This is a genomic window from Alistipes sp. An116 (assembly GCF_002161005.1).
In the GTDB taxonomy this organism is placed as follows: Bacteria; Bacteroidota; Bacteroidia; order Bacteroidales; family Rikenellaceae; genus Alistipes; species Alistipes megaguti.
Genome location: NZ_NFLR01000017.1, coordinates 1 through 57,671 on the forward strand (window position 1 = coordinate 1; position 57,671 = coordinate 57,671).

Below are 57,671 nucleotides of genomic sequence, written 5' to 3' on the forward strand. Positions count from 1 at the left end.
CTGTTCTGTAAACCTAACTGCAATATTGTCAATGAACCGGATGGTTCTACCGAACCTACTTTGTTTTAATTGTTAAACTTTATAATAACCAGTCCGGATTTTTCCCGGACACGAATGACATTCTTAAATTAACACAAAAGCTTGCGCACTTCTTGGATAATGTTACGCTGCGGAGTTTGCTGCATTTGCTTCAGTTGCTCAAACTTTGCCATACGGGAATTTACTCCTGACCGAAATTTGTAAAGCCTTCTTACATCCTGTTCGATCAATTGCAGGTTCCCGTTGTACAACTCCAAAATCTTGGACATTGCCCATGTATCATAATTGTCCATATCAATGGAAGAGTCTATTGTGGAGTTGTTAAATATTCTATCAAACTGAGCAAGGATGGGATTTGCGCCAGCCGCAAAGAACGTTGGAATATAGGTATTGTCTATTTGCAGGCTGTTGCGTATTTGTGACTGCGTGTTCAGGCTAATCTCAATCCGTGTCTTATCTGAAAAATAGTTCTCAACCTGTTCTCTGTTTGCTAATAAATCAAGGAATCGTCTATTTTGCGCCGTAGCGGATAACTCTTTGCGTTTGTTATAAAATTTTATTTCCTCTTTGCCTCTTCCAATAATGTCTTTTGTAAATGTGATTCCTTTGCCGTCGTAATGCTGCCATTTGAATCGGCGGTAATTACCCACATTGTTGTTTAAGGCAGTCAGGATGTCATCAGTTAGTTCCAAAGAAACATCTGTTGTTATATCCGCCTGAGTGATACAACCTGTTTTGAGAACACCATCTATATCAATTGTGCATATCCCCATATCATTGAGGTTGTATAAGCATTGGGGAAGAGTCTCTGCTGTTATCAATTTGGGATAATCATCAAATAATACTTTACTTGAAAATTCAATAGTTAGTGTTTGTTTAGAATAGTTGGTTGCTATGTATAAATTAAAGGGGATATTATTATTGCCTTGACTTGAGTAATATTCTCCATTAACATTGTTTTTCTTTGAATCAAATAGAATATTAAAGTTTATATTCTTATTTAATAGATATTTATAATTGGATTTTATTTTAATTGTATCGCATCTTATCATTAAAGATTAAAAGTTTAACTTTTTATTTTTAGCGCAGTTTTCAGCAATGAACGAATTCTGAAAACTACATTTCCCCTCTTTGTTAATAGAAAATGAGAAAGTAGAGATTTATGGGTCTCTACTTTTTTATTAGACAATCTGCCCGGACTCTGTGGGGGGGGGTTATCTGATGGGGTTGGACGATGTGGAATGGTTTTCCAATAGTCAGTCATAGCCTGACTAATATGCTGGCGATGACTTTGGGATTTAGGACGACCTTTTGAGGCGTTGCTGATTTTTTGCTTTGTTTCGTCCGATAATTCTCTGTAAATTCTTTTCTTGTTTTCCATAATTTTCTCTTTTATAAATAAATAGCAGGAAAAGTAGAAAAGTCAAGTACAGTAGAAAAATATTTTTTCATAGAGAGTAGTACGCGATATTCAACAAACAGTATCCACCTTAATACACCTACCTCTACCGCCTATTAATTAAAGGGTGCTTATAGTATATCGATCTGACATACAAAAGAAAACGAGAAATACAACCTATCAGAAACTCTTCTTTGTCTTCAGTGTACAGGCGGCAAATACTCCTCTCTCGCATCCAGATAATCTACAAATTGAACCAGACGCTGAAAATCCTCAATAAAAGTTCGATAGTCTTTCATCAAATTGCACCCCGGGAGTCTTTGTCGAGACTCCCTTTTTTGTGGCTGTCCGGGTGCGGAAGGTTTTTCGCACGGGGTGGAGACATCCGATTGAATGATTGCGTAATTTTGCCTTGGCAGGCAGCGTGAGCTCCGAAGGTGTGGACCTTCGAAAAAAGGCAAAGAGGCAAGAGGAACAGGAGAGTAAGAGGGGCTTGGAAAGACCGAAGGGCCCGGAGAGAGAAGAGAAGGGCCCGGAGAGAGAAGAGAAGGGCCCGGAGAGAGAAGAGAAGGGGCCGGAGAGAGAAGAGAAGGAACCGGAGAGAGAAGAGAAGGAACCGGAGAGAGAAGAGAAGGAACCGGAGAGAGAAGAGGCTTGGAAAGACCGAAGGGCCCGGAGAGAGAAGGGGCCGGAGCGGCAGAAGGAACCGGAGCGGCAGAAGGAACCGGGAAGCCACGAAGAACTGGAGAAGTCGGAATCACCTGCAGACCACAAGCAAGCATCAAACACGCATAAACTATCCGCTTTACGAATATTCGCTCTGCATCGCCCGGCCGTTGATGATCTTCCTCGGCATCTATTTCCTGTTGGCCCCGACTCCCGGCAAGGCCATCTTCGCGAACTACCTTCGCTCGCGACGCATCATGAGCGTGGCTCTGCTGCTCCTGGCGGCCAATTACTCGGTTCACTCCTTCTTCGAGATCCGGTTTTACAACGTCAATGCCGCCATTCTGATGCATCTCTCGACCTATTTCCTCAGCTATTGGCTCTTCAGTTCGGCACTCACCACGCTGCCCGACCGTTTCTACATCACGCGTCGCCGATTACGGTTCCATCTGGCAGTGTGAGGACTCTTCTCCCTCCTCTCGGGCGTCATCCTACTGGGCTTTCCCGACGGCCCGACCCAAAGACGGGACTCACCCTCATGGCCATCTGGCTCGTGTGCTACGGGCAGTGGTACAACGCCCAAGAGGTGAGCAAACCCGCAATTACCTCGTGGGAAACCGGAGATTCGGACGATGCAAGCGCCATATTTTCATTCGCCACACACCGCTGCCCGGCGCAGGGAGGTATCAGCACGTAAAATCGACCCGACGAACGACCCGTGACGTTCGCGTGCGAACCGCCCTTGTACGACCCGAAAAAAGAGCGGGCTGCCTCTCGGAGGCAGCCCGCTCTTTTCCAATCGGCAACGGAATCACTCCTTTGCCCGGGAGCTGTCGTTCAACGACTCATAAAACGAGACCATTCCATCGAACGTTCCCTCGCCGTTCTTGAGTTCATACATGAAGACCCCCTTGTATCCGGCCTTCATCAGCGCCCCGTACAGTGCCGGCCAGTCGAGGATGCCCTTGCCCGGGAACCAGTGCCGCTCGTCCACACCGTCGTAGTCGGAGATGTGTACCGTGGCGATGCGGTTGCCGCACGCCTCGATGAAATGCAACGGATCCTCCTTGAGCAGATGGTTCGTGTCGAAGCAGATCATCACGTCGGGATACGGCGCAATGATGCGCAGCAGCTCGTCGGAGGTCCGCCCCAGACACGTCCGCGGCAGGTCCTCGATACACAGCACGGCGCCGATCCGGCGGGCCTCCCGGCGCAGGATCCCGATCGAAGCGATGCTGTTGCGGATGCGCTGTTCGCGCTCCGCATCGGCAATCGGTTCGGAACTGGGATGCAGCACCAGCCGCTGCGGTCCGAGTTCCCCGCAGATGGCAATCATCCGAGTCAGGAACTCGATGTTGGCCCGGCGGAGGCTGTCGTCGAGCACCGAAATGTCGATCTGGCGTGAGAAGGGCAGGTGACACGACCACACCTTCAAACCGGCCCGATCGGCCATCTGTTTGGCATGCAACGCCTTTTCGCGGATCTCGTCCGGCGTACCCTTGCCGCTGATCCCGATCTCCACGTACCCGACGCCGGCCGCGGCCGCCTGCGCCATCGCCTCGGGGCGCATGCTGCTGGTCGAACCGCCCACGCCGAGGCATTGTGCCCACAGCGTGGTGGTTCCCAGCAGCAGAGCCACCGTCCACAACATCTTTTTCATCTTCTTATTCTTATTCGATATAGTTCTTCACACAGCGGACGTTGTAGGCATCCGACTTCGACGGACTCTGCGTCGACAGATTCATACTCGTGGCGCTGATAATCAGCATTCGACTGGTAGTCGCACTATTCTGACCGATAAACCAGAGATAGCCCCACTTGCCCATTGCCGAGGAGTTGAACGAGCCGTCAGATTTCCGGGCTCCGACCGGATACCAGTTGAATCCGATCCGCTCGGCATCGTCAACGAACTGCAGCAGCGGTTCGCCGGCATCGGTCAGCGTCAGACTCGACTGCAGCCAGACTCCGCCATCGACAATGCGGCCATTGCCGCCCCGCAGCCAGGCCCCGACGTTGCCCATGTTCTTGACCGTACAGCCCGACTTGCTGAACGAAGCCTTGGTCGCGGCATTGGCCGGATTCCCGTCATGGCCGCCCGTGAAGGTATATCCGCCCAGGGTGAAATCGTCCGGAATGGCGTATTCGCTCTTGATGGCCATCAACATGTCCCACCAGTCGTTGATGTTGGCCACGTGCCACCCCTCGGGGCAGCAGCCGCGCAGCTGAACACCGAATTCGCCCTCCTCCGTACCGTCGAGACGGAAGGGATTGCCCACATCGTCGGTTCCTTCGTAGTTCGGCACATAGGGGCACTGCTCGGCCGTACAGCCCGAGATGCCGGTCATCGCCTCATACCAGGTGTAGAAACGTCCCTTGGCCGCATCGAGCCGCTCCAGAACGGAAGCATCCAGACCATCAACCGTGTAGGCCGTCAGGTCGGGAGCCACGCCCAGATTGCCGTCGGCACCCGTCTCGTGGCAGTTTTCGGTCATCCACCAGCGCTTGCCGTATTTCTTGACCGTATAGCCCGGCAGCTCGATGGGCACCTCCACGGTGATGGCGGCGAAGTACTCCCGCACACCGCTCGTCCCCAGTTCGTTCCTGGCCACCACGGAGACCGTCTGGGCCGGGATCACCACGTCGTCGTTGACCACCCGGACCTTGATGACATTGGTCCCCTGGCCCTCGATGATCTGGATCTTCGACTGCTGCTTCTCGGCAATGGTCCACTCGTAGCTCTCGGCCCACTGGACCTGCGAGACGGAGAAGGTGAACTCCTCGCCGCCGTTACAGGTCAACGTGGCCGGCACCTTGGTGATCGGGCCGGGTTTCTTGGGAACGGTCATCTCCTGGATCTGCTCCTCGGTATCGCGCTTGACCGCCTGCGTACAGGAGATCAGCATCGTCGCGGAGGCCATGCAGGCCCCCAGCATCACATATTTTCGCCAGTTTTTCATCTCATTTAGGTTTTTTCAGGTTTTACAACGTATGTACGGCGGGGTAACTGAACGGATTCTCGACATACCAGCGAGCCTTGTAGATCTGATACCCCATGCGGTTGAACAACCGGTTGCCCGAAAGATCGGTCACCTCGGCCGACCACCAGTTGCCGCTTCCCGACGTGGGACGCATGACCAGCGTCGGATAACCCTCCGGACCGGTCGAGACGCTCTTGATCGAGTTCTGCTGGAAGATCTCCGCCTCGAGGAACTTCTCCTGTGCACAGTCGAACCGGTAGACATGCTCGTTCGTCGTCACGTAGAGGGCATCCTCACCGTAGATCGGCGAGAGGTCGTGCGATTCGCTGTTGCCCGAGGGCATGTCGTAGGATCGGATCTGCGTGAGCTGCGGCGCGGTGCGGTTGCCGTTGTACTCGAATTTCAGCAGCTGCGTGCCCGCCGCCGTCCACAGGCAGTTGCGGGTGAGGTCCCAGACGGCGTTGTGACCCGACGTGACCGTCGTGGTGAAGGCCGCTTTCGACACATAGGCCTTCGACTCGTCGTAGACATAGACACTCAGCTTGTTGCCGGTGCTCGACGCCACCACGATGTTCTTGTCGGGCAGCACCTCGGCCGAGTGGGGATTGCCGCCCGGCTTGGCGTAAAAGAGGACCTTCTTGTCGGCGATGCGGATCAGGGCAACGCCTCCGCCCGAAGCCGTAACCAGCAGGCACGTGCGGTTGTAGACCGGTTTGGCCTCGTCGGGGAGTTCGAACCACCCCTGTTCCGCGGTCGAAAGGCCGCTGTCGGCCGCCGTCCACTCCCAGGCCACCTTGCCGGTCGGCTGGTCCACCATCACGATGCGGTTTTTGGCCTGTTCGGGAAGGATCATCACCTGCGTGGCATCCTCCAGATCGATGGTTTCCTCCGTCTGATCGCCGGGACGCCAGGGCACATACGGCACCGGGTCCTCATCCTTGTTACAGCCCTGCAGGAAAAGCAGCCCCAGCAGGAAGCACAGAATTCGTTTCATGTTCGTTATTCAACCGTTTATACAGATCAATAATTGGGATTCTGAACCAGATTCTTGTTCAACAGCAGCTGATCCGCCGGAATCGGCCACCAGTAGTCCCGATCGGGGTCGAAGGCCCGCACGGCGATGTCGGTCCCGGCGTAATCCTGGATCACGGCATTCATCACCCGCTCGGCGGTCCGCCAGCGGCGGATGTCGTTGTAGTAGAGACCCTCGCCGGCGAACTCGATGCGGCGTTCGTGACGGATGATCTCGCGCATCTCGTCCTTGGTCTTCGAGCCGTAGAGGAAGGTCGGCATGCCGGCCCGCTCGCGGACGCGGTTCAGGGCGTCGTACACGGCATTCGAAGGCGTTGCATCCACCTCGTTCTGCGCCTCGGCAAACATCAGCAGCACGTCGGCATAGCGGATGAACATGTAGTTCACGTCACCGTTCGCATCGTCCGAATCCCGTGCCTGCTCGTCGTAGATCGTAAGCTTCTTGTGGGCAAAACCCGTGAACTGGCAGATCTCCGAGGCCGAGCAGTGCGCCTTGCCCAGGAACGTGGAGCCGGGATAGAAGATCGTGGCGGCGAAACGCGGATCCAGATTGTCGTACTTGCCCATGGTGGCGGCACCTCCCGAGGTCGTCTCGTAGTCGAGCACCAGATCGAGCAGCGGCGCGTTGTTGCGATACTGCACCGAGAAGACGTTGAACGTATTGACGGCCGTGTTCTTGGTCTTCGAGAACTCCACGTCGAAGACACACTCGCAGTTGTGCTCGTAGGCCGGCAGGAAGAGGTTGCGGTAGTTGTCGTAGAGGTCGTAGCCGGTCAGCGCCTCCTTGTCGATCAGATCCTGAGCCGCCTGGGCCGCCACGCGCCACTTCTCCACGTCGTTGGCCGTATTGAGCAGCGGGCTGGCCTCGAAGAGCAGCAGCCTGGCCTTGAGCGCCATGGCCGCACCGCGCGTGGCACGACCCTGATCCTCCTTGTCAGCCCATTTCCAGTCGAGCAGCTCGCGGTCGATGATGTCGTTCAGGTCGTTCAGAATCGCATTGACCACCTCCTCGCGCGAGGCCCGCGGCAGCGATCCGTGCGAATAGACCGGTTCGTCGAGAATCAGCGGAACGCCGTTGTAGTAGGTCACCAGCATGTAGTAGTAGAGTGCCCGCAGGAACTTGGCCTCACCCTCCATCTGCACGCGGCGATCATCGGCAATGACCGCACCGGGCAGCCGGTTGAGATGGGTATTGCAGCGGCCGATTCCCTCGTAACACTTCTTCCAGCGGTTGGGGATCACGCCCGAGCTGTTGGGCGTATGCGTACCCAGGGCGATGACGTTGTAACCGCCCGAGTTGTTGTAGTTGTAGGCATTCGGGGTGGCGGTATCCTCCATGAGCGGAGTCGAGCCCCCGAACAGCGCGTCGCTGACCAGTACGTTGTAACAGCCGGTCATGGCGGCCTCGGTACCCTCTTCGGTTTGCCAGAACGTCTCGACCGTATATTTGTCGGTGGGGACGGTATCGAGATTGCAGGAACCGAGTACCGCAGTTCCGCAAAGCATCAGTCCGAACACTATCTTTTTCATCTTTTTTCAGCAGTTTGGACGGTTAGAATGTAATGTTGAAGCCGAAGTTGATCGTTTTCAGCGAAGGATATTGCATCAGATTGGTCGACGAGAGGTCGATCTCGGGGTCGAACATCTTCAGCGGGGAGAAGGTGAAGAGATTCTCGCCGTTGACAAAAATCTGGCAGGAACTCATACCGAGTTTCGAGATCCAGCGCTTGGGCAGATTGTAGGAGAGCTGCAGCTGCTTGCATCGCAGGTAGGAGGCATCGTAGAGCCACTGCGTGTTCTTGTAGTCGTGCATCTCGGGAGCACCCGTTGCCGTGTGGAGGATCGGCAGCCGCGAATTGTGGTTCTCGGGGGTCCAGGCATCCGTGGCCCACTCCTTGAGCACGCCGGCGCCGTTCCAGAACGGGGCGGCCAGGTTGCCCGACAGATAGGTGCTGACATCGGCAACGCCCTGGAAACGGGCCGAGAACTCGAGCCCCTTCCATCCCAGTCCGAGGTTGAAGGCGTAGGTGATGCTCGGGGTCAGATTGCCGCTCACGGCACGGTCGCCGTCGTCGATCTGGCCGTTGTTGTTGAGATCCTTGTAGCGGATGTAGCCCGGCTTGACGCCGCTGCCGACGGTCACCGAATTGGCAATCTCCTCGTAGCTGTTGTAGAATCCGTCGGCCTGATAGAGATACCAGGCGTCGATGGGATCGCCCTCGCGGATGATGTTGAAGGTCTTGATGTACTCCTGACCGTCGAGGTCGACGACGATGTTCTTGTTGTAGCAGAAGTTACCGCCGATGCTGTAGTGGAAATCCTTGATCGAGCTTCTCCACTGCAGGTTCAGCTCGAAACCGTCGTTGGCCACCACGCCGATGTTCTGCTTCGGGCCGGTGAGGTTACCGATCTGGGCCGGGATCTGCACGTCGCGCAGAATACCCTCGGTGCGCTTCTTGTAGAGGTCCACGCTGAAGAGGAGCCGGTGGTCGAAGGCCTCGAAATCCAGACCGAGGTTGTAGGTACGGGTGGTCTCCCAGGAGATGTTCTCGTCGACGAAGTCCTTGATCGCGGCACCGCCCGAGAGCACGTCGCCGAAGCTGTAGTTGTAGGCGCTGCTGGCCACCACGGCCATCAGATACTCGTAGTTGCCGATGGCCTGGTTACCCATCTCGCCGACCGATCCGCGGAGCTTCAGCACGTCGATCGCACGAGCGTTCTCCATGAAGCTCTCCTTGTCGATGCGCCAGCCGACCGACACGGCCGGGAAGAAGGCCCAGCGGTTGCCCCTGGCGAATTTCGACGAGCCGTCGTAACGGGCCGTCACGTCGAGCAGATACTTCTCCTTGTAGTCGTAGGTGATGCGGCCGAAGTAGGAGAAGAGCAGTTCGAGCGACGAACCGCCGGTGATCCCATCCATCGTGGCGCCCACCGAGAGGGCCGTCAGCTGATTGTTGAAATAGTCGCGTTTCTTGGCCTGGAAGTTCTTGCTGTCGTAACGCTTGTACTCCGTACCGGCCATGACGTTGAAATTGTGCTTGCCGCCGAAGCTCTTGCCCCACGAAAGGGTGTTGTAGAAGGTGTAGTTGATCGAGTTGTTGTCCCAGTCCTTGGCCGACACGTAGGGGCTGAAGTCCTTGCGCTCCATGGTCTTGGGGTTGTAGGTGTACATCGCGTGCTTGAAGTCCTTCGAATAGTGGTCGATCTTGACGTATCCCAGGTTGGCGTTGTACTTGATGCCCCACGGCAGGTCGTAACTGATGTTGACCTGACCCAGCATGCGATGGTACTGGCGGCGGGTATTACCCTCGTGCAGCTCCATGAGGGGGTTTTCGGGGTTGTTGCGGCCCGGCGTCGAGAGCCACGTCGAGAGCCACTTTCCGTCGGGAAGCTGCGTACCGAAGATCGGGAGGGCACGGTTGATGACGTTGACCGTCGTCGATATGCCGTAGATCGGGTCGGTGTTGTAGCGCAGGTTGCCCAGCAGGCTGACGCCCAGTTTGAGACGTTTGGTCACCTGGGCGTTGACCTTCATGTTCCACGAGAAGCGCTCGGCGTCGTCGTTGGCCACCATGATACCGCGCTGGTTCATGTAACCGCCGTTGAGCGTGTAGGAGATCTTGTCCGTACCGCCCGTGACGCTGGCGTCGTACTGCTGCAGGAAGCCGTTCTGATAGCACAGGTCATACCAGTCCGAAGCCGGATAGGTATAGGGGTCGTGCTTCATGCCCTCCTGATACTCGAGGATGTCGTCCTCGGCATAGGTGACCGTCAGTTTGCCCTCGTTGAGTTCGGCCTGGTTGCGCATGCGCATGTACTGGATCGGGTCGGTCACCACGTCGGGCACGTAGGTGGCGGACTGCACGCCGAAGTTGGCACTCAGCTTCACCACCGGAGCCCCCTTGCGGGCCTGCTTGGTCGTGATCAGGATCACGCCGTTGGCAGCCTTCGAGCCGTAGATCGAGGCCGAGGCGTCCTTCAGCACCGAGATCGTCTCAATGTCGCTGGGGTTCAGCTCGTCGAGCGAATACTCCATACCGTCGACCAGCACCATCGGGCTCGCACTGCTCATGGTCCCCACGCCGCGGATGCGGATCGTGGCACCGTCGCTGCCGGGTTTCGACGAGGCCTGGTTGATGTAGACACCGGGCATCGAGTAGAGGGCCTGCGAAGCGTGGGTCATGGGCTGGTTCTCGACCTCCTTGATGTTGCGCACGGCGACCGAACCCGTCAGGTTGACCTTCTTCTGCACGCCGTAACCGACCACCACCACATCGTCGATGCGCGTGGTATCCTCCTTGAGCACGACGCTCACCCGGGTGCGGTTACCCACCTCGACCTGAGCGGCATCATAGCCGATGTAGGAGACATTCAGCCGGGCGCCTTCCGCCACTTCGAGCGTGAATTCGCCCTTCGAATCGGTCACCACGCCCCGGGTCGTCCCCTCGACGAGCACCGTGGCTCCGACGATCGGTTCGCCCGACTCCGACTCCACGCGGCCCGAGAGCAGATACTCCTTGCCGGCTCCGGGAGCCGCCTTGTAGAGGACGATATGACGGCCCTCGATTTTGGCCAGAAGGCCCTGATCCGCAAGGGCTCCGTCGAGCACCTTCAGCACGGGCTGCTCCTGCGCCTCGACCGAGACCCGTTTCTGCAGGTCGACTTCGCTTTCGCGATACCAGAACGAATAGCCGCTCTTCGCCTTGACGGCATCGATCATCTCCCGCACGGTGACGTTCCTGAGCGACAGCGTGATAACGGGATTCTGCGCATAAAGCACCTGCGACGACAGCAGGAACCAGCTGACAATCAGCAGGCTGCCCAAGCGTCGCGCCACCATTCCGAGCATTTTTCGGAGGGGGGGGGAAGTGATTCCCCCGCGAGTAGAATTTTTACACATACGGTTTGAAGTTTAGGTTGTAGAAAAAATGGATGTTTATCGGTTCCTGTAGAGTTCGAAATGGTTCCGGTAGTTGCGGTAGAGGATGCGGCTGTCGCTCGAAATGATCCGCATGATCTCGTGGATATTCTCCCCGTCGACGAACTCACCCGTGAAGCGCACGCCGCACAACGCCTGATCGGAGATCACGATATCGACATTGAACTGCCGTTCGAGGGTCCGGACGATGGATTCGAGCGGTTCGCCCCGGAAATAGAGTTTGTCCTCGCGCCACGACAGCTCCTGTTCGACATTGACCGTCCGCAGCGTGAGCAGGCCGCTTCGGCGATTGAAGAAGCCCTGTTCGCCGGGCATCAGCACCACGCTGCGCGACCCGGGGGCGCCATCGACCCTCAGGGCACCCGAGGCCAGGGTGATCCGGCAGTCGTCATCCTCGGGGTAGGCATGCACGTTGAAGGTGGTGCCCAGGACCGTCGAGACGATCGACCCCGTCGTCACGACGAACGGTTTGCGTTCGTCGTGCACCACCTCGAAATAGGCCTCGCCCTCGACCGTCACCCGTCGCTCGCGGCCGAAGATGGCCGGATAGACGATCCGCGTACCGCCGTTGAGCTGCACGTACGAACCGTCGGGCAGCACCACCTCGGACTTCACGCCCAGCGGCGTGGAGACGCTCACCGGCAAGGCCGAGGCCTCCAGTCGGCGTTCGGTGCGCATGCCGCCCAGCATCCAGCTGCCGCAGACAACGCCCGCCATCACCACGGCCGCCGCAGCCCAGCGGCCGATCCGCATCCAGCGTCCCTGCCGACGGATTCTGGAGTGCACACTCCTCCACACCTCTTCCCGCATGGCATCGGCCATGGCATCCACCTCCGGATTGATCCGCACGGCATCCACAAGTTCGGTCCAGCTCCGACTGTCGGACGTCGGATTCGTCGTTGTTTCGCGGTTTTTGTCTTGCATCTGCAGTTGCATTTTATCCCGTTACACCAATATAGAGTAACAAAGCCGCGATTCCGTTTATGGGAACCGCGGTTTTTTTTCAGATTTTGTCATTTTTCGATGATCAAAGCCTGTCCGAGAAGAGCAGCAGCAACAGCGTGATCAGTTTCAGATCGGGGTAATAGCGGCGAAGGCCCTCCAGGATCCGGTCCACGGCGATCTTGATCTGCACCCGCACGGTACTCTCGGAGATCGAGAGCATCGAGGCGATCTCCCGCACCGAGAGTCCCTCCGAACGGCTGAGCAGAAACACCATGCGGCAGCGCTCCGGCAGATCGCCGACCAGCCGGTTGAGCAGCTCCTCGACTTCAGAATCGATCAGACGGCTGTCCGACGCCTCTCCGTCCTGCAGAGAGACATCGCCCCGGCGGTCGAGCACCACGGCCGGGACATCGTCGAGCGAAAGGCTCCGGGGACGAGACTGACTCCGTTTCAGATAGCGGTTGGCCTCGTTGCGCACCACGACATAGAGATAGGCCTCGACATTGACGATCTGCCGCAGCGACACGCGTGATTTCCAGACGGCAACGAAGACATTACTCACCACCTCGCGACAGGCCTCCCGGTTTTTGAGAAAATAATAGGCAAACCGGAAGACGTTCCGGTAATAGAGATCGTAGAAAACCCGAAAGGCGTAATCGTTGTTCTCGCTGACGGAGACAAGCAGGTCTGCGAGCTCTTTGTTTTTATCTTTCACTTTTTCCAGGTCCGACATTTTCATTCAGACGATCGAAAATTACCCAGGGCGCTGTTCCGATAACTCTCCGAACAAGGGGGGGGGTTGCGTAGCCACGCATCCCTGAAAAATGTAAAAAACTTTTCACATGATCCGCCGGTTTCCGGGCCGCAGACTGTGCGACAGGCCGGGAGCGGGAAGATTGCAACGATCGGCAGGAGTCTTTCGGTTCCTTTTTCGAACAGCCCGGCCAACCTTCTGGCAATAAGCCGATAAACCGATCTCACATCACGCATGCACGCCTCTGATCCGGCGGATCACGGACTAAAGATACGATTTTTCGCACATACCACAAAACGTCACGGCCCGCCGGAAGGGCTGAACGGCCGGTATCCGGGGTTGCTGTCCGGCTTCCGACCGGCAGCTTTGCCGGGAGGGGACGAAGCGACAAGCCGGGCCTTCCGCGGTCAACTTTGTCCGGGAAAGCACGTCGTTTTTGAAAATTAAACGGTAAATTTGTCGGACAACGTTCCGCTGCGGCAGAGGAAGCCCCCGCTCCGCGCCCCCCCGCAACCGCACCGGCCGGAGAGGCTGCTCCAAGGCTGCAACGGAACCGAAATACGGAATCAGGATGAAAGATTGCTTGAAAAGTTCGACCGACGTGGAGGAGCGCTGTCTGCAGATGGGCTTTCTCCCCTTTTTCCGCTGCGGCATCCCCGGCTTCTCGATCGAGGAGATGATCGCTCCGGAGTACTGGTTCACCGACGAGGAGGGGGCCTGGGAGTGGAAAGGCCCCGTCATCCGCGAAGGACACTGCGCCTACGGCAAGTTCTTCAACCGCAAGGCGGGATTCGTCAGCTGGGAGTGGCTGCCCGACTGGGTCAACTACCGTCGCTCGCGGCTGCTGGCCCCCAACGAGGATGCCGCGGCACTGGACGATGTGGTGCTGCAGACGATCGAGGTCGAGGGCTCGGCCACGATTCAGGAGCTGCGCCGCATGCTCGGCTTTGCCCGGGGACGCGGACGCCGCCGTCCGACGGATCCCGAATCGGAGATTCCGGAGGATGAGAAGGTCTCGCTCGACCCGATTCTGACGCGGCTGCAGATGGAGGGGCGGCTCGTCATCGCCGACTTCGAATACAACACCGACCGCCACGGCAACCCCTACGGCTGGGGCGTGGCGCGTTACATGACGCCCGAGGCGCTCTACGGCCCGCTCACGATCGACCGTACGCCCGACGAATCCCATGTACGCATCCACGACCACTTCCGCGAATTGTTCCCCGATGCACCGGAGAGCCGGCTGACGAAACTGATCGGCTAAGCGGCCGGGAGGGCGGCCCGAAACGACGCCGGCAGAGCCCGTAAAGACTCCGCCGGCAGGTTGCAGACCTGGATTCGCCCCCGCAATCACTCCTGATTGACGCGGGCATGGTCGGCCAGGAACTGCGCTAGACCGCTCTCGGTCAAGGGGTGCTTCAACAGGCCGAGGATGGCCTGAAGCGGACAGGTCACCACGTCGGCTCCGGCATCCAGACACTGGATGATGTGGTGCGTATGGCGGATCGAGGCGGCCAGCACCTGCGTCTTGAATCCGTAGGTGCGGTAGACGCGCACGATATGGGCCACCAGCCCGACGCCGTCCTCCGAGATATCGTCCAACCGCCCGACAAAGGGCGAGACGTAGGTGGCCCCGGCCTTGGCCGCAAGCAGGGCCTGCCCCACCGAGAAGACCAGCGTGCAGTTCGTCCGCACGCCCCGGTCGGCAAACCATCGGACGGCGCGGATGCCGTCGGCCGTGCAGGGGAGTTTCACGACGATGTGCGGATCGAGGGCCGCCAGCGCCTCGCCCTCACGGATCATCCCCTCGAAATCCGTGGCGATGACCTCGGCGCTGACATCGCCGCCGACCATGCGGCAGATCTCCACATAGTGGCGGTTGCAGGCCTCCTCGCCGCGAATGTGCTCCTTGGCCATGAGCGACGGGTTGGTCGTGACGCCGTCGAGAACACCCAGTTTGTGGGCTTCGCGAATCTGGTCGAGATTCGCCGTGTCGATAAAGAATTTCATACGCGTGTAGCAGTTTTGGTTGGTCGTCAGACGAAAGATACGGATTTTTTCGCAACCCCGGCCCCCTTCGGCCGATTTTTGTCGGCCACGGGGTTCGGGACATCGGCCGCCGCACAGGACTCCGCCCGTTCCGGTGCTCCATCGGGCAGCCCCCCGACCGTCGCGGCCCGGGGATGAACTCCTCACCAAAAAAAGCGGCCCGAGATTCCGAAATCCGAACGAAATTTCTATCTTTGTAGAGATCGAATCAAAACCCGAACCGAGAACTCCGACCCATCATGCGACTCATCTTCGAAATCGAATACCATACCCTTTGGGGCGAGCAGCTCGCCGTGGTGCTCGGCCAGCGCCGAGTCGCCCTCGAATACACCCGCAACGATCTCTGGCAGGGAACGGCCGAGATCCGCAACCTCGAGCAGCTCCGCTCGTACCGCTATGTCGTCGAACGCGACGGCCGCATCATCCGCACCGAATGGCACGCCCATTCGCTCCGACTGCCGCCCGAATTTCCGCCGCGCACGGCACTTCGCATCCGCGACCGCTGGCAGGAGCTGCGCCCCGATGCGGCGTTCTACTCCACGGCCTTCACCCACGGCATCTTCGGCCGCGCCGCCTGCACGGATACCCGCGACGAAACGTCCGCTCCGGCCGGCATCGGCGTCCGACCCACGCAGGCCTCGGTCTGGCTGTGGGTGGTCGAACCCGCCATCCACTCCGACGAGACGCTGGCGCTGGCCTCCCAGGCCCTGGACAACTGGCAGCGCATCGTGCCGCTCGACGACATCGACTTCCCCGTCTGGGGCTGCGCCTGCTCGCTGCCCGCGGGATGCGAATACAAACTGCTGATCGCCGACCGGGCAACGCTGCGCCCCCTGCAGTGGGAGGAGGGCGACAACCGCCGCTGGGAGGAGCCCGTCGCCGAGGGTGAGATCCGGCTCGACGCCTCGCTGGTGGCCCGCTTTCCGGAGCGCCGCTGGCGGAGTGCCGGAACGGCCATTCCGGTCTTCTCGCTCCGCTCCGCAGAGAGTTTCGGCGTCGGGGAGTTCCTCGATCTGAAACTGCTCGTCGACTGGGCCGCGGCGACGCATCAGCGCGTCATCCAGGTGCTGCCGGTCAACGACACCTCGATGACCGGCACGTGGGAGGACTCCTACCCCTACAACGCCAATTCGAGCTTTGCGCTCCATCCGCAGTTCCTGCGCCTGACCGAGGCGGGCGTGGTCGAGGACGACGCCTACCGCCGCCTGCGCGACGAGCTGAACGCCCTGCCCGAGGTCGACTACGAACGCGTCAACCGCACCAAGCAGCGGCTGCTGCGCGAAGCCTTTGCCCGCAATGCCGCCTATACGGCCTCACGCCCCGACTATCAGGCCTTTCTGGCGGAGAACCGCTCGTGGCTGCTGCCCTATGCGGCCTACTGCACGCTGCGCGACGAACACCACACGGCCGATTTCACGCAATGGGGCGACCTGTCCCGCTACAACCAGAAACGCGTCGAGGCCTACTGCCTGCAACGGCGCGACGAGGTGGCCTACCACTGCTACGTGCAGTTCTACCTGCACCTGCAGCTCTCCGAGGTTCGCCGCTACGCCCACAGCCGGGGCGTCGTGCTGAAGGGCGACCTGCCGATCGGCGTCAGCCGCACGAGTGCCGACGCCTGGCAGTCACCCCACCTCTTCCACCTCGATTCCCAGGCCGGTGCCCCGCCCGACGCCTTCTCGACCGAGGGTCAGAACTGGGGCTTCCCGACCTACGACTGGGAGCGCATGGCCCGCGACCACTACGCCTGGTGGCAGGCCCGGCTCCGGAAGATGGCCGAATACTTCGACGCCTACCGTATCGACCATATCCTCGGCTTCTTCCGCATCTGGGAAATCCCCTCGGAGGCGATCCACGGACTGCTGGGGCACTTCAACCCGGCGCTGCCCTATCCGGCCGAGGAGCTGCAACGGATGGGATTCGACCTGACGAAGGGGCTCTACACCACTCCGCCGCTCGACGACGCAACCCTCGGGGAGATCTTCGGTCCGCTGGTTGACACCTTCCGCCGGCGCTGCCTGCAGCAGGGGCGTCTGCGCGAAGAGTTCGCCACGCAGCGCCGGGCGGCCGAGCAGCTGCCGGGCGATGATCCCGAGACCGTACGGCTGCGCGAGGGGTTGATGACGCTGCTCGACGACGTGCTCTTCGTCGAGGATCCCCGCCGCAAGGGGTACTTCCACCCCCGGATTGACGGACGCAGGACCCGTTCGTGGCAGCGGCTGCCCGAATGGCAGCAGGAGTCGTTCAACCGGCTGCACAACGACTTCTTCTACCGCCGTCACAACCTCTTCTGGAAGGAGTCGGCCATGCGGAAGCTCCCCGTTCTGCTGACCGCTACGGACATGCTGGCCTGCGGTGAGGATCTGGGGATGATTCCCGACTGCGTTCCCGAAACGATGCGCACGCTGCAGATCCTCTCGCTCGAGGTGCAGCGCATGCCCAAGACGATGGGCGAGACCTTCGCCGATCCGTCGCGCTACCCCTATCTGAGCGTCTGCACCACCTCGACCCACGACATGAATCCGCTGCGGGCCTGGTGGGAGGAGGACCGGCAGCTCTCGACGCGCTTCTTCCGCGAGGTGCTGCATGCCGACGGCGACGTACCGCAGAGCTGTGAGCCGTGGATCTGCCAGCGAATCATCTCCATGCACCTCGCTTCGCCGTCGATGTTCGCCATCCTGCCGTTGCAGGACTGGCTCGCGATGGACGAGACGCTGCGCGCTCCGGACCCGCACAGGGAGCGGATCAACATCCCGGCCATTCCGCGCTACCAGTGGCGTTACCGCATGCATCTCTGCCTCGAGCGGCTGCTTGCAGCCGTGGATTTCAACACCACGCTCTGCGACATGATCACCCTCAACGGCCGCCGGTAGCATCCGACGGGCGCAAGAGGGTCAAAGCATCCATCGCCGGGACCGACACTTCGAAAACGCCCGATCCTGCCCAACGCCCCCAAAACGGAGAAAACTCATGAAAAGATCACCCCTGCGCCATAAAGGCACAGGGGTGATCTTACATCCGGAGACTCCGCTCCGAGAGATATCTGACTGCGATCAATAGCCGGGGGTCTGGACCATGGCCGGATTGGGGTTGTTCTCGAACTCCGACGTCGGAATCGGCATGGCGTAGTTGGTCTCCTTCCAGACGATGTTGGTCTTCGAGGAGCCCGGGCCCGAGATCGTCTTGTAGTAGTCCTTCTCCTTCTCGCCCAGATCCAGCAGCCGCACGTACTCCCACCAGCGCATCTCGCCGAAAATCTCGGCCCACAACTCGTAGAGCAGCGGATCGTTGGCCAGATGGTCCGTGGCATCGACCGTGCGGGTGCGGTCCGAGAGCGATCGGTAGTCCACCTCCGAGGGGGCATCCACCGGATAGTTGTAGGCCCGGCGGTGCACCTTGTTCACATATTCGAGCGCCGTGGAGGGATCCTCGTCGCGGAGCAGCAGGGCGTACATCAGGTAGATCTCCGGCAGACGCAGGAAGTAGATGTTGTAACCGGCGACGTTGCGCGTGGCGTCGAGCAGATGCCCCTCGAGGAAATTGTACTTGCGCACGGGCCATCCGTAGAAAGTCTCGGGGTCGTTGCCCGTCGAGGCGGAGGTATCCTCCCACCACTTGCCGAAGTCGACCTGCGCCACCTTGCGCGTGGCATTCACGCCGTCGATGGTCATCTGCACCTCGTCGACGAAGGGCTGCAGCGCGCAGACGTACAGCCGCGGATCGGGACCATCCGCCTCGCGGCCCAGTTCGTCACGGTGCTTCTGCTGCAGGGCCAGATAGGCCTCGTCGAGGTAGTACTCCGTCTGTCCGTCGGCCCCCTGGCGCGTCTTCATCACCGCCGCGGACTGCGGAGCCGGATCCGTATAGCCGAAGCGCCCCAGATTGCGGTCGTGCATGTACTGGTTGCCGTAGGACATGGCCGTGCGCGTGCCGTCCGGCGCGATGCAGAAGGGCGGATAGTAGAGCGAAAGGGTCGAACCCGTATTGGGGCTTCCGTAGGCCGAGCCGCTGGTCGGATCGGCCCGGTTGCCCATCTCGTAGAACGATTCGCTGTTGTATTCATACGCATCGTACCCGTTGAACATCATGCGGTAACGGTCGAACGTCTCGAGCGTCTTGCCGCTGTTGGCGATGCAATCCTCCAGGTAGGTGCGGGCCAGGTCCCGCTGCCCGGCGAAGAAGCAGGCCTTGGCCCGGAAGGCCTTGGCGGCCCACACCGTCACCCGATGGGGATCGGTCTGCGTCAGCAGATCCACGGCCCGGTCCAGATCCTCGATGATCGCCTGATAACATGCGCCGGTCTTCTCCCGGCCGATGTACATCTCCTCCAGCGTCCTGGGGACCGTCCGCACGATGGGGATCCCGACCCCTTCGGCATCGGGTTCGCCGTAGAGCGACAACATGTGCCACCAGTAATAGGCGCGGAAGAAGAGGCACTCCCCCTCGTAGTTGTTCAGCGCCTCGGTTTCGGTCTCGGGAGCCGTGGTGCGGTAGGAGGCGATCTCCTCCAGGGCCGTGTTGGCGTAGTAGATGCCCAGACTCAGGGCCGTCCACGGATCGGTGACCTTGTTGTTGCCGGCCTTGACCTCCCCGGCGCAGATGTCGATCCAGGCCGGATCCTCGTGCCAGAGCATGTCGATCGTATGGTCGAGGCAGTACATCACGTACCCGGCCCAGTAGTTGCCCAGGAAACACCAGTGGTGCTGGGCGCCGTAGACCGAATTGACCAACAGATCAACGTGTTCGATCTTCTTGGGAAAATTGGTCGGCGAGAGCGAGTTGGGATCGCTCAGCTCCAGCCAGTCGCTGCCGCAGGCATTCATCATCGCCGCGGCACCCAGCACCGTGGCGGAAAGAGCTATTTTTCGCAGAATGCGTTTCATGATTCAACAGGGATTTAAAAGTTCAAATCCAGACCGAACGAGAACATCCGGGTTTGCGGATAGGTGCTGCCGTAGTAGACACCGTAGGCAGTCTTCGTGGTATTCGAAAATTCGGGATCGAGACCCGTAAAGCCCGTCAGGGTCCAGAGGTTCGTGGCCGAGACATAGATCCGCAGCCGGTCAATCTTCGCCCGGCGCGTCCACCGCCTCGGGAAGGTGTAGCCCAGCGTCACGGTCCGCAGCCGCAGGTAGGAGCCGTCCTCGATGAAGTAGTCCGAATATTTCTGGTAGTTGTAGTTGGGGTCCTTGACCGGGACGTTGCCGTTCGACGCATCGAGGGCCATGACGCGCGGACGGTCGGTCAGTCCGTTGCCCATGAAGAACGAGGCGCCGAAGATCTCCGACGTGGTGTTCGAACTCTCCTGCAGACTCTGCGTATAGGATTTGGCCAGATTCAGCACGTCGTTGCCCGCCACACCCGTAAAGTCGGCCCGAAAGTCGATGCCGCGCCACTCGAGCGAGAGGTTGAAGCCGTACTGCACCGTGGGCCACGGATTGCCGATGAACGTACAGTCGTCGTCGTTGATCGTGCCGTCGCCGTTCATGTCGACGTAGCGCAGGTCGCCCACACCGGTCAGCCGCTGGTGGTAGTAGTCGTAGCCGTTGGCCTGCGCCCGGGCGTTCAGGGCGTCGATCTCCTCCTGCGAGGTGATCATCCCGTCGGTCTTCAGCCCCCAGAACTGGCTGATGGGCTGCCCGTTGACCGTCTTGCAGGGGCTCGGGCCCTCGTTCGGATGGCCTCCGCCGCCGTAGATGGCCGCATTGGTCAGACCCAGGTCGACGACCCGGTTGCGGTTCTGCGAGACGTTGGCCCCGATGGCGTAGTTGAAGTAGCCGATGTTGTTGCGGTAGTTGACCAGCAGCTCCCAGCCGTGGTTGTCGATGCGTCCCAGGTTGACCGGCATCGTACTCATCGTCGTCAGCGACGAGGGCGAGGTGATTCCCGACGAGTTGGGCACCGAAAGGGCATAGATCATGTCGCGGGTGATGCGCTGATACCAGTCGAACGAGATCGAGAGGCGGTTGCGGAAGAGATCCACATCCAGACCCACGTCGGTCGTGTAGATCGACTCCCAGCGGATATCCTCGTTGATGACCTTGATGTTGTTGTAGCCGCCGACGGCCGACGTGCCGTCGAACGAGTGGCTCGTGACGTTCTGGAAGGCCGCCATGTAGGCAAAGCTGTTCAGAGCCTGGTCATTGCCGAGGATGCCCCAGCTGAAGCGCGGCTTGATCATCGAGACCCACGACGGATTCCACGCCCGGAAAAAGGGCTCCTCGGAGATCTTCCACCCGACGGAGACCGAAGGGAAGACTCCCCAGCGGTGCTTGGGGCCGAACTTGGGCGAACCGTCGCGACGGACGTTCATCGTCAGCAGATAACGGTTGTCGTAGGTGTAGTTCAGACGGGCGAACTGCGACAGGAAGCGATCCTCCGACAGGGCGCCCGAAGCGCTCTTGGTGGGGTTGGTCGACAGGGCGAACGACTCGGGGTTGTTGATCGGGAAGTCGGAGGCCGTCGACGAGAGGTCGGCCAGCTGCGACCGCTTGGCCTCGTAGCCGACCATCACGCGCAGGTCGTGCTTCCCGGCGAAGAGGCGCTCGTAGGAGAGTGTCGCCGTGAAGGTGTACTGCTCGGCGTAGTCCAGCGCCTTGGTGTAGCTGTCCTTCGAGGGAGAGCGCCCCAGCGTGTTGGCCTCCGAGAAATTGTCGTCGTAGCCGCCGCCCAGCTGGGCCGAGCCCGTCAGGTTGAGCTTCAGTCCCTTGACGATCTCCCAGTCGATGTAGAGGTCGCCGTTGGCCACCAGATCCGACTGTTTCCGGTGATGGTAGGCGATGTCGGCCACGGGATTGGCCCCCGAGAAGTCGATTCCCGGCGGGATGGCCGCGAAGTCGCCCGACTCGTCGTAGATGCTCATGTAGGGGATCGAGACCCACGGGAAGGACTCCGTGTAGGGGTTGCCGCGCAGGCGCGCCAGATAGATCCGCGTCCCGACGGTCAGCGACGGCGCCACCCGGTAGTCGACGTTCAGCCGCGAGGAGATGCGCTCCCAGTAGTTGTTCATCTGGATGCCGTTCTCACGCTCGTACGAGCCCGAGAGGTAGTAGCGGAAGCGCTCGCTGCCGCCCGTGAGCGAGAGGTTGTAGCTCTGCTCGATGCCGGGCTGGTAGATCTCGCTCACCCAATCGGTGTCGGGCAGCGACGAGGGGTCGCTCCAGATCGAATAGTTGAAGCCCATCTCCTGCATGACGCGGATGTAGTCTTCGGTGCCGAGCATGCGGTACATGTCCGTATACTGGCGCACGCCGACGTGGCTCGTGAATGCGAGTCTGGCCTTCGAGTTATAGGTGCCCTTCTTCGTGGTGATGAGCACCACGCCGCCGGCGGCCCGCGAACCGTAGATGGCTGCGGCGCTGGCATCCTTGATCACCTCGATCGACTCGATGTCATTGAGGTTGTAGTCGGTGCTGTTCTCGCAGGCCACGCCGTCGATGACGAACAGCGGGTTCAGACCGTTGATCGACCCCACGCCGCGGATCACGATATCGGAGCTCGCACCGGGTTTGCCGCTGGTCTTGGTGACCATCACGCCGGCCACCTTGCCCTGCAGCGCCTCGGCCACCGAACGCGCCGGCGTATCCTTGATGTCCGAGGCCTTGATCGAGGCGATGGAGCCCGTCAGGTCGGACTTCTCCTGCGTACCGTAGCCGACCACCACGACGTTGTCCAGCCGTTCGCTCTCCTCCTCGAGGACGATGTCGAGTTCCGTGCGGTTCAGCACCGGGAAGCGCAGGCTCTTGAAGCCGACATAGGTGATCACGAGGGTCGAACGGGCCGGGACCTTCAGCGAAAAGCGGCCGTCCGGGCCGGTGATGGTTCCCTGCATCGTCGGGGCATCCTTGACGACGATCGTGGCACCGACCAGGGGATTCCCCTGCACGTCGGAGACCAGTCCGGAGACCACCCGGTCGGGGAGTTCGCGATCGGCCGCCGAAGCGGGATCATCGGGGGTTTCGTCGGCCCACGCCGCGCCCCACGTACAGCACAACAGGGACAACACGAGCAACACTCGCCTGTTCAACCTGAAGAGGTCAAATCTTTCCATATCCAAGAATTCGGGTTTGATCTCTTCCCGACCAATCGGAGTGCCACGCCGCAACAAATTTCACACCACACTATCAGTCAATCCATTAAACAGACGGCCTCCGCTCCCCGGGTGTGGAATGACACCCCATGCGGTGTGGAAAAAATCCACGGCGGCGGCCGCTCCCCACCCTCGGCCGCACGCTCCGGCACGCGAATTGCACCCTGCACCGAAGAACAAATTCCGCTTACGATGAAAAAACTGCACGCTTTGCTCGAAAGTTCGAAACAGGCTATCCGCTACTGGTGGCTGCTGCTCGCGGTCGGCCTCCTTCTGCTGGCGGTCGGGATACTGATCTTCCTCTTCCCGGCGCGGAGCTATCTGGAGCTCTCGATGCTGCTGGGATGGGTGATCCTGCTGGCCGGCATCCTGGAGGTGGTGCTCTCGGCCGCCAACCGCCACTTCATCACAGGCCGCGGCTGGATGCTCGCCGGCGGCATCATCGAGATGATCCTCGGTCTGGTGCTGATCTTCAACGTCGCTCTGGCTGCCACGATGCTGCCGCTGCTGCTGGGTTTCTGGCTGCTGATGCGTGCCTTCTCCACCATCGGACTGGGCAGCGACATGCGCACGCTGGAGATCTCCGGCGCCGGATGGACCATTCTGACGGGCATTCTGCTGCTGATCTGCTCGCTGTGGATCCTCTTCCAGCCCGTCGGAGTCGGCACCTCGGCCGTCATCGTCTGGGTCGGCATCACGATGCTCTTCGCCGGAGCGGCAGCCTGCACGCTCGCCATGCAGCTCCGCCGGGCCCACCACCGCCTCGAAGGCGATTGCTGACCGCCGCCGACACCCCAAAACCCCTGCCGCACATAAAGAGACCCCTGCCGCACCATCGTGCAACAGGGGTCTCTTTTTTGGAATCCGCTCCGGAAGGCTCCTCCCCGCCCGGACCGTCGGACCGATAACGGACCGATAACAAGCCGATAACGGGTCGGCGGCCGGCTCATTCAAAATCCTCGCGGAAGAGGCCGTAACGGCGGATCAGCCGCGAAATTTCGGGATCGAGGTTTCCGCGGAACTTCAGGTTCTCACGCAGCTCGACCGCCCGCAGGAAATACTGCACGGCATGCTCCTCCTCGCCCAGACGGGCCGCCAGAATGGCCAGCATGTACTGGATGTCGGCCGTCGAGGAGGCCTCGGGCAGTCCGCGGAGAATCCGATAGGCCGCCGCATCGTACCCGAGCGACATGTAGGCCAGTGCCGTATTGCGGTCCTCGTAGGGGCGCAGGATCGTCAGCGCCTCCTCGTAGCGGCGCTTGCGGAGCAGATCCACGGCATGCATGTAGTTCGAATCGACCTCCGTCGTATAGACCGTATCCTGCTTCATGCCCCTCCGGTGGAGGTTGAAGCGGAAATCCACGGCCCGCATCTGCGGATAGATCACACTCCGCATCCGCGCATACTCACGCGGATACTTCAGGCGGATGCGCCACTCGCGCGTATCGGGATTCCCCTCCCAGCGGATCATCTCCAGAATCTCCGCCTTGTGTGTCAGCAGCGTATCGGCGGCCACTAGCCGGTACAGTTCATCCCAATCCTCGGCCAGCGAGGTCGTGCGCAGCAGATTCGGAAGGTCGGGCAGCCGATCCTCCTCTTCGACCATCACCTGCCGCCCCTGCTCGTCGAGCGTATAACTGCCGGCGACGTTGAGCGAGTCGTACAGCACGCGGAACTCTCCGACCAGCACCCGCCGCAGCGCTTCGGCCCGATCGCGAGCCAGCCGTTCGTTGAGCTCCCAGCGCCCCTCGGGCGAAGCCGTGGCGCGGAGCGTGATGCTGTCGATCAGGTAGACCGGATCGGTCATCAGACCGCGCGTGAGCGACTTCACGGCGGCAATCTGCCGACGATTCTCCGGGAGCGTGTCGACCAGCGAGCTTTTCCCGACGGGGAACGTGAAGAAGAAGCGCGCATTGGCCTCGGCGTCACGCAGCACGATGCGCTGCATGTAGCGCGTCCGCTCGTCGAGGAACGTCGTCATCGAGGCCACGTTGTAGTACAGCGTGTCGGAACGTCGCAACCGATAGCTGCGGCCGTTGCGGTCCTCCACCTCGCCGGTGAGGTAGAGCCGCAGCTTCGAGGTATTCTCGTCGGCCTGCACCTGCTGCGTATAGTAGTAGTCGATCCGGCCGTCGGGACGGTAGATCACCGTATCCAACCGCACGGGATCCGGATAGGGATGGCGTACCAGCCGCCGATAGGCATCCGGTGCCCCGAGCCGCCGCCGCTCGTTGCGGGCCAGCTGTCCCTGCCGCAGCACGCTGTTGCGCAGCGCCATCGTGTCGACCTCGTAGAGCGAGGCCAGCCGGTCGGCCACATAACCGCTGCGGATGCGGTAGTTCTCCATCAGGGCGCTGTCACCCGTCTCGCGGAGCAGCCCCCCGATCGTCTTGCGCCGAAGCCCCGTATAGGCCAGCCGCTCGCCGGCCAGTCGGCGCAGTGTCTCGCGGTCGGCCGTGCGGAGCTCGTTGCGGACCGCCTCCGGGCGTTCGCCGAGCGAACGGATGTAGGCCTCGCGGTCGCGGCCCCCCTCGGCGGGATAGTCACCCGCCACCCGCGTATAGACCGCTCCGCCGGGCAGCACCTCCACTCCCGGATAACGGTAACGCGGCGTAAAATAGTCGTTCAGATGGTCGAGCCGATTGCCGGCATCGGGCACATAGGTCATGCGGGCACGGACCTTGCGGTCGGTCGAACGCACGTAACGGCGCAGGATCTCCTCCTGCCGCCGCCGCTCCTGCGGGGTGCTCCATCCGACTACCCGGTCGTACATGGCCTCTCCGGGAGTCATCCACTCCAGCCGCTCCATCGCCCCGGCATACAGCGCCCGCTGATCGAGCACGCCGTCCAACCGGCGGCGATAGAGGCCCTGACGGCCAAAACGGTCGAAATAGTCGGCACTGTCGACAATGCGCCCCAGATAGGCGTCGTAACGGTCGTATTCGTGCTGCTGCATCCGCCGGAAGCGCTCACCGCTGTAGACCAGCGGATCGAAGGCCAGCGTATCCTCGCCCTTGAGCAGCCGCGGTCCGACCACCAGCCGCCAGTCGAGGTGCTGCAGCGTATCGGGAACCGAGACGATGAAATCGACATTGATCTTGCCGTTGCGCTCGACGATGTTGCGGCGGCCGGCGGCCGAAATGACCACCTCGTCGATGGCCACCGACATCAGCGTCTCACCCGAAACGGAGTCGACGGTTGCCGGAGCCAGATAGAGCTCCGTCCCGTCCTGCCGGCGGAAGGTGATGATCTTCTGCGCCGGGACGGTATCCGCCGCCCGGGCCGCCAGCTCCCGTTTGCTCCGGGCCGGGAGATAGGCCCCGACCTTGGGATCACTCTTGGCGAGTTTGCGCAAACTTCCGCATCCGGTCAGCAGCGCCCCGACCACGAGTGCGCCGACGGCATACCCTCTCCATTCACACATGCTCATCTCACAGGAATGAATTGTTGATTACTCTTGCCGGTCGACCGCGCCGTTGACATCCACCGTAAAAACGCGCCGTTTGCCGCCGGGCGAGGTCTGCACCTGCCGCAGCACCAGCGTAGCGTCGTCCATCCAGCTTTCGTAGGGAACCTTCATCTCGTAGAGGAAGGTCTGGTCGCTGCGGCCGTCGACGTTGATCGTCAGATAGGGCTGGCGTTCGGCCCAGTAGGCACCCGAGAGCCGGCGGCGGCGCTCCATCATGTGCTGCTGGTAGCGGCCGTTGATCAGCACGTGCGGGAAGAGTTTGACCGACCGCCGGTCGGCCGTGCTCAGTTCGGGAAGAATCGCCCAGCTTTGCGACCGCGTCACGGCCTTGCGGGCCACCGAGATCTCCAGAACCAGATGCAGTTCGCCGTCACGCTCGGCCAGCACCTTGCGCGTCACGGCCACATCACCGAGAATCTGAGCCCGGAGCGAAAGCCCCGCCATCAGAAACAGAACAAGCAGCAGATATTTTTTCATGGGACGATTCGATTATTTGCGCGAATTGAACAGATAGACGAACGAAACACCGAGTTCCGTAGGAATGGGCAGCACCTTGGTCCGACGGGCCGAAGCAGAGGCTTGCGAACCGTCGATGGGCTCCGTATGGTAGTTCAGACGCACCAGACCGGCGCCGGCCGAGAGTTCCAGATTCCAGTGCGGACTGACATAGAACTGATAGCCGATGCTCAGACCGCCCCCCACGAACGAACCCTTGTAGTAGTTCGTGGCCAGGCCCCGCATGATGCGGTCGCCGATAAAAGGCAGCCGGAAACCGCCCACCTCACACTTGCCGCCGATGGCATGGACACCGAAATAGAGACGCGTATACTTCTCCGTGACCCAGTAGCGATACTCCGGGCGCAGGAACCAGTGCTGAATCCGGTTGTCCGAACCGAGGGTCCAGGGATTGTAGTTGGCCGTCATGGAGAGGGTCGAATGTTTGCTCAGGGCGAACTCCACTCCGACATTCGGAGTCGTTGTCGCCCAATAGAGCAGGTTGGTCTTCACAGCGACCTGCTGTGCCGAGGCTCCGAGCCAGCAGCCGGCGACCAACAGAAGCGACAGAAGGATCTTCTTGTTCATGATCATTGAGATTAGTTTCCGTTTCTCGACCCACCCGGGCGGGAACAGCACTCGTCCTCCTTGTCAGCCGAAAAATCGCACAAAAATGAGGATAAACCCCAAATAACGGCGTATCATTGGCGATACAACAAATCAAAAAGCCATTTCCGTGGCAAAAACAGAAACCGTCGCCCGTTCAAAGAGTTCACCGCCAGAAATGAAGGGCGCCTCCCGGCGCCCTTCCCCATCAAAAATTAACCCTTAAAAATTATCCCCGCTTCGGAAAATCTCCGAGAGGTAATGGTGTAGATAGTAGAGATCAGCATCCCCCTGTATCACCTCCCGCATCAACAGATCCTCGTCTTCAGAGATGCCGTTGTCAGAGACTTCATTTTTGTCAATATTCTCCATAGGCGTTGTCTTAGATTGCTTTCAACTATATAACGCATCCGACGGGGAAATATTGTACGTTTCTCAGCAGAGAACCAGATTTTTTTCCTTGATCATCCGCCGCAGGTTGATCAGCGCATAGCGCATGCGTCCCAGCGCGGTATTGATGCTCACGTTGGTCTGCTCGGCGATCTCCTTGAAGCTCAGCCCCGAGAAGTAGCGCATCATCACCACCTCGCGCTGTTCGGAGGGCAGCAGTTCGACCAGCGAACGCACGTCGCGTTCGATCTGCTGGCTGACCATGGCATCCTCGACCGTGCGTTCGGCGAATTTCAGCGTACCGAGCATGTCGTATCCCGCCTCCGACTCCGTGACGGCCTTGTCCTGACGCTGGGCGCGGAAGTGGTCGATCACCTGGTTGTGGGCGATGCGCAGGATCCACGACAGGAACTTGCCGTTATCCGTATAACGGCCCTCGTCGATGACGCGGACGGCTTTGATGAAGGTCTCCTGGAAAATATCATCGGCCACGTCGCGATCCTTGACCATCATGTTGATGTAGTCGCGTACGCGGCGGCTGTGACGTTCGATGAGCTGGGACATAGCGCTCCGATCCCCGGAAAGGTAGTGATTAAGCAATACCCGGTCACTTAATACTTGCACATTCATACTCTTGTCTCCCAATTAGTTACAAAGAGTAGAGTCTTTTCCGATAGGCAATCCAGTTTAAAGCGTTATGTATAAATACTCTTCATGATCGGCCCCTGACAACGTCCCCGCTGCAGAAGCCCGGCGCTGGCAAGATACACATTTTTCCCGGAAAAAACAAATTTTTCTACTCTTTCGAGAATTCGTTCTCCGGGGAAGTGTCCTGCAAAAATCGTACCGGGAGAGGCGCCTCTACTTGTTGATCGGCTCGACGTGAATGGCGATCATCGTTTCCTCGCCGAAACGCTCGCGCAGGCGGCGTTCGATCTCCACGGTCAGATCGTGCGAGTGCTCGACGGTCATCCGCCCGTCCATGCGGACATGCACCTCGATGGCGATCGAGGCACCGATGCGGCGCGTACGCAGATTGTGGGGTTCGCGCACCTCGGGATTGGCCGTGACGATGTGCAGGATCTCCTCCTCGACATCCTCGGGCAGCGACTGTTCGAGCAGTTCGCCCAGGCCGTTCCGGATCAGGTCGAAGGCGATCTTGAAGATGAAGACCGCCACAAGCAGTGCGGCCACCGGATCGGCAATCCGCCACTTGGAGCCGAGGAAATAGGCGCAGCCGATACCGACCAGCGTACCGAGCGACGAAAGGGCGTCGCTGCGGTGATGCCAGGCGTTGGCGATGACGCTCGGGCTCTGAATCTGACGCCCTACCCGCACCGTATAGCGATAGAGGATCTCCTTGACGATGATCGAGACGAGGGCTGCCACGAGGGCAATGACGCCCGGACGCGGGAGGAGTCCTCCGTCGAGGACGATCCGGATCCGTTCGATGCTGTCGACCAGGATTCCGGCACCGACCACCGCCAGCGCGAGACTGATGATGATCGTCGCGAGGGTTTCATACTTGCCGTGACCATAGTCGTGGCCGGGGTCGCGGGGTTTGGCCGAGATCCGGGCAAAGGCGATCACCACCACGTCGGTGGCCAGATCGGAGAACGAATGGACGGCATCGGCGACCATGGCGCCGCTTCGGCCGACCAGACCGGCAATCAGTTTGACGATCGACAGGACCAGATTGACCACGAACCCGACGAAGGTCACGCGATAGATTTTCCGTTTACGGATTTCCGCTTCACTCGACATATTCACCAACATTTAATCCACTTATCTGCGGCCAAAAGTACAAAAAAATTCAATCCGTGCAACGCTCGAAACGACATGCCGGATAAAATGTCCGCTCCACGACGGCTCGTCCTCCCGAAAAGCACCTCCGGCCGATCTCCCGACAAAAAAAGAGGGAGGCAACCCGACTGTTGCCCCCTCCCGATACCGACGATCGGACGCCTCCGATCAATAGCTGCGGGCGAAGAGCACGCGACGGTGCGAGGGTTTGCCCGAGTAGATGCAGACACCCTCCTCTTCGGGCGCGTCGAACGGAATGCAGCGGATCGTCGCCTTCGTGGCGTCCTTGATGGCCACCTCGGTCTCGACCGTTCCGTCCCAGTGTGCCGAAATGAAGCCGCCCTTCGTATCGAGCACCTCCTTGAACTCCTCCCACGTGTCGACCTTCGTGATCATCGAGTCGCGGAAGGTGAGCGCCTTGCGGTAGATATTTTCCTGGATATCGGTCATCAGGCCCTCGATCCGCTCGACAAGCCCCTCCTGCGGGACGGTCGTCTTCTCGAGCGTATCGCGGCGTACGAGTTCGATCGTGCCGTTCTCCAGGTCGCGCGGGCCCATGGCCAGACGCACCGGCACACCCTTCAGCTCATACTCGGAGAACTTGAAGCCCGAACGGACGTTGTCGCGGTCGTCGATCTTGACCGAGATACCCTTCTCGCGCAGCTGTGCGGCGATAGCCTCGAAACGGGTGCGGATCTCGGCAAGCTGCTCCTCGCCCTTGTAGATGGGGATCATCACCACCTGAATCGGGGCCAGACGCGGCGGCAGCACCAGACCGTTGTTGTCCGAGTGGGCCATGATCAGGGCCCCCATCAGACGCGTCGAAACGCCCCACGACGTAGCCCAGACGTATTCGAGCTTGCCCTCCCTGGTGACGTACTTCACGTCGAAGGCCTTGGCGAAGTTCTGCCCCAGGAAGTGCGACGTACCGCTCTGCAGCGCCTTTCCGTCCTGCATCAGCGCCTCGATCGTAAGCGTATCCTCGGCTCCGGCGAAGCGCTCGTTGGGCGACTTGTGGCCCATGATCACCGGCAGCGACATCCACTCGCGGGCGAACTTTTCGTAGACGTGGATCATCTTCTCGGCCTCGGCGATGGCCTCCTCACGCGTGGCGTGGGCCGTATGGCCCTCCTGCCAGAGGAATTCGGCCGTACGCAGGAACAGACGCGTACGCATCTCCCAGCGCACGACGTTGGCCCACTGGTTGCAGAGGATCGGCAGGTCGCGGTACGACTGGATCCAGTTCTTGTAGGTGTTCCAGATGATGGTCTCCGAGGTCGGGCGCACGATCAGCTCCTCCTCGAGTTTGGCATCGGGATCGACCACCACACCCTTGCCTTCGGGGTCGTTCTTCAGGCGGTAGTGGGTCACCACGGCGCACTCCTTGGCGAAGCCCTCGACGTGGTGGGCCTCCTTCGAGAAGAACGATTTGGGGATGAAGAGCGGGAAGTAGGCGTTCTGGTGACCCGTCTCCTTGAACATCTTGTCCAGCGCATCGTGCATCTTCTCCCAGATGGCGTAGCCGTAGGGTTTGATGACCATGCATCCGCGCACGGCCGAGTTTTCGGCCAGTCCGGCCTTGACCACCAGATCGTTGTACCACTGCGAGTAGTTCTCCTCCGACTTGGTGAGGTCTTTCAGTTCCTTTGCCATTGTCTATATTGTTTTTGCATTCGTTTCGTGGCGCAAATATACAAAAAAATACAAGGTCCGCCATATTGCGGACCTTATATTATCGGCTCACCACCCCACGTGCCCCGCCGGCTTCCTACGGCACCTCCGGGACCCTTGCGGGATTTCGTTTCACCTCACACCCCCCTTCGGGCCCCGCCGACACGGTGCGGTCCAGCCAGATCCTTCCGCGCACATCTGCTCTTCGGCCCCGCCGGCTCCGGTTTGCCCCTCCCGGCCCCCGGGTCAGAAGCGGAAGTTGAGCGACATGGCAATGTAGTGACGCGTGATCGAGGTGTCGTAAACCCCCGACCAGGTCCCCGGATTGCCCGTATCGTAATCGCGGCTCAGGAAGAGCTGGTAACCGCTCAGCTTGTCGGAGACGTTCTGGTAGGCCACGTCGAGCGAGACCGTGCGCGAAAGGATCAGCCCCAGACCGGCCGAAAGGTAACAGCTCTCACGCGTCACCGGCATGCCGGCATTGACCGCGTAGGTGTAGCAGGCGTTGTCCTGAAGCATCGAGTCGGTGTAACCGCCGCCCACCCGTACGGCCAGAAACGGCAGCGGCTTGATCTCGGCACCCACCCGCAGCGAATTGGTTGCCTGGAAGTTCTGCTTGAATTCGGCCTTGTAGTCCTCCGATCCGAGTTCGTTGTAGCGGGGCACCCCCTTCACGCGCATGGCATTGTACCAGTTGCGCTCGTAATCCACCGATACGATGGCGAAGTTGCCGAACGTATACGAAGCGCCGAACATCAGCCGCATGGGCGAGGTGACATTCCAACTGTCGGGGCCCTCGTTGCTGGCCGTCGGCGAATCGTTGCCCTTTTGCACGCCGCGGATCGGGCCGTTGTTGTTGGCAATGTCTTCCGTCTGGACGATATTGGTCGTAATGCCGGCCTTGTAGGTGTATTCGAGCGAATAGTAGGTCGGCGTATGGAAGGCCATGCCGATGCGCAGTCCGCCGACGGGACGCACCACGACGCCCACTTTGAAGTTCACGCCGCTGCCGTCGATGGTCATCTGCTGCGAGAGGTTCATCATCTCCAGCTGCTCGGTCAGATTCGTCCATTCGCCCCCGGAATAGCTCTGCGCCACACCGTTCGTATTAAAGTAGCCGTACTCCTCCTGATAGGTCATCGCCGTGCGCTTGTAGATGCTCTGGATGCCGAGCGTGGCGCCGAAGTAGACGATATTCTTGATGTTTCCGCCCAGCGAAATATCGAATTCGTTGACCGATCCGCTGTTAACCACATCCATCGAGTGGAGCACCGAGGCATTGCCGCCGATGCGGGCCACGCCCCAGGGGTTCGCGCCACCGTCGGAGAAGTAGTCGACCATGTAGCCGTCATAGCCCAGCGCCGCCGGCCACACACTCGGGTGCAGATCGTCCATCAGCAGGTGGCCCCCCGTGTTGGGCCGCACGCCCCACGAGTTGAGCTGCTGCGAGAAGATGTCGCCGATGGTGGGCATGAGGGCCCCCGTCGAGGGGTCGTAGAGCGACTCCGACGAGAAGGAGTAGCGGTTGTTGAAGTCAGCCACGCGGTTGAGCCCCAGTCCAAGCGTCAGGCTGGTCAGGGCCCGCGAACCGCTTTCGTAGACATTCAGCGCCACGCCGACGTTCCCGAAGGCGAAGCGTGTCTTGTTGTTGTTCTGCCATGTGGAGGTGCCCTCGGTCGAGGCGTGCGACACGTTGACAAGCGGGGTCAGCGTGATCTCGTTGCCACGATACATGCCCAGTCCCGCCGGATTGAGGGCCATCGACGAGAGATCGGCACCGAGCGAAGTAAACGCTCCGCCCATACCCATCACGCGGGCCGTTCCGAAGAGATGGGTCCGGCTCAGTTCGGCAAAGTCCGAAGCCCAGAGCATGTCGCGGTTGAGCACCGAACCGCCGAAGCCGTAATTGATCCGTGCCTCGGTTGTCTGCGCCCGCAGGGGCATGGCGGCCATCGCCAAAGCCGACACCGCCAGAAGCGCTGTTTTTATCCTTACATTCGTTTTCATCATCATCCAATTTTAAGAAACCATGGATCAACGGCTTCCGCGACTTCCGCCGCCACCGACCGAACCGCCGCGCGAACCGCCGCCACCGCCGAAACTGCCGCCCGACGAACCGCCGCGCGAACCGCCGAAGCTGCCGCCGCTGTTATAACTTCCGCCGCGCGAACCGCTGTTGAATCCGCCGTTGCCGAAGTTCGGGAAACGGTCGTTGTTGCGGTTGGAATTGTTGTAGTTGTTGTAGCTGCCGCGCGAGCCACTGTTGCCGAAGGGACTGTTGTCACCGCGGCTGCCGTAACGGGATTCGTAGACCACACCCCGACGGCCGTTGTTGCCGCGCGTGTTGTAGCTGCTGCCGCCAACGCCGTAGGTTCGTCCCGAGACGCTCCGTCCGGGGGTATAGCGGTAGGCGGGACGTCCGCCCGGATTGGCGTAGTAGTTGCGCCGGGGCGTGCCGTGCCAGCCGGGGCCCCAGTGCGGATGGCCGTACCAGCCATACCACCCGTGCCAGCCGTAGCCCCACCAGGGATCATACCACGAACGGTACCACGGTCCCCACGGGCCGTACCACGACGAGTAGTACCAGGGCGAGTACCAGCTGTTCCAGCCGAAGCTCCACCCCCAGTTGCCGAACGTAAAACTCGGACCCCAGGGCCAGTCCCAGCCATAATACCACGGAGCGGCGAGCACCGTACCGCCCCACGTACCGAACATCGAGGTGATGTACTTGGGCTCGACCCAGACCTGGTCACCCGAGATGACGATGTTGTAGAAGGCCGGATCGTAGGCCGAGGCGTAGGTGAAGGCCGAACTGTAACGCGCATCGAGATAACTCGACGGCATCTTGTAGGTCGGCGAATCGAAGCCCCTCAGCCGGCGGGCATAGGCACTCTCGTAGTCATCGGCCAGGATGCTCTCGTAGGGGTTCGCGTCGGGCGAGGTGTATTCATAATACCTGTTTTCGGAGGCAGCGGCTTCGGCCTCTGCGATCCGGGCCTCCCACTCGGCCTTGCGGGCCTCGGCGGCGGCACGCCGGGCTTCGGCTTCAGCCTGCTGCTTGCGGGCGATCTCGGCACGGTCGTGCACAGCGTAGAGATCGTCGGAAGCAGAACCTGCCGCAGCCTGATAGAGGGACGAACATCCGCTCGTCGCCACCGCCAGGGAGAATATTCCGATTAAAACCTTGAACTTTTTCATAGCGCACCTTGTTTGCGTTAGCTTCTTTACCTGAAAAACGAAAATCATACCGATTTTAGTATCGTTTCACCCTTATAAACGGGATTCGGCGCCGGATACTGCATCACCTCCGACGTCGGGCTATGGACAAAGATACGAATTTTCGCCTGACAAAACGGCCCTGGAAGGCTTTGCGGCGACTTTTTTTCAACAATCTGCATTTTTTTCGTCCTCAAGTGGACAAAAAATAAAAATAATGTCTATATTTGCAGTCCCAAAACAAAGGTTTTGGTCTCGACCGGAAAAAGGAGAGATGCCGGAGTGGTCGATCGGGCCGCACTCGAAATGCGGTGTACGGGTAACTGTACCGGGGGTTCGAATCCCTCTCTCTCCGCAATAAACATTGAAAATCAATGTTTTATAAAATAAACACCCGATTTTACACCCAAGAATGTAAAGTCGGGTGTTTTCTTATTTAAAGGGTTATGGGCTAATCCCCCTGCTTTTATACATTTCGTCTATTTTGTCTAATAATGAAGTGTTTGCCTTTCGTTGCTCCATTTTGCTTCTCAACGATTTTGCCTTTTTCGCTTTTCCTGTCGCAAGGCACAACATATACAAGCCGATAGGGGTAGCCCAAAAGACTTTTTGTTTAGACCTGACATGAAACAGTTTAATTAGGAAAGTGTGTATTGAGTGATTGTCCTCTATTAAATCCCATAAATCATTCAAGCATTAGATGTTGTTTTAATAAGGGCAAGACTCTATTCTGTAGTATAGAGCAAATCAAATCTTTTATTGGTGAGCAATCTTGATTTGGGTGCAAAATGAACCAATAATCCTCTTTTCCAATAAAATTCCCTATACGAGTTCTTATCGGACAGGAATTTTCCAAAGGAAAATCACAGACCTCATTAAACAAACACATTGCATAATCACCCCAAGTTACACCAATGTTGATTGTGAATTGCCATGTGTTTGAAGAATCATCAAATCCCCATCTGTCTTTTTTGCATATTGATACACCAATCTAATTCTCCTACATGAGCATAAAAGTTATTGCCGTTTTTCTTAAACTCAGCGGATTTTAAAATAGGTGCTATACCTTCTTTGATAATATCGCAGAATTGTTTCTTAATATTTAGTTTTTCTTCTTCTGTCATATTAACCTAGACTTTATTCATTGGAGAAATATCTGTTTATGATTGATTTCTTAATACTCTTTCTTCTTTTTATCGAACGGATATTCATCGTTCCATGAATTTTCTTTTATAGTATAGATGTAGTTTCTATCTTCAAAGACTTCATCGCTAATTTGATGAAAAGTAGCGGCGTTAATGTCATTTAGTTGCTTCCTGTCAAAGAATACATACTGTTTGTCGGTTGCAATACGCCCGTAAAAATAGAACGTGGCATTTTCTACATCTAATGAGTCTTTGAGGAAAGGTTCTCCATTCAAGAAGAGCATATCATTAACTAAATATTTGCCGACACCGATTTCCTCAAAACGTTTAATATCTATATTCCGAACGATTACAGAATCACCATAAATAACATTTCTGCCATTGCGGAAATATTGATACCCCGGCTCAACAGGATGTTGCAAGGAATCTATACGCTGTAGTTCCCACTGTCCTGTTTTAGAATTAGGTACAGTCTGATAGACATAGTTCTTGTCTATAAACCAATCCTCGCCTATAATCCTAAAACTGTTTCTATCGACATCAGTTCTCTTATCATTGTAGTAAACGTAATTTTTGTCTCGTATCCACTCATCCGACCTGCGGCCAAGACGATACACGAAATATTCGGCAGTTTCAGCATCTATGCTGCTATGGGAAGGTCTTATGAATGAACTGCTGCTGGAGAAATCGCGGATATAGACATTGTTTTTATCACACGCAACTCCGTTGGCATTGATATGGAATGTTTTGGCATCTACGTTTTCTATCAACTTGCTTCCAAACCAGACATGTGTTGCATCCTTTGCCAAGTTGTCATCTAATACCATAAATGTTGCCTTGTCCACGTCTTTGAGGTATCCCCAATTACCGTAATTGATCAGGTTTAGCGAATGTTCAACAGAGATATAGTATATGCCTCTGATATTTTGATAGTAGGTATAATAATCACTGTTAACTTTATGACCTCTGGGTATAGGGAAGCCAAAAGACAACAATGCAAAAACATATAGGCCAATTATAGAAGCTGTGATAATTGCTATTTTGGAATACCTTTTCATTATATATTTCCTATTTTGAAATCCGATAACAAAATTACAAAAAAAGTACCGTTTATCAGTCATTTATGGACGGTACTTTTTTGTTTCTCAATGCAATATCCGATTACAGTTTCATCCCCCTGCTTTTCCTTTGCGGCTGTATGGGACAGCGAATGTTCTGCCTTAATTTGTTGAACTGTTCCTTGAACCATTCGCCAATCGGTTGCCTGTTTATGGTCAGCATCAGTTTGTTGTCATCAGTCGGATTCTTTTCCACCTTGAAAACATCGTTCTTGATGTCAAACTTCCGTCTGTGTTCTTCGGAATAAATCCTGCCATTGCACCTAATAGCCTCTTTCTTTGTCAGTAGGCTCTCTATCATTTCTTTGGTGAAGCCGATAGCTGCGCACAGCTTTTCCATTCTCAGCATCTCCCTAAGCATCGGGAACCATTTGAATGCCTTTTCAAGAATAGTATTCAGCCGTGATATTTCCTTGTCTTTGGCTTCAAGTTCCTGCTTGTGTATTCCTTGCAGATTACGTATATGCCTGCCGTGCTGTTCCTGCATGTGCTGCATTTGGGCTTTCAAGTCATCAATTCCCTTGTCCCGTTTGGCAATTTCCTGACGCAATTCGTCATTGGACTGCTCCAGTTTCTTCATTTTTCCACTACCGAAAAGAGAACCCACTCCGCTTGCTATAACCGTGGCAGCATCGGTAGCCGCGCTTTTGAGCTTGTCCGTGCGTATCTCCGATTTTACCTGTCTGAGTTCCTGTTCGGCAAGGTTTACCTGCTGTTCCTTATGCCGCTTTATGGCTTCTATACGTTGCAGTTCGGCTTTCTGTTTCTCAATGATGAAGTCGTTCCGTTCCAGATGTTCTTTGCCTGTTACGGCTTTTGACTTACCACGCTCCATCAGAAGGATGTCGGATGCCAAGGTCTGCATCTGCATCATGTCATCGTCATTGAGTTTGCGGCTCTTGCCTGTATCGTGGTTCATCCAGTCGAATACGATATGCGCATGGTAATTCGGCTTAAACCACCTTTTACCTACCTTGAAACTCTCCCTGTCCTCCGGGTCAGGCTGTCCGTTCAGCCAATGTCCTTCATCTTTGTGCAGGAAGATTTGGAGCGGAGTGATGCCCCAGCGTTTTTGGCATTCTTCGCCAAATCTACGCACATCCGCCAGTGTCGTGTCCGGTCTGACGAGCAACACGCCCTCACGTATGGGTGAACATCCCGCCACTTTGATAATCTTGCCGTTCTTCCCTTTGCGCTCACGCTCTTTTTCCTGCATGGCACGACCAGTCTTTTCCTTGACCATCCGTTTGATGTCCTCATAGTGCGCCTGCAATTCGGGATTGCCGAAGTCCGGGTTTATCCACTGCTCGTTATTCGCAGAGAGTTCGGATACCACATATACCTTGGATTTTCCGATGTTGCGCATATACTCGGCAGTTCTCCGGTTATGAGCCTCGCTCGATGCTACATTGCAAGGCTTGATATGTATGCTTGATTTTGTTGCCATCTTTTCAATTTTTGATTCGGTTATTACTAATTTTGTTTGCTGCTTTCCGCTCATAACCGCAGGGGGTTCTTAGGGGTGTAACCCATAAGCGGAGTTTCCAAAGAGAGGGTCACTCTTTGGTCGGGTTGCACAGGGCTGAAAGCCCTTGCCGGGTTCTTAGGGCAGCGTCCTAAGCCCCTCGGGAGAGCCCACAACTACGAAAGCGAAGCGTGTAGTTATAGTGGGCTATAACCGGAAGCCTTTCGGTTTCTTGGATAGCGTATCATTCTTCTTTCTGACGGATTGCATTTGCTCTTTTCCATCAGCCATGCGTTTCTGCAAATACTCGTTCAGGTCTTTGCATCCGCAGTAGATTTGTGAAGCGTCCCGTATATGCCGTGTGCTTTCATATTCCTTGCGGATTTGCTGAAGGGCTTCCATTCCTGCACGGTCATTGTCAAAAAAACAGTGGATGCGCTCATAGCTTCCCAACGGATAAAGTGCTTTGGAAACATTGGCAACAGAGTTCAGAACCATGTAGTCTTGCCTGTCGAAATCAGGGTATTGCGGACAGCTTTCAAGCCGCAGGGTCAGAAAGGAAAGATAGTCCATAAACCCTTCAAAGATGAAACAGGTTGTTTTCGGTTCTTGTTGCCGTATATGGGTAATGGCTTTAGGTGCGATACAGCCCTTGAAATATTGGTTGCGGATTTCATAGCCGCCCGACATGTTGGGAAACGCAATGGCGAAGTACCGTTTGCCATTGTGCGTAAACCGCGCTTCCTTACATTCTTTTTTCGCCAGTGCCGGATTTATCCCCCTTTCCTGCAAGTAAGCGAGCAAGGCAGGAGAAGAAAGCGGCACGATTTCCAACTGTTGGAAACTCGGCTCTGTAAATGACTGCTTGCGAAAAGAGAAAGAAACGGGGCGCGCGTGCGGTACCTGTTCCTCTATGCGTTTCAAAAGGTACGGCACGCTGTCCGTTGCGTAGAGGTGCGAAGCCAGTGCAATGATGTTGCCGCCCTTGCCGAGCGCAAAATCATACCATTGGTTCCGCTCGGTGTTCACCTTGAACGAGGCTTCGGTTTCTTCCCTGAACGGTGACTTGTACCACAGGTTGATGCCCTGCCGCTTCACCGGGCTATATCCCAAGCTGTGCAGGTATTCTTCCAGTCTGATTTGTTTTGCTGTCTGTATGTCCATAAATGATTGTCTTTATCGGTTATTGTTTGATTTTCTTTTCGCCAGTACCTGTTTATAAGTTACTGGCTGTATAACCACTTCACTTTATTGTCGTATATATAGGATACGGCTTAAAGTGAAGCGGTTTGATGTGTCCCTGCAACCACTTCGCTTTATCCTAATATATAGACCCGGAGAATAAAGTGAAGTGATTGCAGGAAGCGTGTCAATAGTGGAAATCCGGTTCATACCTGTACTTCCTGCCGTTTTCCTGCACTATCATCCGCTTGTTCTTCAACACAGTGATGAGTTTAACCAGCTTGTTGTCGCTTAACGGAACACCCACCAAGGCATACGACTCTTTCAATGCTTTGCTCAGTTCCTTATATCCGTATTCGTCCTGCAACGAAAATGCTGCTTCCAGTGCTATCCGGTGCTGTTGCTCGGAAATGTCCTTGCAGGCATCGAACCTTTCGCCTTGGGGTCTGCCGGGTGCTTTGGCTTCTGTCTGGTAATCCTCTATCAGTTCGGGCAGTGCCCTGTCATTAATGCGGAAGGCAAACGGCTCGAAGTCCATTGCACGGATGTGCATGGGGGAAACCTTGCTTATGTCCCCGTTGCTCTTGTCCTTTTCAACAAGTAGCACGGTTTCTGCCTTGTTGTTCAGTTCCGTGCCGATATGTCCCCTCGCGTTCTCATCCCCCTTGTTCTGGTGGAGTATCGTGTGGATATGTATCTGCCTGTCGTCCGTCCACTGCATCAGTTTCGATATGATGCGTGTCGATTCGCTGGGGCTGTTGATGTCATACACCATGTCACGGATACCGTCTATCACCACCAGACCAAGGTTCGGCGTATGGTAGATTGCCTGTTCGACAATCCTTATGCGCTGCTCCGGCGTATATTTCCGCAGGGCAAGGAACTCAAGGTTCTCGTTGTCCCTGTCATCGGGCAGCCCTGCCATGCGCATGATGCGTTCCATCACATTCAGGCAGTGGTGAGGGCTTTGTTCCGTATCAACGTAAAGTACTTTCCGCTTGGCTTCGGGAAGCTCAGCCGCATACCTGAGCACCGTGCCGTTCTTCAATGCCGCAGCCACGATAGCCGACACATTGAATGTCTTCTTGCTTTTGGCTTTTCCGATGGATGCGCTGAAATTTCCCAACGTGCCGATTACAGAACCTTTCACGCTGAGGATTTCTGGCGCTTTCTCGTATTTTCCCGACAGGCTCAACCGTGAGGCTTGCCAGAGGATTACCGCCTGTTCGTCCGATATTTCCCGGATGTCTTTCATATAGTCCATAGCAATTCCTCCCGTTACTTGCGTCCGCCTGTTTTCTTCCCTGCCAGTTCAAGGGCAAGTTCCGCATCCACGATAATCTTGCGCCCTATCTGGGTGATAGCCTTGTCTATCCTTCCGCTTTTCTTTATGCGGTTGGCGGTAGGCAGGCTGCACCCGAACAGTTTGGCTATGCCGGGTATTCCGTACACATATTTCCTGCTTGTGTCCGTTACGGGCTGCGGCTGCGCTTCCGGCTGACCGGATGCGTGCCTGCTTAACATGATGAACTCTTCGCCTGTCATCTGCCAGACGGGTTTGGATAATAATTCTTGGATATTTGTCATCGTCCAATCTAATTAGTCGTTAAACAATCAGCCCTGCGCACTGGCTGTTATTTCTGTTCTCGAACGATGCAAAATTAGGTAGGGTTATGGGTGGTAAGGATGGGGACGGCGTAAGCCGAATTTCTTTGTATCTTATTGAATATCAGAAAATAAAAATACCACTCAAAAATAAATTTGAGTGGTAAAAGTGGAACTTTCGTAAAATATCAGGATATGTCACCGATTATCTGAATATATGTTCCATTTCCTTGGCGAATTTTTGGTTGCTGTCACTCGGAAAATCGGAAACCGGCTCCTTGTACTTGGACTTGTAGTAGCTGTCATCAATATCCAGCAGTCCCAGTATTCCGGCTTTCCATTTTTCCCTGTCCTGTTTGGGGAGTTTCTCGCCCATCAGAAATATCAGATAGCATACACGTATTTTCTCTCTCGGTTTGATTTTCAGCTTGCAGTTACAGGGGCGCAGGTTCATATTGGCATAGAAATCCGGTGCGGAAATCTCTTCGAACTGTTCTCCAACACATACCTCATGAATGAGCGAAAGTAATTTCATGCTGAAATATTCCTGTTGTTCTTCTGTCGTTTCCTGCTGACTGATTGGCTTGCTCGGCTCGTCCTGTCGGTTCCCGTCAGGAATGTATTTCTTCAATATATCCAGAAAAAGGCAGCTTTGGCGGTATATGTCCGCACAACGGTTCTTCATATATTGGAATGCCTCTTTCCTTGCTGCCTTTTGCTGGTCATAGAGTTCATTCAGTTTGGCTCTTTCCTTGTCATATTCAGCCTTGCAGCGTTCATATTCTTTTTCAGCCTGTTTTTCCTCTTCGGCAGTATGTTCCCTGTAGCCAATGGAATCATACCTGTTGTTGGCTTCATTCAGCGGTTTGCTCAGGCTCCTTGTTACATCCAGTTGGGCTTCAATTTCAAAGGAATACCTTTCCATGTGTCGATAGCAAGCACGCTCTACGGCACTATCACTCAACGGGCACACCTCATAAGCCTGTATGCTCTTTTCTATTTCGGTTTTCAGGCTGTTGAGTATCAAGGTGTATTGTTCTTTTTGCCTGTCAAGCACCAGTTCAAGGATAGCAGCCTCAAAAGACTTCATGTCATTGTATTCCTGACAGAAATCGGAAATGAATTTTTGCCTGTCAAAAGAGAAAACGCGATTGTCTATATAGTCCCTGTATATTCTGTTGAGTTCCCCGTATCGGGGAATCATCGTCTGTATCTTGTCTGCCATAAGTGTCCTACTTTTGTTTGTTCTTTTCATTGTCAAGAAGCATCGTCAGTTCTTCTTCCACCTGTTCTATGCTCGGCAACGCCGATTTCAGGTTCTCCGGCACAGCCTTGCTGAGCTGATAATCGCTGATGCCGATAGGCTGGTCATAGCCTGTCAGTGCATATTGTGCTACAATCTCATCCTTGCCCTTGCATAGCAGCAACCCGATGGTCTTGTTGTCATTCTCTCCCCTCAGTTTGTCATCCACCACATTGATGTAGAAGTTTAACTGTCCGGCATATTCCGGTTTGAACGGGGTCGCTTTCAGTTCCACGACCACATAGGCATGAAGTTTTATGTTATACAGGATTAAGTCGGCATAGAAATCGCTGTCGCCAATCTGGAAATGCTTCTGTCTTGCGACAAAGGCGAATCCGTTGCCCATTTCCAAAAGATAACGGGTGACGTGCTTCACCAGTTGTTCCTCTATGTCCCTTTCGTCCGCACGTTCTTTGGCTCCTGCCAAGTCAAAGATATACGGGTCTTTCAACAGGTAGTTGGCAAGGTCGCTTTGGGGTGCAGGAAGCGTGGTGGTAAAATTATTGACCTTGCAGCTGTTGATTTGCCGTTCAAACAATTTGCTTTCAATCTGCATTTTAAGGACATTGCTGCTCCAGCCCATTTCCACGGATTGTTTCATATACCAGTATTCCACACCCAACGGAAGCGAACTGTTGAGCATGACCATTTGGCTTGCCCAATTAATTCTTGCCACAGGCGATGCAAGGAACAGTTTTTCTATATCTCCGATGTCTGTTCTATAAATGGCAGATACGGTTTTTGCCACATTCTGAATTAGCGCAGGAACTTCCTGCGTAAATTCTAATTCTCGAAAATCAACTGATTGTATTTGCGCAGTAAGCTCCTGCGTAAATTGCCCGTTGTTTAATTTCAAGACTTCATCTGTTACATTCCGTATGTTTGGAAGCGACAGCCTTGCATCCGTTTCAATAAAACATCGTAGTACGCTCAATGGATACGACCTTGCGAATTGGCACATATAAGTAAGGTTGCGTTCCGAATATCCTTTCTTTTCGGGATAATTGAACCGTATCGCTTGCGCCAGTTTCTTGATGACCTTGCCGCCCCAGCCTTGCAGGTTCTGATGGTACAATATGTAATTGCCCATCTTCCAGTAATGGAACAGCATCTGCGCATTGGCGGCACTGATGAGCCGGACTTGCGCCTGCTCTATTTCTGACCCGATGGCATTGACAAAAGCCTCGAAACTTCTTTTCTCTATGTTGTTGTCGTTGTTGCTCATTGTTGTATGTTTTGAAAGTCACAAAGGTAAGCCCAATAACAGGCATTTCATGAAACTTGCTGATTGTTTTTACAGTTGGTTGAATTTATTCATTGCATTTGCCTTGATGTCATCTGCTATGTCAATATAAGGTTTCATGGCTTTATAATCGCTGTGTCCCGTCCATTTCATGACCACTTGTGCCGGAATACCAAGAGCCAAGGCGTTACAGATGAATGTCCTTCGTCCGGCGTGAGTGCTTAACAGTGCGTATTTAGGTGTCACTTCATCTATACGCTCATTTCCTTTATAATATGTTTCCCTTACAGGCTCGTTGATTTCGGCAAGCTCGCCCAACTCTTTCAGATAATCATTCATTTTCTGATTGCTGATGACTGGCAGTGCCATGTTGTTCTCAAAGTGAATGTCCTTGTATTTTTCAAGTATGGCTTTGCTGTATTTGTTCAGCTCTATGTTTAGGCTGTCCGCCGTTTTGACGGTAGTAACTTCTATGTGGTCGGATTTGACGTCACTTCGCTTCAAGTTACGGACATCTGAATACCTTAGACTTGTGAAACAACAGAACAGGAAAACATCCCGGACACGTTCCAGATATTGTTTGTCTTTGGGTATCTGATAGTCTTTCAGTCTATTCAATTCTTCCCATGTCAGAAAGATTACTTTCTTTGAGGTGGTTTTCAATTTTGGTTTGAATGTATCGTATGCAATGTTTTGATTATATCCCTTTTTGAAACTCCATCGCAGGAACCATTTGAGGAATCCTATCTGTTTGCCGATGGTACTGTTTCTCATGTCTTTTTTGTCACGCAAGAAGTTTACATACTCGTTTAGTCCGAACTCATCGAAATACTCAAAAGTCACATCTTCTTTGAACTCTTTTAGGTGATTTTTTACGGCTGCAAATTTTTCGTATGTGGATTCTGTCCAGTTGTTCTGATTGCCACATTCCTTGACAAACTCATCAAATATCTCCCAGAAACTTATTTTAGTATCTTCCTGCTGCTCCTCACTGTCATTTTTCATTCGCAGATTGAACGCATCTTTCAACTGTTGGGTGGTCGGCATTGTTTCCTGTACCTCAAATTCTTTGAACACGTTTTGAATTTCTGCATAGTATCTTAGCAAATCTGCATTGATTTCGGATGCGCTTTGCTTCAATTTATTGGTACATCCGTTCTTTACACGCTGCTTGTCCGCATCCCACTTGGCTATATCAATGCGGTAGCCGGTTGTAAACTCGATGCGGTGGCTTGCGTATATGACACGCATACGGATGGGAACGTTCTCCACGATTGGAACGCCGTTCTTTTTGCGGCTTTCAGGTGCAAAAATGATGTTTCGTTTGATGTTCATGACTGGGTGTATTTGAAATTCTGCACCCAAATATACACCCAAAAATTGAAATAGCGAGCGATATTCGATAATATTTAGATTTAATTATGATTGTAATAAGCTGGTTATTAATAGGCATTTGCGATTGTGTGATATTTTGAGATAGTACAGGTTCGAGAGCCTCTCTCTCCGCAAGGCACACTTAGAAAAGTAGCGAAAAACCCTGTAAATGCGTGATTTACAGGGTTTTTATTTTTGGCAAAAGTACTGAAAAAGGCATCTGAAAGCGGGTTACCTGTGGCCTATTCGGTGTACTTTTTTCCGGGCCGAAAAAGTACACCGAATTGCTCGTAACAGATTGGTTTGCACCTGTTTGCAGCGGTCTTCCTCTTGACATGAGACACTTGGGAAACTAATTTTGTAACCCTTAATTCGGTGTACTTATGGAAAGGACAACATTCGGACTGTTGTTTTACATTCGGCGGGACAAGACCAACAAAAAAGGCGAAGCTCCCGTATTTATGCGTCTGACAATCAACGGAGAACGCGCTGACGCCTCGATCAAACGCTTCATCGAGCCGCACGCCTGGAACTCGGCAAAAGGAAAAGCCAACGAAAAAAGCCGCGGCGGAAAGGATTTGCCCAGGTTCACTTCCATTTCGAGCCGGTCGAACGGGAATTTCTCGAGAAACAGGAGCTGAAAGCCATGCTCAACAAGGTGATCTCTATTCCCCGACTGGCACAGGTCCGCGACATCTTCTGTTTCTGTTGTCTGACAGGGCTGGCCTTTACGGACGTACAACAGCTCAAGGAGGAGCATCTCGTGGCAGACATCCACGGTAAGATCTGGATCCGCAAGGCGCGGCAGAAGACCAAGAACATGTGCAACATTCCGCTGCTCGATGAGACGCAAAAGATCCTCGACCGTTACAAGGATCACCCCTACTGCCAAACGCACGGCGTGCTGCTTCCCGTATGCAGCAACCAGAAAATGAACTCCTATCTAAAGGAACTGGCCGACATCTGCGGCATCCGCAAGAATCTCTCAACGCATGCGCCACACCTATGCAGTCCTGCAGTTGGCGAATGGAACTGATATCTACACCGTAAGCAAAATGCTGGGAAAAGCCAAGCAAACCGTCTATACGCTTTCCCGTTTAGGCGAAATCCCCAGCTGTCGTCAAGGACGCAAAGCCTATTTCTACGAGGACGAATTGCTGGCATGGATCAACAACGGCAAAATCAAGACGGCTCAGGAGATCAAAAAGAATGCGGAACGAGCGATTTATTGGGGAACCCGGCACGGTCGTCAGCATAATACTCTTTCCTGAAAGATTCACCCCCTGCCACGCCATGGCAGGGGGGGGTCATTAAAATCCAGTTATTTTGACAGGCTCCTTCTTCAATCGAGTTCGTAGCGAACAACCTCCGGCAATCAATAAAACTGCGATACCGGATAAATTCCGTTGGGATAGCTCGTCTTGCCGGCAATATTTTGTACGAGTTTCGGCTCATCACCGCTGATGTCGTACACCAGGATATTTCCCGGAGAGACCACATTCTCAGCATACTCCTGCGATACAGCAACGTAGAGATACTGTTTTTCCGGATCGGCCGCCACATTGCAGTTGAGATACCGTGCCGTGGGTTCGTCGGCCGTCGTGTCGATGTATGCCGCCTCCGATTTCCATGTTTTGATCGAGGTGCGGCCGACGGTCGTCGAACCAGCAGCATGGTAGATATGATCTCCGCATAACGTAATGCCCGGAGAGTTCCTGAACTCGGCTGAGATTTCGGAACCGATAGCTTTCGTCTGAGTGATCGTCCAAGTGTCGAGATCAATAAAGTGCAGAAAATTTGAACCCTCACCCAAGCGTCCGCAGGTCCCTACGATCAATTCATGATCCCCGTTTTTGCAGATTCCACTGATGAAATCGCCTTTCGGCAATTCCAGCTCACGGTTTACCTCATCTTTTCCCTTGACAAACTCCAGAAGCTTCGTCGATGTCCAAAAACCGCTCGCACACGAATAAAGCCTATCTCCGATAACCGCCATACCGCGTGTCGAAACAATCGCTTCGAGGTTGTGTACCGGACTTCCCTGATTGGCAAGAGCATACGATCCCTTGACAATGACGTTCTCCCCGGTTTTACTATTGAAGCGAAACAGCCCTTGCTCATCTGAAAAATAGATGTTTTCCTCATCCATCACTACAATATTTTTCAGCGACATTACCTGCATATATTCAGATTCTCCATTTGTCTCGGGAGGTCGAGGAAATTGAAGCTGGTCGCGTGTGAAGACTTTTTCTTTCTTCAAGGTTACGGCATCGGCAATGATCAGTGCGCCGTCTCCGGCAGGCAGGTCATCAGGATGAAGCTGATCATCACAAAGAATGTACAGTTTGCCATCGCACATATAAAGATCTGCGGCATCGTTGCCGAGTTCCGTTCCGTTCACGCGTTTGTAAACATCCTCCTCAACCGTTCCGTCGGGAGCGATATAAGTCAGCGATCCGTTCTCGTTAGGACGTGAACCTCCATTCAAAATCAGTACGCCGTCGGGATCGGCATATCCGCCGAGTGTTTTCCCCGGTTCATTACCTCCGCCATTTCCGCCGGAACCTTCCGGGCCATCCTTTCCCGAATCTTCCGAACAGGCTGCCCACAGCATCATGCAGGATATTGCGGGCAACAGATCATAAAATATGCGTTTTATCATCTAAAATATTTTACGGATTTATTTGTCGGCCGGAAAGAATGTTCCGGCCGGGAAGTTCGTATAATCTTCATATGCCTGCACCGGTTCGCCCGAGGAGGGATCGACTACCCAGATGTGGTTCGTCGTGTAAAACGGGCCCACGCCTTTGATGGTATTGACATAGAGGTTGCCTGTCACAGGATGTACAGCCAGACCGTTGTAAAGCTCTTTGGCATCGTCGTCGCCAAATCCCGTGATGTCCGCAAACCACGCCGCACCCGGCTTTTCGACCGTTACCGTACCTCCCTGATCGTCGGGGTCTTCCTGAATCACGGAGAAATCCAGATGGTAGATCGTCGTACCCTCGGCATAGTAGAAATCGTCTCCGTGAGTGGCGAATGCTACGCCCGATGCCCCGATATTCGTGAGTCTCGTTTTTCCGACACGACGCTGTTCAATTCCATTGGGATCGGCAGGATCGACTTTCCCGATAGCCAGGTTTCCCGCTCCGAACGAAAAGAGCCAGAGTTTACCGTCGTCGGAACTCCGGATACCGTAGACATTGCTCAGGTCGTACTTCGTGACAAAGGGCAATTCGATTTTGGTGATCCCGTCCTTTTCCGGGCCGATTTCCCACAGATACGTCCCTAACATAACGGCCTCATACGAGTAGATTTTGCCGTTCAATACGGCAAACGGAGTTTGTGGGGCACCATCCGAGCCTTCGATCTTCGTCAGCGTCGGATTTTCCTGGTCGGAAATATCGAGTCGGTAAATACCGACCTTGTCGCGAAGGTAGATATGCTGCTCGTCGAGCACGGCGATATGCGTGGGCCAGTCCAGCGTCGAAAGCTGCTTCCTGCCGAACGAGGCGACCTTTTTCAGCGTCTTGGCATCCATGACGACCAGCATCCCGTCGTTTTCGAATTTCGTGCCGACCGCATTCTCATCGCCGTTCTGGGAAATGACATAGATTTTGCCGTCGTGGAAGGCCATGTCCTGCGCGACATTGCCCAACTCGGAGCCGTTCACCGTCTTGTAAGCGTCGTCGAAAACGTAACCCTCGGGCGAGATCCAGATCAGCGAGCCGTTTTCGGTCGTCATATTGCCTTCGTTGAGCACGAAGGCGCCGTTGGGATCGTCGAAGGCATTGAGACAATAGAGGTCGACCGTCGCCGAGGCCGTTTCCGTCCCGCCTCCGGTTGCCGTAAGGGTCAGCGTCGCTTTTGTCTGGGCATCTTCCGTTGCCGTAATGTCGATGCTTCGATCGCTTTCGTCGATCGTAACCGTCCATCCCTCGGGAAGCGTCCCCGCCGAAACCGCCGAAACGTTGGTCGCCGAGTAGGTCAACTCCAACGACTGCCCGGGGACGACGAATAGCGGCGTATCGGCATCGGTCCGGGGCGTCAGTTCGAATTCAGGGGACGGAATCACCTCCTCCTTGTCATCGCTGCAACTCGTGGTACACAGCACGGAGGTCAGCAGCAATCCCCAAAGTAACAATTTCCGTTTCATTTCTTTTCCAATTTAAATTAAATATCATTTTTTCAAAGCGGAACTTTCGATGCGTATCTCCAACAGGTGCAGATCCTCAACCCCCATGACCTCCGTAGAGTTTTCTCCGAGCCAGCCGTTCTGCTGATTGACGCCCGTGTAAATACGGATGAAATCCGCACCCGGAAGGTCGACCGGATTGCCTTCGGCATCCACGGCCCATCCGATGTCGATGGCCGACGCATCGGCCGTGTTCGTTTCGTTGTCGGCATAACCGTAAGCGAATTTGTAGAGCGCGAAGTTATTTCCTTCGCCGGAGAGGTCGAGTCCGTTCTGAGGCAGCCGGGTTCCCTCGAACGTCAGTTCATTCCCCTCGACCCATTGCGGAAAGTACGGCTGTGCATGGTATCCGTTTTTCGCAATATAGCCGCTGCCGTTTTCGCTGTCCGTCCAACGGATATACTTCTCCGCATCGGCGGGAGTTTCCGTCTCCGGACGGTAATAGGTGATCCGGTAGTCCGTAACGGTCCGGATGTCGTTGCCCGCAGCTTGCAGTTCGTCGAACCACGCTTCCCTGCCGCCCAAATGGGCGCTGCCGGCGATTTCATACCATTCGTCGTCATCGGGGCGACCGTTGCCGTTGGCGTCGTAGGCCACCTGGATGATCCCCGGCTCACTGCTGCCGTACTCCGTCTGCCCGCCGGCATTGAATGCGTTCCCCAGCACACGGAAGTCGCACAGCCCCGGTTTGTTTTCGATCGTGTGGTCGAATCCCACGACGACATAGCCGCCGTAACCACCCAGAGAGATCATCGTCCGACGGTTGTCCCTGATGGCTTCGAGTACTTTCCGGTTCATATCCTCCTGCGTGTCGCCCTCCTCGTACTCGGGCATCGTATTGGTGAATTGCCCCACGGCAGGACGATAGTCGAGGACTTTCGTCACATACGGCGAAAACCCGTCTGAAGAGGGCGTATCGGAACCCTCATCGTCGTTACAGGCCGTTACGCCGAAGAGCAACGCCGAGCCGAGCAGTGCCGGATACATGCGTTTCAACAACATTTTTTCCATTGTCTCCATAAAATTCAGGTATCAATAAAATTCGTATTCCGAAAAAACGATATGCGCCGGGATGTCGCCCGTACGGACTTTCCATTGCAGTTTTCCTTCGGGAGAGAAACAGTAGAGGTAACCCGGCGTCACGTAGTCGGTCGCATCGCACACGAAGATCTCCTTCGTTTCGGGGTTCACAGCCAGTCCGTAGGGCAGGGCGATCTTCTTTTCGGAGCCGTCGGTGATGAAGTTGCCCGGCAGACGCTCGTCCGCGGCGGTGTCGTATACGGCATACGAGACCTCGTTCTTTCCCGTCGTGTAGTTCCACTCGGTGCTGATCGTGTAGAGCAGGTCGTCGTCCATGCACATCTCGCTGGCCGGGATTCCCAGGTTGCCGACGACCTGCTCCGTCGCCGCATCGATCACGAAGATGTCCGATCCCGTGCCGTAGTAGTCGCCGCGCGAGCTGACGTAGATACGGCCGTAACGGTCTTTTTCCATACGGTGCAGGTTGATGGCCACGTCGATCGTATTCACGACCTCGAACGTGCCGAGGTCGACGACCGACACCCTGCGGTCGTAGTTCGGGAACCGGTAGCCGCCCGAATTGGCCACGTAGAGCCGCCCGTTCACGACGACCATCTCTTCGGGTTGGTATCCCACGACCGTCTCGCGGGTGATGCGCAGCGTCCGTGTATCGATCTCCACGACCTTGCCCGGACGGGCGTTGGGGTCGATCTGCACCGGTCCGGCATAGGAACTGACGTAGGCCCTGTCTCCGTCGAAGACGATGTAGCGGCAGTTGGGGATGTCCACACTGCCGATGTGTCGGGCCGTGTAGACGTCCATCACCTCGACCATGTTCGAGCAGTTCACCACGACGTACAGGCGGCCGTCGTGGATGGCGATGTCGTTGCCCACATCGCCCAGCTCCTTCACCACGTCGGGGTTGCGCTCCGGATAGATGTTGCGCAGATAGCCGCCCGTGCGGAAGTCGAAGTGGTCAACGGTGCACTTGTTGCTGCCCATGTTGCCCTCGTTGACGAGGAAGAATCCCTCGATGCGCTCCGGATTCGTCGGCAGCGCGACGAATTCCGCCTCGGAGCGGATCATCGGCAGCTCCTTCCGGCATCCGGCGAGCAGCAGGACGAAGAGTGCGACAGTTATAACGCGATATCGTTTCCGCAGATTCATAATGACTTAAAAGGTATATTGCACGATCAGCCTGAAGTTGATGCCCGGCATCGGGTAGCAGACCACCACTTCGTATTGCTGGTCGAACAGATTGTTCACTTCGAGCGTCGTTTTCAGGTCGCCGCCCCACAGCCGCCAGTTTTTCGCCACCGAGAGGTCGCTCGTGTACCACGGCAGCTGATAGTTGCAGGGGATATTGGCCTGCGACGAATAGCGTTCGCCCGTGTAGATAAAGCTGTAACTCGCCTCCCACGTGCGCCATGCGGCATTCAGCACCGCCGAACCGCTGTGCCACGGGATGTAGGGAATCTGCCCGCCGTAGAATTCGCTTCCTGAATCGGTAAAGTCCTGCGCTTGCTGGTAGGTGTAGTTCAGCCGGCCGACCATCGAGAGGGCGCGCCCCGCGGTCCACTCCGTCTGCACGGCAACATCGACGCCCCGGATCTCCACCTTGCCCAGATTGACCATCGTCCAGCGGAAGAAGTTCGACGTAGGCGTGGCCACGATCTTGTTCTCCACCTCGTTGTAGTAGACGTCGGCCTGCATTTCCAGCGCACGCAGCCACGTGCGGGAGAACTCCTTCCGGTAGGTGAAGCCCGCATTGTACTGGGTGGTGAATTCGGGGTCGAGGTTCGCATTGCCCACGAACGTGTAGTAAAGGTCGTTGAGCGTCGGCATACGGAATATGCGCTTATAGAAGGCGCGCAGGTTCAGGTCCGCCCCTCCGAACGGCCGCCACGAGATGAAGACCGCCGGAGTGAGTTTCCGTTTGTCGGGAGCCGTCTCGCCTCGGGTGCGGTCGCGAACCAGCGTGCCGAGCAGGCTCGCCTGCACCTCCACGCGGTCGAAGCGGAACGCCGTGGCCGCGGCCGCCAGCATCGTATGGCGGCGGGGATAGACGAAGTCGCGCAGGTCGGCGTCCAGCAGGTTGAACTGATAGTCGACCGAGAGGTTCGCCTCCCACCACGGGAAGATCGTGAAGCGGTTGGCGGCGGAGAGGTACGCCTCCTGCTGGTAGTAGCGGTTATTCGTGTACATCAGCGACTCGTCCTTGTTCGGGTCGGCCAGATAGTGCAGGTAGTCGTAAGCATACTTGGCATTGGCCATCAGGCTGTACCATGAGGTGAAATCCTTTTTGAAGGCTCCTTGCACGAAGAAATTGGTGTCCCACTGGCGGTCTTCGTGCGAAAACTTGTTGCGGACGACAGCACCGGGGTATCCGCGTTCCGAGTTGTAGAAATAGACTTTCGCCCGCCAGTAGCCGCGGTTCATCCGGCCGTAGAGACCACCCTCCGCCCGAACGGCGTTCACGTCGCCGTTGCGCCGCACGGCGGTCGTGTCGTAACCCTCCTGCATACGGTAGGTGAACCTGTAACGGCCCGACGAACGGAGGTATTCCGCACTGAGCGAGCCGTTCACCTGCCCGCCGAGTTTCTGCTCCCAGAGCAGCGCCGGATTGACGACGCCGAACGAACCGGTCTTGAACGAAGCTTTCAGACGGTGGCTTTTGCCCGCTTCGAACCGCGGCGTGCGCGATTGCAGGTAGATGGAACCCGAGGAGCCGAAGTCCTTGGCGGGCTGGAACACGGCGCTTTTCTGCCCATTGTAGAGCGTCACCGACTCCATGTTGTCGAGCGAGAAGCGCCCCAAATCGACCGTGCCGTTCTGAGCGTTGCCCAGTTCGATACCGTCGTAGAAGACCCCGACGTGGTTGGTGCCCATGCTGCGGATGTTCACCGTTTTCAAACCGCCGACGCCTCCGTAGTCCTTGATCTGGATGCCCGAGAAGTAACGCAGCGCGTCGGCTACGTTGTGCGAATTGAGCCGCTGGAGGCGTTCGCCCGAGAGCTCCTGCACGGGAATCACTTCCCTGCGGACAACATGGCCCGTCACAACGACTTCCTGTACATGTTGAAGGCTATCCAAACGCCCTTGCGCATGTGCGCCGCCCGGAATACCTCCCCCTGCAAAAATCAGGAAGGATAACAAGAATCTAAAATACCTGCCAAACATTTATATAACATATCCAACCGACCGATCCACGAGTACGGTTAAATCCATAAAACATTGGCAGGTCTTCTGACTGACTCCTCATCCGAAACCTTCCCGGTAAAAAACCAGTGGTACAGATTTTTCGGATGATTGAAGGAGCTTCACAGCAGCGGGTCTGTCCGGGATTCCCACCCGGTTCCCTTTTAATCCCATGACTCGGAAAGAGCCATATCCGGAACCAATCGGCTGCAAAGATAATATTTTTTTCAGCATTCAAAATTTCTGCAACTGCGAATTTTATGCAAGTTTCCAATTATCACAACCCGTAAATATCTGATATCTCATTTAAATACAGATATTTATCCATCGCAATCCATATCCCGTATTCAGTTTTGTAACCTTCCGCCATCATAGGCTCCGACACACGGAAGAAGCGCAATTCGCCCGGAGTGCAATTCTTCAAAAACAGGAATTAAATAGGCTCAAAAAAGCGAAATTAATTTGTCGTTACACTGTAAAAAAGAGAAACTGATTATGAAATACCGGAAGAGAATAGCGGATGAGCAGCTGAAACTGCGTTTAGAGGCATTTGGGGCAATCCAGATAAAAGGTCCTAAATGGTGCGGGAAAACAACTACTGCAGAGATGCAGGCCCGGAGTGTAATCAAGTTACAAGTTTACCGGGACAAATCTTATATGAATTGTCCCGGTTTTGTGTGGCAACAAATGGTCTTCGCAGAGATAATTTCGAATGAAACCGGCGAAAATCCACCGGCTGTCGGAAATTCGGTGTTGGCACATGGGGCACCCTGTAAAAAGCGACGACTTCGGAGGAGTTTTCAACCGATTTTCGGTGGTTGAGGATGCAAAATCTCGGTCATTCAGAACCGGGCTTAGTCCCGTTTTTTCTCGTGGAAAGTCCGGCTCAAGCGACGGTTTATTGCGGGAAACAACGTACCGGTTTGCGTCCCAGTTCCAGCCCGCAGAGGACATCGAGCGAGCTGGGACGGCCGTCCGTGCGGAGGGCGTAGACGCTCTCCTCGGCCATCGAAGCGATGATGTAGTTGCGGGTTTGCGCCGTCTGCCAACCGGTTCGGCGGGCGTTGCGGACGACAAAGATCAGGATGCGCTGCTCGACCAGCGCCTCTTCGACGACGGGCGGATAGCGGCGGTAGAGGGCGCGCCCCAGGGCCCAGATCACCGGGTGACGGGCTTGCAGCAGAAGTTCAAAAACGGATTTTTCGAGCGGCGACTGGAACCCACTGATTACAATGCGGTCGGTAGCGCAACACGCCTCGGCCCAGCGCAAGGCCTGCTCCTCGACGGCCGGTGAGACGACACGCGAGGCGAAGAAGGCGACCTTCCGGCGGTCGAGCAAGGTAGGGTTTCCGGTGTAATCGCAATCGAAAGCCATAAAAAAACGTGGGTTGCCGCATTGACTTACCTCACGCTCAGGCCTTCGCTGCCCCACATTGAAACAAGTAACACAGACAGCCCACGCGAAACGTGTATCATGCACATAACAAGCCAAAGGCTTGCGGGCACAATACATGCGTCCACGAGGCGTCCAGCTACATTTCTTTCAATGTGTCAAGTTTGCGAAGTTTGAGCGTGAAAGAAAACGTAACGAAACGTTCGTATAAAATGTCCGGCTCCGCGGATCGGCACGGAACCGTCTACAAATGTAGAAAAATATTTTGAACCGGACTCAACCCGACGCCTCAAAATCAACGGTTCTGAGAAGGAATCGTTATCTTTGTAGAACAACCCAAACGATTCCCTCCATGAAGCATCTCGTCATCCTCGGCCTCTCGTGTCTGCTTTTCACCGGAACAATCCGGGCGCAGGTGGTCCAAAAGGGCAATGTCCGCATCTACAACTCCCACAAGACGCCGTTGGCCGGCGTGCAGCTGCTGGTGGCGGGCGCCCCCGCGACGGACTCCGACGGAGAGGGCCATTTCTGTCTGGATTTCATCCACGCCCAACCGGGCACGGCGATCAGCTCCCCGTTCGTATACAAAAAGGGGTACGAGCTCGTGAACGAAGAGCTCCTCAACGGTTGGATTCTGACGGAGAAGCGCCCGATGGAGATCGTCATGGCCCCCGAGGGAACCATCGAGGAGCAGAAAAACCGCTACTACGCCATTGCCGTCGAGCATTTCACCAGGCTCCGCAACCAGACCATCGACAGCATCAACCGGCTCTATACCCACCGGGAGATGAGCCAGGAGGAACGGGCGCAACGGTTGCGAAAACTGGCCGAGGAGAACCGGGCCTATCTGAAAACGCTGGATGAATATGCCGGAAAGTTTGCCCGCATCAATCCCGACGACATCGACGAGATGGAGAGGCAGGTGCTGGAACTGGTCGACAGCGGCCGTCTGGATGAGGCCATCGAACTGTACCGCAACTCCGGACTGATTGAACAGGCCGGCCAAAAACTACAGCAGCGCGCCGAGGCCGACGAGGACATAACGGCTCTCGTCGAACGGATGTACCGCTACGCCGATCTGTGCACCCTGACCGGCGGAGCGGAGAATGAACGGAAATCGTACGACGTCTACCAATGGATCGCCCGAATCCTGCCCGACCGATTCCCCTATGTGCTGAACTACACCCTGCGCAAGATCAACCGTTTCGAGGAGGATCTGGACGAGTGGATCGACCGCTGTCAGCAGCTGGCATACGACGAGAAGTCGCTGCTGCTGGTTCTCTCCCTCCGGATGACGGTGACGCGCAACCTCCGGCACGACTACACCCAGGCGCTGGAGTACGGCATTCAGGCGCTGCAGATCCTGCAGCAGGCCCACCGTGCGATGCCGTCGGGCGATTATCTGGCCATCGACCACCTGACCTCGTTCAATCTGGCGCAAACATACGAGGCCATGCACCAGTGGGACGATGCCGAGGAGATCTATCTGGATGAGATCCGCGAGCTGCAGGATGAGATTGCGCAATCCGACAATCCGGTCTTCGTCCGAGTTCAGAAAGGCGCGCTGGTCAACACCTACACGGCCCTGATGGATCTGTATGCGGACAGGGAGGAGGTCCAAAAGGCGGAACAGATCTTTGCGGAGGTTCGGGACTTTATCGCGCAACACATGCCGGATGACGAGCAGACGGCGCTGGCGTTGAATCAGGAGCATCTGGACATGATGCTGAAGCTGGCCATGAAGGCCGGAGACCAGCAAAAGGCCTATGCCGTCGCCAAGCAGGCGTGGGTGAATGCGGAGGAGAGGTTCCGGAAAAATCCCCACGCCACGGCTGCCGAATATCTGGGGCGGTACAAGATCTATCTCACCCTGTGCATCACGGCCGACAACGACGCCTTCCTGGAAGAGGCGGCCCGTTTCCGGGATCGAATCGAGCAGGAGTTTGCCGGGTTGTCGACCGAACCGCGAATCCAGGCGCTGGTCGATCTGGAGACCATCTACGCCACCTTCTACGCGCAGAAAGGGAATCTCGCCGAGGCCCGGCCGCACATCCTGAAGGCCAACGATTATGCCGAAGAGCTGAATCGGATCAACGCCTCGGGGAATGCCGAGACCATTCTTCTGGTGCGTGCCAAATACATCGACGATCTGCTGACGTTGTCCAAAACGCAGGAGGCGGCCCAGGCCGCACTCGATCTGGAAACGCTCTATGCCATGCAGGCGCTCTGGGGGTACGAATCGCTGGCCGTAGAGAACAGCATCGGCACCGCGCTGATCACCGGCGGCCTCTACGATCTGGGGTTGAAATATCTGGAGCACGTGAAGGAGGCCCGCGAGGCCGAGCTGAAACGGTACCCCGACAACTCGGAACTGAAATCCAGCCTGAGCACGACCTACAACAACCTCGCTTTGGGATACGGCAAGCTGAAAAAATATCCGCAGGCCCTCCGCGAACAGAAGAAGGCCTACGAACTGATGAAGGCGCTCTACCCGCTCAACAAGGTGTCCATGGGCACCAACTACATGCTCATGACCCTGAATACCAGCATCTGCTACTACCGGACCGGCGACAACGAGCAGGCGCTCGGATATGCCACGGAGGCGCTGGTCGTCGCCGAGGAAATGAAGCGCCTCACCCCCCTCTTCGCCACCTATCCCATCCTGATCAAACTGGCCAAGGGAGAGCTGCTGAACAAGCTCTCGCTGCCGGGAGGCCGGGAGATGCAGGCCGAGGGGCTGAATTACCGGCCGGGGAGCCTGCCCAACGACACGCTCCTGCGGTTCAGCATCGAGGAGTACCACCGGAACGGCTATTACAACCAATAATCAGCGGCGGTGCAAAATAATCTTCCAGGGGACCTTGTCGGATACGGGGCCGGTAAAGTCCCA

General features: G+C 56.2%; 45 protein-coding genes, 1 tRNA gene, 2 pseudogenes and 1 riboswitch (1 of these 49 running past the window's edge). Of the genes and pseudogenes, 11 read left to right on the plus strand and 37 right to left on the minus strand.

The features are described from left to right. Window positions 1-128: 128 nt before the first annotated feature. Window positions 129-1,091: a hypothetical protein gene (locus B5E60_RS10560; RefSeq protein WP_143260742.1), complete on the minus strand. Its 963-nt coding sequence runs from the start codon at window positions 1,089-1,091 to the stop codon at window positions 129-131. Between the two features lie 14 nt (window positions 1,092-1,105). Then, window positions 1,106-1,420: an NUMOD3 domain-containing DNA-binding protein gene (locus tag B5E60_RS10565; protein ID WP_087311469.1), complete on the minus strand. Its 315-nt coding sequence runs from the start codon at window positions 1,418-1,420 to the stop codon at window positions 1,106-1,108. Between the two features lie 809 nt (window positions 1,421-2,229). Here B5E60_RS10565 and B5E60_RS10575 point away from each other — a divergent pair. Continuing rightward, window positions 2,230-2,669, plus strand: a pseudogene (locus B5E60_RS10575) (AraC family transcriptional regulator); the annotation flags it as partial. Further along, complete coding sequence (locus B5E60_RS14075) at window positions 2,643-2,801, plus strand: hypothetical protein (RefSeq protein ID WP_204246469.1); 159 nt, start codon at window positions 2,643-2,645, stop codon at window positions 2,799-2,801. The pseudogene B5E60_RS10575 and the gene B5E60_RS14075, both read left to right, overlap by 27 nt. A gap of 114 nt (window positions 2,802-2,915) precedes the next feature. Here the strand turns inward: B5E60_RS14075 and B5E60_RS10580 are convergent, their stop codons facing one another. The 7 genes from B5E60_RS10580 to B5E60_RS10610 form a co-directional block, all read right to left on the minus strand. Further along, complete coding sequence (locus B5E60_RS10580) at window positions 2,916-3,764, minus strand: sugar phosphate isomerase/epimerase family protein (protein WP_087311471.1); 849 nt, start codon at window positions 3,762-3,764, stop codon at window positions 2,916-2,918. A gap of 10 nt (window positions 3,765-3,774) precedes the next feature. Further along, window positions 3,775-5,061, minus strand: coding sequence for an FISUMP domain-containing protein (locus B5E60_RS10585; RefSeq protein ID WP_087311472.1), 1,287 nt, complete (start codon window positions 5,059-5,061; stop codon window positions 3,775-3,777). Between the two features lie 22 nt (window positions 5,062-5,083). Further along, the gene (locus B5E60_RS10590) at window positions 5,084-6,076 is read right to left on the minus strand and encodes a DUF6528 family protein (protein WP_087311473.1); all 993 of its coding nucleotides are present in this window, start codon (window positions 6,074-6,076) and stop codon (window positions 5,084-5,086) included. 26 nt (window positions 6,077-6,102) lie between these two features. After that, window positions 6,103-7,644 (minus strand): RagB/SusD family nutrient uptake outer membrane protein, encoded by a 1,542-nt coding sequence (locus B5E60_RS10595; RefSeq protein ID WP_087311474.1) that lies wholly within the window; start codon window positions 7,642-7,644, stop codon window positions 6,103-6,105. Window positions 7,645-7,666: 22 nt separating this feature from the next. Beyond that, window positions 7,667-10,954, minus strand: a complete 3,288-nt coding sequence (locus tag B5E60_RS10600; protein WP_087311505.1) for a TonB-dependent receptor — start codon at window positions 10,952-10,954, stop codon at window positions 7,667-7,669. 96 nt (window positions 10,955-11,050) lie between these two features. Further along, complete coding sequence (locus B5E60_RS10605) at window positions 11,051-11,977, minus strand: FecR family protein (protein WP_204246467.1); 927 nt, start codon at window positions 11,975-11,977, stop codon at window positions 11,051-11,053. Window positions 11,978-12,080: 103 nt separating this feature from the next. Continuing rightward, window positions 12,081-12,713, minus strand: coding sequence for an RNA polymerase sigma-70 factor (locus B5E60_RS10610; RefSeq protein WP_162611632.1), 633 nt, complete (start codon window positions 12,711-12,713; stop codon window positions 12,081-12,083). 610 nt (window positions 12,714-13,323) lie between these two features. On the opposite strand from B5E60_RS10610, the gene B5E60_RS10615 reads away from it, so the two are divergent. After that, window positions 13,324-14,016, plus strand: a complete 693-nt coding sequence (locus B5E60_RS10615) for an AlkZ-related protein (protein WP_087311477.1) — start codon at window positions 13,324-13,326, stop codon at window positions 14,014-14,016. Window positions 14,017-14,102: 86 nt separating this feature from the next. Here B5E60_RS10615 and fsa read toward each other — a convergent pair whose 3' ends face one another. Next, on the minus strand, window positions 14,103-14,762 hold the full coding sequence (fsa, locus tag B5E60_RS10620) for a fructose-6-phosphate aldolase (protein ID WP_087311478.1): 660 nt from the start codon (window positions 14,760-14,762) through the stop codon (window positions 14,103-14,105). A 278-nt stretch (window positions 14,763-15,040) separates the two neighbouring features. On the opposite strand from fsa, the gene B5E60_RS10625 reads away from it, so the two are divergent. Further along, complete coding sequence (locus tag B5E60_RS10625) at window positions 15,041-17,674, plus strand: 4-alpha-glucanotransferase (RefSeq protein WP_087311479.1); 2,634 nt, start codon at window positions 15,041-15,043, stop codon at window positions 17,672-17,674. A 180-nt stretch (window positions 17,675-17,854) separates the two neighbouring features. On the opposite strand, the gene B5E60_RS10630 is transcribed toward B5E60_RS10625, so the two are convergent. Then, the gene (locus B5E60_RS10630) at window positions 17,855-19,684 is read right to left on the minus strand and encodes a RagB/SusD family nutrient uptake outer membrane protein (RefSeq protein WP_087311480.1); all 1,830 of its coding nucleotides are present in this window, start codon (window positions 19,682-19,684) and stop codon (window positions 17,855-17,857) included. A 14-nt stretch (window positions 19,685-19,698) separates the two neighbouring features. Next, the gene (locus tag B5E60_RS10635; RefSeq protein WP_239403312.1) at window positions 19,699-22,851 is read right to left on the minus strand and encodes a SusC/RagA family TonB-linked outer membrane protein; all 3,153 of its coding nucleotides are present in this window, start codon (window positions 22,849-22,851) and stop codon (window positions 19,699-19,701) included. Between the two features lie 231 nt (window positions 22,852-23,082). Between B5E60_RS10635 and B5E60_RS10640 the strand changes: the two genes are divergently transcribed. Continuing rightward, the gene (locus B5E60_RS10640; RefSeq protein ID WP_087311481.1) at window positions 23,083-23,670 is read left to right on the plus strand and encodes an HdeD family acid-resistance protein; all 588 of its coding nucleotides are present in this window, start codon (window positions 23,083-23,085) and stop codon (window positions 23,668-23,670) included. A gap of 166 nt (window positions 23,671-23,836) precedes the next feature. On the opposite strand, the gene B5E60_RS10645 is transcribed toward B5E60_RS10640, so the two are convergent. The 8 genes from B5E60_RS10645 to B5E60_RS10680 all read right to left on the minus strand — a co-directional run bounded on the left by B5E60_RS10645 (window position 23,837) and on the right by B5E60_RS10680 (window position 34,522). After that, entirely contained in the window at window positions 23,837-26,320 is a 2,484-nt protein-coding gene (locus B5E60_RS10645; RefSeq protein ID WP_087311482.1) for a hypothetical protein, read from the minus strand. 21 nt (window positions 26,321-26,341) lie between these two features. Beyond that, a complete protein-coding gene (locus B5E60_RS10650; protein ID WP_087311483.1) occupies window positions 26,342-26,836 on the minus strand; it encodes a DUF3868 domain-containing protein in 495 nt (164 codons plus the stop codon). Between the two features lie 12 nt (window positions 26,837-26,848). Further along, window positions 26,849-27,442: a DUF3575 domain-containing protein gene (locus B5E60_RS10655; protein ID WP_122120242.1), complete on the minus strand. Its 594-nt coding sequence runs from the start codon at window positions 27,440-27,442 to the stop codon at window positions 26,849-26,851. 453 nt (window positions 27,443-27,895) lie between these two features. Next, on the minus strand, window positions 27,896-28,480 hold the full coding sequence (locus B5E60_RS10660; RefSeq protein WP_087311485.1) for an RNA polymerase sigma factor: 585 nt from the start codon (window positions 28,478-28,480) through the stop codon (window positions 27,896-27,898). A gap of 231 nt (window positions 28,481-28,711) precedes the next feature. Then, window positions 28,712-29,614: a cation diffusion facilitator family transporter gene (locus B5E60_RS10665; protein ID WP_087311507.1), complete on the minus strand. Its 903-nt coding sequence runs from the start codon at window positions 29,612-29,614 to the stop codon at window positions 28,712-28,714. A gap of 207 nt (window positions 29,615-29,821) precedes the next feature. Continuing rightward, window positions 29,822-31,306: a proline--tRNA ligase gene (proS, locus tag B5E60_RS10670; protein WP_087311486.1), complete on the minus strand. Its 1,485-nt coding sequence runs from the start codon at window positions 31,304-31,306 to the stop codon at window positions 29,822-29,824. A gap of 264 nt (window positions 31,307-31,570) precedes the next feature. After that, window positions 31,571-33,331: a transporter gene (locus tag B5E60_RS10675; RefSeq protein ID WP_239403313.1), complete on the minus strand. Its 1,761-nt coding sequence runs from the start codon at window positions 33,329-33,331 to the stop codon at window positions 31,571-31,573. Window positions 33,332-33,358: 27 nt separating this feature from the next. After that, on the minus strand, window positions 33,359-34,522 hold the full coding sequence (locus B5E60_RS10680) for a hypothetical protein (RefSeq protein WP_087311487.1): 1,164 nt from the start codon (window positions 34,520-34,522) through the stop codon (window positions 33,359-33,361). A 286-nt stretch (window positions 34,523-34,808) separates the two neighbouring features. Between B5E60_RS10680 and B5E60_RS10685 the strand changes: the two genes are divergently transcribed. Further along, window positions 34,809-34,895: transfer RNA gene (locus tag B5E60_RS10685), tRNA-Ser, on the plus strand. Between the two features lie 330 nt (window positions 34,896-35,225). Here B5E60_RS10685 and B5E60_RS14490 read toward each other — a convergent pair. From B5E60_RS14490 to B5E60_RS10730, 10 genes are all read right to left on the minus strand, one after another. Next, a complete protein-coding gene (locus B5E60_RS14490) occupies window positions 35,226-35,531 on the minus strand; it encodes a DUF4304 domain-containing protein (RefSeq protein ID WP_087311488.1) in 306 nt (101 codons plus the stop codon). Continuing rightward, window positions 35,491-35,664, minus strand: a complete 174-nt coding sequence (locus B5E60_RS13960) for a hypothetical protein (RefSeq protein WP_162611633.1) — start codon at window positions 35,662-35,664, stop codon at window positions 35,491-35,493. The genes B5E60_RS14490 and B5E60_RS13960 overlap by 41 nt, the downstream gene beginning before the upstream one ends. Before the next feature lie 50 nt (window positions 35,665-35,714). Beyond that, complete coding sequence (locus tag B5E60_RS10695) at window positions 35,715-36,743, minus strand: DKNYY domain-containing protein (protein WP_162608280.1); 1,029 nt, start codon at window positions 36,741-36,743, stop codon at window positions 35,715-35,717. 103 nt (window positions 36,744-36,846) lie between these two features. After that, window positions 36,847-38,250 carry a mobilization protein gene (locus B5E60_RS10700; protein WP_065739632.1) on the minus strand — a complete coding sequence of 468 codons (1,404 nt, stop codon included), beginning with the start codon at window positions 38,248-38,250 and terminating at the stop codon, window positions 36,847-36,849. Between the two features lie 225 nt (window positions 38,251-38,475). Beyond that, window positions 38,476-39,432 carry a toprim domain-containing protein gene (locus B5E60_RS10705; RefSeq protein WP_065739605.1) on the minus strand — a complete coding sequence of 319 codons (957 nt, stop codon included), beginning with the start codon at window positions 39,430-39,432 and terminating at the stop codon, window positions 38,476-38,478. A 205-nt stretch (window positions 39,433-39,637) separates the two neighbouring features. Further along, on the minus strand, window positions 39,638-40,714 hold the full coding sequence (locus B5E60_RS10710; RefSeq protein ID WP_087311489.1) for an AAA family ATPase: 1,077 nt from the start codon (window positions 40,712-40,714) through the stop codon (window positions 39,638-39,640). A gap of 14 nt (window positions 40,715-40,728) precedes the next feature. Continuing rightward, window positions 40,729-41,037 (minus strand): DUF3853 family protein, encoded by a 309-nt coding sequence (locus B5E60_RS10715; protein WP_087311490.1) that lies wholly within the window; start codon window positions 41,035-41,037, stop codon window positions 40,729-40,731. A 223-nt stretch (window positions 41,038-41,260) separates the two neighbouring features. Next, the gene (locus B5E60_RS10720) at window positions 41,261-42,280 is read right to left on the minus strand and encodes a hypothetical protein (RefSeq protein WP_087311491.1); all 1,020 of its coding nucleotides are present in this window, start codon (window positions 42,278-42,280) and stop codon (window positions 41,261-41,263) included. A gap of 7 nt (window positions 42,281-42,287) precedes the next feature. Further along, window positions 42,288-43,583 (minus strand): PDDEXK nuclease domain-containing protein, encoded by a 1,296-nt coding sequence (locus B5E60_RS10725; protein ID WP_087311492.1) that lies wholly within the window; start codon window positions 43,581-43,583, stop codon window positions 42,288-42,290. A gap of 69 nt (window positions 43,584-43,652) precedes the next feature. Beyond that, window positions 43,653-44,936 carry a site-specific integrase gene (locus B5E60_RS10730; protein WP_087311493.1) on the minus strand — a complete coding sequence of 428 codons (1,284 nt, stop codon included), beginning with the start codon at window positions 44,934-44,936 and terminating at the stop codon, window positions 43,653-43,655. Between the two features lie 422 nt (window positions 44,937-45,358). Here B5E60_RS10730 and B5E60_RS14285 point away from each other — a divergent pair, with 422 nt between their 5' ends. From B5E60_RS14285 to B5E60_RS10740, 3 genes are read left to right on the plus strand one after another with little or no spacing between them, the layout of a single operon-like run. Next, a complete protein-coding gene (locus tag B5E60_RS14285; RefSeq protein WP_239403314.1) occupies window positions 45,359-45,616 on the plus strand; it encodes an Arm DNA-binding domain-containing protein in 258 nt (85 codons plus the stop codon). A 5-nt stretch (window positions 45,617-45,621) separates the two neighbouring features. Then, window positions 45,622-46,011: a site-specific integrase gene (locus tag B5E60_RS14290; protein WP_239403315.1), complete on the plus strand. Its 390-nt coding sequence runs from the start codon at window positions 45,622-45,624 to the stop codon at window positions 46,009-46,011. After that, a complete protein-coding gene (locus B5E60_RS10740; protein WP_087311494.1) occupies window positions 45,968-46,246 on the plus strand; it encodes a helix-turn-helix domain-containing protein in 279 nt (92 codons plus the stop codon). Before B5E60_RS14290 ends, B5E60_RS10740 begins: the two co-directional genes overlap by 44 nt. 104 nt (window positions 46,247-46,350) lie before the next feature. On the opposite strand, the gene B5E60_RS10745 is transcribed toward B5E60_RS10740, so the two are convergent. Genes B5E60_RS10745 through B5E60_RS10765 form a run of 5 tightly spaced genes read right to left on the minus strand, consistent with a single transcriptional unit; the run spans window position 46,351 to window position 53,370 of the window. Then, complete coding sequence (locus B5E60_RS10745) at window positions 46,351-47,637, minus strand: DUF5074 domain-containing protein (RefSeq protein WP_087311495.1); 1,287 nt, start codon at window positions 47,635-47,637, stop codon at window positions 46,351-46,353. A gap of 18 nt (window positions 47,638-47,655) precedes the next feature. Beyond that, on the minus strand, window positions 47,656-49,131 hold the full coding sequence (locus B5E60_RS10750) for a DUF5074 domain-containing protein (RefSeq protein ID WP_087311496.1): 1,476 nt from the start codon (window positions 49,129-49,131) through the stop codon (window positions 47,656-47,658). Window positions 49,132-49,155: 24 nt separating this feature from the next. Then, window positions 49,156-50,181 (minus strand): PKD domain-containing protein, encoded by a 1,026-nt coding sequence (locus tag B5E60_RS10755; protein ID WP_087311509.1) that lies wholly within the window; start codon window positions 50,179-50,181, stop codon window positions 49,156-49,158. Window positions 50,182-50,202: 21 nt separating this feature from the next. Then, the gene (locus tag B5E60_RS10760; protein WP_087311497.1) at window positions 50,203-51,357 is read right to left on the minus strand and encodes a DUF5074 domain-containing protein; all 1,155 of its coding nucleotides are present in this window, start codon (window positions 51,355-51,357) and stop codon (window positions 50,203-50,205) included. Between the two features lie 6 nt (window positions 51,358-51,363). Beyond that, window positions 51,364-53,370 (minus strand): TonB-dependent receptor, encoded by a 2,007-nt coding sequence (locus tag B5E60_RS10765; RefSeq protein ID WP_087311498.1) that lies wholly within the window; start codon window positions 53,368-53,370, stop codon window positions 51,364-51,366. 39 nt (window positions 53,371-53,409) lie between these two features. Next, window positions 53,410-53,607: riboswitch (cobalamin riboswitch) on the minus strand. A gap of 276 nt (window positions 53,608-53,883) precedes the next feature. Between B5E60_RS10765 and B5E60_RS13800 the strand changes: the two are divergent. After that, window positions 53,884-54,024: pseudogene (locus B5E60_RS13800) on the plus strand (AAA family ATPase); the annotation flags it as partial. A gap of 262 nt (window positions 54,025-54,286) precedes the next feature. On the opposite strand, the gene B5E60_RS10775 reads toward B5E60_RS13800, so the two are convergent. Beyond that, window positions 54,287-54,763 (minus strand): hypothetical protein, encoded by a 477-nt coding sequence (locus B5E60_RS10775; RefSeq protein ID WP_087311500.1) that lies wholly within the window; start codon window positions 54,761-54,763, stop codon window positions 54,287-54,289. A gap of 370 nt (window positions 54,764-55,133) precedes the next feature. Between B5E60_RS10775 and B5E60_RS10780 the strand changes: the two genes are divergently transcribed. Then, window positions 55,134-57,608, plus strand: coding sequence for a tetratricopeptide repeat protein (locus B5E60_RS10780; RefSeq protein ID WP_087311501.1), 2,475 nt, complete (start codon window positions 55,134-55,136; stop codon window positions 57,606-57,608). Here the strand turns inward: B5E60_RS10780 and B5E60_RS10785 are convergent, their stop codons facing one another. Continuing rightward, on the minus strand, window positions 57,609-57,671 hold the end of the coding sequence (locus B5E60_RS10785; protein WP_087311502.1) for a carboxypeptidase-like regulatory domain-containing protein. It continues 1,047 nt past the right edge of the window; only the last 63 of its 1,110 coding nucleotides appear in the window; the start codon falls outside the window, past its right edge; it ends in the stop codon at window positions 57,609-57,611.

Excerpts from the sequence above, each read along its gene's own strand:
- B5E60_RS10595 (WP_087311474.1), bottom strand. The coding sequence starts at position 7,644 with ATGAAAAAGATAGTGTTCGGACTGATGCTTTGCGGAACTGCGGTACTC.
- proS (WP_087311486.1), bottom strand. The coding sequence starts at position 31,306 with ATGGCAAAGGAACTGAAAGACCTCACCAAGTCGGAGGAGAACTACTCG.
- B5E60_RS10730 (WP_087311493.1), bottom strand. The coding sequence starts at position 44,936 with ATGAACATCAAACGAAACATCATTTTTGCACCTGAAAGCCGCAAAAAG.
- B5E60_RS10630 (WP_087311480.1), bottom strand. The coding sequence starts at position 19,684 with ATGAAACGCATTCTGCGAAAAATAGCTCTTTCCGCCACGGTGCTGGGT.
- B5E60_RS10775 (WP_087311500.1), bottom strand. The coding sequence starts at position 54,763 with ATGGCTTTCGATTGCGATTACACCGGAAACCCTACCTTGCTCGACCGC.
- B5E60_RS10680 (WP_087311487.1), bottom strand. The coding sequence starts at position 34,522 with ATGAAAAAGTTCAAGGTTTTAATCGGAATATTCTCCCTGGCGGTGGCG.
- B5E60_RS10635 (WP_239403312.1), bottom strand. The coding sequence starts at position 22,851 with ATGGAAAGATTTGACCTCTTCAGGTTGAACAGGCGAGTGTTGCTCGTG.
- B5E60_RS10740 (WP_087311494.1), top strand. The coding sequence starts at position 45,968 with ATGCGCCACACCTATGCAGTCCTGCAGTTGGCGAATGGAACTGATATC.
- B5E60_RS10720 (WP_087311491.1), bottom strand. The coding sequence starts at position 42,280 with ATGGCAGACAAGATACAGACGATGATTCCCCGATACGGGGAACTCAAC.
- B5E60_RS10600 (WP_087311505.1), bottom strand. The coding sequence starts at position 10,954 with ATGGTGGCGCGACGCTTGGGCAGCCTGCTGATTGTCAGCTGGTTCCTG.
- B5E60_RS10755 (WP_087311509.1), bottom strand. The coding sequence starts at position 50,181 with ATGGAAAAAATGTTGTTGAAACGCATGTATCCGGCACTGCTCGGCTCG.
- B5E60_RS10580 (WP_087311471.1), bottom strand. The coding sequence starts at position 3,764 with ATGAAAAAGATGTTGTGGACGGTGGCTCTGCTGCTGGGAACCACCACG.
- B5E60_RS10585 (WP_087311472.1), bottom strand. The coding sequence starts at position 5,061 with ATGAAAAACTGGCGAAAATATGTGATGCTGGGGGCCTGCATGGCCTCC.
- B5E60_RS10760 (WP_087311497.1), bottom strand. The coding sequence starts at position 51,357 with ATGAATCTGCGGAAACGATATCGCGTTATAACTGTCGCACTCTTCGTC.
- B5E60_RS10700 (WP_065739632.1), bottom strand. The coding sequence starts at position 38,250 with ATGGCAACAAAATCAAGCATACATATCAAGCCTTGCAATGTAGCATCG.
- B5E60_RS10705 (WP_065739605.1), bottom strand. The coding sequence starts at position 39,432 with ATGGACATACAGACAGCAAAACAAATCAGACTGGAAGAATACCTGCAC.
- B5E60_RS10780 (WP_087311501.1), top strand. The coding sequence starts at position 55,134 with ATGAAGCATCTCGTCATCCTCGGCCTCTCGTGTCTGCTTTTCACCGGA.
- B5E60_RS14075 (WP_204246469.1), top strand. The coding sequence starts at position 2,643 with ATGGCCATCTGGCTCGTGTGCTACGGGCAGTGGTACAACGCCCAAGAG.
- B5E60_RS10615 (WP_087311477.1), top strand. The coding sequence starts at position 13,324 with ATGAAAGATTGCTTGAAAAGTTCGACCGACGTGGAGGAGCGCTGTCTG.
- B5E60_RS14290 (WP_239403315.1), top strand. The coding sequence starts at position 45,622 with ATGCTCAACAAGGTGATCTCTATTCCCCGACTGGCACAGGTCCGCGAC.
- B5E60_RS10565 (WP_087311469.1), bottom strand. The coding sequence starts at position 1,420 with ATGGAAAACAAGAAAAGAATTTACAGAGAATTATCGGACGAAACAAAG.
- B5E60_RS10695 (WP_162608280.1), bottom strand. The coding sequence starts at position 36,743 with ATGAAAAGGTATTCCAAAATAGCAATTATCACAGCTTCTATAATTGGC.
- B5E60_RS10750 (WP_087311496.1), bottom strand. The coding sequence starts at position 49,131 with ATGAAACGGAAATTGTTACTTTGGGGATTGCTGCTGACCTCCGTGCTG.
- B5E60_RS10590 (WP_087311473.1), bottom strand. The coding sequence starts at position 6,076 with ATGAAACGAATTCTGTGCTTCCTGCTGGGGCTGCTTTTCCTGCAGGGC.
- B5E60_RS10660 (WP_087311485.1), bottom strand. The coding sequence starts at position 28,480 with ATGAATGTGCAAGTATTAAGTGACCGGGTATTGCTTAATCACTACCTT.
- B5E60_RS10605 (WP_204246467.1), bottom strand. The coding sequence starts at position 11,977 with ATGCAAGACAAAAACCGCGAAACAACGACGAATCCGACGTCCGACAGT.
- B5E60_RS10650 (WP_087311483.1), bottom strand. The coding sequence starts at position 26,836 with ATGAAAAAATATCTGCTGCTTGTTCTGTTTCTGATGGCGGGGCTTTCG.
- B5E60_RS13960 (WP_162611633.1), bottom strand. The coding sequence starts at position 35,664 with ATGACAGAAGAAGAAAAACTAAATATTAAGAAACAATTCTGCGATATT.
- B5E60_RS14285 (WP_239403314.1), top strand. The coding sequence starts at position 45,359 with ATGGAAAGGACAACATTCGGACTGTTGTTTTACATTCGGCGGGACAAG.
- B5E60_RS10710 (WP_087311489.1), bottom strand. The coding sequence starts at position 40,714 with ATGGACTATATGAAAGACATCCGGGAAATATCGGACGAACAGGCGGTA.
- B5E60_RS10675 (WP_239403313.1), bottom strand. The coding sequence starts at position 33,331 with ATGAAAACGAATGTAAGGATAAAAACAGCGCTTCTGGCGGTGTCGGCT.
- B5E60_RS10715 (WP_087311490.1), bottom strand. The coding sequence starts at position 41,037 with ATGACAAATATCCAAGAATTATTATCCAAACCCGTCTGGCAGATGACA.
- B5E60_RS10625 (WP_087311479.1), top strand. The coding sequence starts at position 15,041 with ATGCGACTCATCTTCGAAATCGAATACCATACCCTTTGGGGCGAGCAG.
- B5E60_RS10640 (WP_087311481.1), top strand. The coding sequence starts at position 23,083 with ATGAAAAAACTGCACGCTTTGCTCGAAAGTTCGAAACAGGCTATCCGC.
- B5E60_RS10665 (WP_087311507.1), bottom strand. The coding sequence starts at position 29,614 with ATGTCGAGTGAAGCGGAAATCCGTAAACGGAAAATCTATCGCGTGACC.
- B5E60_RS10645 (WP_087311482.1), bottom strand. The coding sequence starts at position 26,320 with ATGAGCATGTGTGAATGGAGAGGGTATGCCGTCGGCGCACTCGTGGTC.
- B5E60_RS10725 (WP_087311492.1), bottom strand. The coding sequence starts at position 43,583 with ATGAGCAACAACGACAACAACATAGAGAAAAGAAGTTTCGAGGCTTTT.
- B5E60_RS10560 (WP_143260742.1), bottom strand. The coding sequence starts at position 1,091 with ATGATAAGATGCGATACAATTAAAATAAAATCCAATTATAAATATCTA.
- fsa (WP_087311478.1), bottom strand. The coding sequence starts at position 14,762 with ATGAAATTCTTTATCGACACGGCGAATCTCGACCAGATTCGCGAAGCC.
- B5E60_RS10765 (WP_087311498.1), bottom strand. The coding sequence starts at position 53,370 with ATGTTTGGCAGGTATTTTAGATTCTTGTTATCCTTCCTGATTTTTGCA.
- B5E60_RS10655 (WP_122120242.1), bottom strand. The coding sequence starts at position 27,442 with ATGAACAAGAAGATCCTTCTGTCGCTTCTGTTGGTCGCCGGCTGCTGG.
- B5E60_RS10745 (WP_087311495.1), bottom strand. The coding sequence starts at position 47,637 with ATGATAAAACGCATATTTTATGATCTGTTGCCCGCAATATCCTGCATG.